50 protein-coding genes and 1 pseudogene (1 of these 51 only partly in view) are annotated in these 56,403 nt (G+C 72.0%); 23 read left to right on the forward strand and 28 right to left on the reverse strand.

The genetic code is table 11. The features are described 5' to 3' along the window. Positions 1–173: 173 nt before the first annotated feature. From ACFVSL_RS00005 to ACFVSL_RS00015, 3 genes are all read right to left on the reverse strand, one after another. On the reverse strand, positions 174–2,414 hold the full coding sequence (locus ACFVSL_RS00005) for an MMPL family transporter (protein WP_386937375.1): 2,241 nt from the start codon (positions 2,412–2,414) through the stop codon (positions 174–176). Between the two features lie 72 nt (positions 2,415–2,486). Continuing rightward, positions 2,487–2,738, reverse strand: a complete 252-nt coding sequence (locus tag ACFVSL_RS00010) for a zf-HC2 domain-containing protein (protein ID WP_386937377.1) — start codon at positions 2,736–2,738, stop codon at positions 2,487–2,489. Beyond that, on the reverse strand, positions 2,735–3,382 hold the full coding sequence (locus ACFVSL_RS00015; protein ID WP_386939287.1) for a sigma-70 family RNA polymerase sigma factor: 648 nt from the start codon (positions 3,380–3,382) through the stop codon (positions 2,735–2,737). The genes ACFVSL_RS00010 and ACFVSL_RS00015 overlap by 4 nt, the downstream gene beginning before the upstream one ends. Positions 3,383–3,517: 135 nt before the next feature. Here ACFVSL_RS00015 and aroA point away from each other — a divergent pair, with 135 nt between their 5' ends. The 3 genes from aroA to bcp all read left to right on the forward strand — a co-directional run bounded on the left by aroA (position 3,518) and on the right by bcp (position 6,464). Continuing rightward, complete coding sequence (gene aroA, locus ACFVSL_RS00020) at positions 3,518–4,888, forward strand: 3-phosphoshikimate 1-carboxyvinyltransferase (protein WP_386937378.1); 1,371 nt, start codon at positions 3,518–3,520, stop codon at positions 4,886–4,888. Continuing rightward, positions 4,885–5,925 (forward strand): ribosome small subunit-dependent GTPase A, encoded by a 1,041-nt coding sequence (gene rsgA / locus ACFVSL_RS00025; RefSeq protein WP_386937380.1) that lies wholly within the window; start codon positions 4,885–4,887, stop codon positions 5,923–5,925. Before aroA ends, rsgA begins: the two co-directional genes overlap by 4 nt. Positions 5,926–5,987: 62 nt before the next feature. Beyond that, complete coding sequence (bcp, locus tag ACFVSL_RS00030; protein ID WP_386937382.1) at positions 5,988–6,464, forward strand: thioredoxin-dependent thiol peroxidase; 477 nt, start codon at positions 5,988–5,990, stop codon at positions 6,462–6,464. Positions 6,465–6,564: 100 nt separating this feature from the next. On the opposite strand, the gene ACFVSL_RS00035 is transcribed toward bcp, so the two are convergent. Then, positions 6,565–7,056 (reverse strand): hypothetical protein, encoded by a 492-nt coding sequence (locus tag ACFVSL_RS00035; protein ID WP_386937384.1) that lies wholly within the window; start codon positions 7,054–7,056, stop codon positions 6,565–6,567. 198 nt (positions 7,057–7,254) lie between these two features. Here ACFVSL_RS00035 and ACFVSL_RS00040 point away from each other — a divergent pair, with 198 nt between their 5' ends. Further along, entirely contained in the window at positions 7,255–7,503 is a 249-nt protein-coding gene (locus ACFVSL_RS00040) for a WhiB family transcriptional regulator (protein WP_022888365.1), read from the forward strand. A 61-nt stretch (positions 7,504–7,564) separates the two neighbouring features. Here ACFVSL_RS00040 and ACFVSL_RS00045 read toward each other — a convergent pair whose 3' ends face one another. Genes ACFVSL_RS00045 through ACFVSL_RS00055 form a run of 3 tightly spaced genes read right to left on the reverse strand, consistent with a single transcriptional unit; the run spans position 7,565 to position 10,957 of the window. Next, on the reverse strand, positions 7,565–9,058 hold the full coding sequence (locus ACFVSL_RS00045) for a sensor histidine kinase (RefSeq protein WP_386937386.1): 1,494 nt from the start codon (positions 9,056–9,058) through the stop codon (positions 7,565–7,567). Between the two features lie 26 nt (positions 9,059–9,084). Next, a complete protein-coding gene (locus ACFVSL_RS00050) occupies positions 9,085–10,329 on the reverse strand; it encodes a CpaE family protein (protein ID WP_386937387.1) in 1,245 nt (414 codons plus the stop codon). Position 10,330: 1 nt separating this feature from the next. Then, positions 10,331–10,957, reverse strand: coding sequence for a hypothetical protein (locus ACFVSL_RS00055; RefSeq protein ID WP_386937389.1), 627 nt, complete (start codon positions 10,955–10,957; stop codon positions 10,331–10,333). A gap of 131 nt (positions 10,958–11,088) precedes the next feature. On the opposite strand from ACFVSL_RS00055, the gene ACFVSL_RS00060 reads away from it, so the two are divergent. Further along, positions 11,089–11,382 carry a helix-turn-helix domain-containing protein gene (locus tag ACFVSL_RS00060; RefSeq protein WP_386937390.1) on the forward strand — a complete coding sequence of 98 codons (294 nt, stop codon included), beginning with the start codon at positions 11,089–11,091 and terminating at the stop codon, positions 11,380–11,382. 23 nt (positions 11,383–11,405) lie between these two features. On the opposite strand, the gene ACFVSL_RS00065 is transcribed toward ACFVSL_RS00060, so the two are convergent. Further along, on the reverse strand, positions 11,406–12,011 hold the full coding sequence (locus tag ACFVSL_RS00065) for a hypothetical protein (RefSeq protein WP_386937392.1): 606 nt from the start codon (positions 12,009–12,011) through the stop codon (positions 11,406–11,408). A 184-nt stretch (positions 12,012–12,195) separates the two neighbouring features. On the opposite strand from ACFVSL_RS00065, the gene ACFVSL_RS00070 reads away from it, so the two are divergent. Next, entirely contained in the window at positions 12,196–12,648 is a 453-nt protein-coding gene (locus ACFVSL_RS00070) for an Rv3235 family protein (protein WP_386937393.1), read from the forward strand. 27 nt (positions 12,649–12,675) lie between these two features. Here the strand turns inward: ACFVSL_RS00070 and ACFVSL_RS00075 are convergent, their stop codons facing one another. From ACFVSL_RS00075 to mtrA, 7 genes are all read right to left on the reverse strand, one after another. Continuing rightward, positions 12,676–14,211 carry a carboxylesterase/lipase family protein gene (locus ACFVSL_RS00075; protein WP_386937395.1) on the reverse strand — a complete coding sequence of 512 codons (1,536 nt, stop codon included), beginning with the start codon at positions 14,209–14,211 and terminating at the stop codon, positions 12,676–12,678. Between the two features lie 126 nt (positions 14,212–14,337). Further along, positions 14,338–17,121: a preprotein translocase subunit SecA gene (gene secA / locus ACFVSL_RS00080; RefSeq protein ID WP_386937397.1), complete on the reverse strand. Its 2,784-nt coding sequence runs from the start codon at positions 17,119–17,121 to the stop codon at positions 14,338–14,340. A 179-nt stretch (positions 17,122–17,300) separates the two neighbouring features. After that, positions 17,301–18,005: a ribosome hibernation-promoting factor, HPF/YfiA family gene (hpf, locus tag ACFVSL_RS00085; protein ID WP_386937399.1), complete on the reverse strand. Its 705-nt coding sequence runs from the start codon at positions 18,003–18,005 to the stop codon at positions 17,301–17,303. A 23-nt stretch (positions 18,006–18,028) separates the two neighbouring features. Beyond that, positions 18,029–18,826 carry a ComF family protein gene (locus ACFVSL_RS00090; protein WP_386937401.1) on the reverse strand — a complete coding sequence of 266 codons (798 nt, stop codon included), beginning with the start codon at positions 18,824–18,826 and terminating at the stop codon, positions 18,029–18,031. 135 nt (positions 18,827–18,961) lie between these two features. After that, positions 18,962–20,674, reverse strand: coding sequence for a GerMN domain-containing protein (locus tag ACFVSL_RS00095; protein ID WP_386937403.1), 1,713 nt, complete (start codon positions 20,672–20,674; stop codon positions 18,962–18,964). After that, positions 20,667–22,367 carry an MtrAB system histidine kinase MtrB gene (mtrB, locus tag ACFVSL_RS00100; RefSeq protein WP_386937404.1) on the reverse strand — a complete coding sequence of 567 codons (1,701 nt, stop codon included), beginning with the start codon at positions 22,365–22,367 and terminating at the stop codon, positions 20,667–20,669. The genes ACFVSL_RS00095 and mtrB overlap by 8 nt, the downstream gene beginning before the upstream one ends. Before the next feature lie 12 nt (positions 22,368–22,379). After that, a complete protein-coding gene (mtrA, locus tag ACFVSL_RS00105; RefSeq protein WP_386937406.1) occupies positions 22,380–23,060 on the reverse strand; it encodes an MtrAB system response regulator MtrA in 681 nt (226 codons plus the stop codon). A gap of 156 nt (positions 23,061–23,216) precedes the next feature. Between mtrA and ACFVSL_RS00110 the strand changes: the two genes are divergently transcribed. From ACFVSL_RS00110 to ACFVSL_RS00135, 6 genes are all read left to right on the forward strand, one after another. Next, positions 23,217–24,500: a hypothetical protein gene (locus ACFVSL_RS00110; RefSeq protein WP_386937408.1), complete on the forward strand. Its 1,284-nt coding sequence runs from the start codon at positions 23,217–23,219 to the stop codon at positions 24,498–24,500. A 2-nt stretch (positions 24,501–24,502) separates the two neighbouring features. Further along, the gene (locus ACFVSL_RS00115; RefSeq protein WP_386937409.1) at positions 24,503–25,168 is read left to right on the forward strand and encodes a DUF4129 domain-containing protein; all 666 of its coding nucleotides are present in this window, start codon (positions 24,503–24,505) and stop codon (positions 25,166–25,168) included. After that, positions 25,165–26,445 (forward strand): DUF4350 domain-containing protein, encoded by a 1,281-nt coding sequence (locus tag ACFVSL_RS00120; RefSeq protein ID WP_386937410.1) that lies wholly within the window; start codon positions 25,165–25,167, stop codon positions 26,443–26,445. Before ACFVSL_RS00115 ends, ACFVSL_RS00120 begins: the two co-directional genes overlap by 4 nt. Beyond that, complete coding sequence (locus ACFVSL_RS00125; RefSeq protein ID WP_386937411.1) at positions 26,442–27,488, forward strand: AAA family ATPase; 1,047 nt, start codon at positions 26,442–26,444, stop codon at positions 27,486–27,488. The genes ACFVSL_RS00120 and ACFVSL_RS00125 overlap by 4 nt, the downstream gene beginning before the upstream one ends. A 1-nt stretch (position 27,489) precedes the next feature. Then, the gene (locus ACFVSL_RS00130; protein WP_386937413.1) at positions 27,490–28,827 is read left to right on the forward strand and encodes a DUF58 domain-containing protein; all 1,338 of its coding nucleotides are present in this window, start codon (positions 27,490–27,492) and stop codon (positions 28,825–28,827) included. A gap of 164 nt (positions 28,828–28,991) precedes the next feature. Further along, the gene (locus tag ACFVSL_RS00135) at positions 28,992–29,750 is read left to right on the forward strand and encodes an aquaporin (protein ID WP_386937415.1); all 759 of its coding nucleotides are present in this window, start codon (positions 28,992–28,994) and stop codon (positions 29,748–29,750) included. A 71-nt stretch (positions 29,751–29,821) separates the two neighbouring features. Here ACFVSL_RS00135 and ACFVSL_RS00140 read toward each other — a convergent pair whose 3' ends face one another. Then, positions 29,822–30,817, reverse strand: a complete 996-nt coding sequence (locus tag ACFVSL_RS00140) for a stage II sporulation protein M (RefSeq protein WP_386937417.1) — start codon at positions 30,815–30,817, stop codon at positions 29,822–29,824. Between the two features lie 17 nt (positions 30,818–30,834). Between ACFVSL_RS00140 and ACFVSL_RS00145 the strand changes: the two genes are divergently transcribed. Beyond that, positions 30,835–31,677: an RDD family protein gene (locus tag ACFVSL_RS00145; protein ID WP_386937418.1), complete on the forward strand. Its 843-nt coding sequence runs from the start codon at positions 30,835–30,837 to the stop codon at positions 31,675–31,677. 24 nt (positions 31,678–31,701) lie between these two features. Here the strand turns inward: ACFVSL_RS00145 and ahcY are convergent, their stop codons facing one another. From ahcY to ACFVSL_RS00160, 3 genes and pseudogenes are all read right to left on the reverse strand, one after another. Next, on the reverse strand, positions 31,702–33,186 hold the full coding sequence (ahcY, locus tag ACFVSL_RS00150; protein ID WP_386937419.1) for an adenosylhomocysteinase: 1,485 nt from the start codon (positions 33,184–33,186) through the stop codon (positions 31,702–31,704). A 53-nt stretch (positions 33,187–33,239) separates the two neighbouring features. Beyond that, the gene (locus ACFVSL_RS00155) at positions 33,240–34,676 is read right to left on the reverse strand and encodes a phosphomannomutase/phosphoglucomutase (protein WP_386937421.1); all 1,437 of its coding nucleotides are present in this window, start codon (positions 34,674–34,676) and stop codon (positions 33,240–33,242) included. A 32-nt stretch (positions 34,677–34,708) separates the two neighbouring features. Beyond that, positions 34,709–34,888 (reverse strand): annotated as a pseudogene (locus tag ACFVSL_RS00160) (DUF3499 family protein); the annotation flags it as partial. A 126-nt stretch (positions 34,889–35,014) separates the two neighbouring features. On the opposite strand from ACFVSL_RS00160, the gene ACFVSL_RS00165 reads away from it, so the two are divergent. Continuing rightward, positions 35,015–35,371 carry a hypothetical protein gene (locus ACFVSL_RS00165; protein ID WP_386937423.1) on the forward strand — a complete coding sequence of 119 codons (357 nt, stop codon included), beginning with the start codon at positions 35,015–35,017 and terminating at the stop codon, positions 35,369–35,371. A gap of 45 nt (positions 35,372–35,416) precedes the next feature. On the opposite strand, the gene ACFVSL_RS00170 is transcribed toward ACFVSL_RS00165, so the two are convergent. The 5 genes from ACFVSL_RS00170 to ACFVSL_RS00190 form a co-directional block, all read right to left on the reverse strand. Then, positions 35,417–36,892: a DUF5719 family protein gene (locus tag ACFVSL_RS00170; RefSeq protein WP_386937424.1), complete on the reverse strand. Its 1,476-nt coding sequence runs from the start codon at positions 36,890–36,892 to the stop codon at positions 35,417–35,419. Next, complete coding sequence (locus tag ACFVSL_RS00175) at positions 36,882–40,058, reverse strand: glycosyltransferase (protein ID WP_386937426.1); 3,177 nt, start codon at positions 40,056–40,058, stop codon at positions 36,882–36,884. The genes ACFVSL_RS00170 and ACFVSL_RS00175 overlap by 11 nt, the downstream gene beginning before the upstream one ends. 111 nt (positions 40,059–40,169) lie before the next feature. After that, positions 40,170–40,490 (reverse strand): WhiB family transcriptional regulator, encoded by a 321-nt coding sequence (locus ACFVSL_RS00180; RefSeq protein ID WP_386937428.1) that lies wholly within the window; start codon positions 40,488–40,490, stop codon positions 40,170–40,172. Between the two features lie 181 nt (positions 40,491–40,671). Continuing rightward, complete coding sequence (gene galE, locus ACFVSL_RS00185; RefSeq protein ID WP_386937430.1) at positions 40,672–41,634, reverse strand: UDP-glucose 4-epimerase GalE; 963 nt, start codon at positions 41,632–41,634, stop codon at positions 40,672–40,674. 71 nt (positions 41,635–41,705) lie between these two features. After that, on the reverse strand, positions 41,706–41,843 hold the full coding sequence (locus tag ACFVSL_RS00190) for a hypothetical protein (protein WP_386937432.1): 138 nt from the start codon (positions 41,841–41,843) through the stop codon (positions 41,706–41,708). 85 nt (positions 41,844–41,928) lie between these two features. On the opposite strand from ACFVSL_RS00190, the gene ACFVSL_RS00195 reads away from it, so the two are divergent. After that, a complete protein-coding gene (locus ACFVSL_RS00195; protein ID WP_386937433.1) occupies positions 41,929–42,885 on the forward strand; it encodes a GlxA family transcriptional regulator in 957 nt (318 codons plus the stop codon). Here the strand turns inward: ACFVSL_RS00195 and manA are convergent, their stop codons facing one another. Further along, positions 42,886–44,151, reverse strand: coding sequence for a mannose-6-phosphate isomerase, class I (gene manA, locus ACFVSL_RS00200; protein ID WP_386937434.1), 1,266 nt, complete (start codon positions 44,149–44,151; stop codon positions 42,886–42,888). 101 nt (positions 44,152–44,252) lie between these two features. Here manA and ACFVSL_RS00205 point away from each other — a divergent pair, with 101 nt between their 5' ends. From ACFVSL_RS00205 to ACFVSL_RS00220, 4 genes are all read left to right on the forward strand, one after another. Continuing rightward, a complete protein-coding gene (locus tag ACFVSL_RS00205; RefSeq protein WP_386937436.1) occupies positions 44,253–45,626 on the forward strand; it encodes an O-antigen ligase family protein in 1,374 nt (457 codons plus the stop codon). Then, positions 45,623–46,900 carry an O-antigen ligase family protein gene (locus ACFVSL_RS00210; protein ID WP_386937438.1) on the forward strand — a complete coding sequence of 426 codons (1,278 nt, stop codon included), beginning with the start codon at positions 45,623–45,625 and terminating at the stop codon, positions 46,898–46,900. Before ACFVSL_RS00205 ends, ACFVSL_RS00210 begins: the two co-directional genes overlap by 4 nt. A 112-nt stretch (positions 46,901–47,012) precedes the next feature. Beyond that, entirely contained in the window at positions 47,013–48,242 is a 1,230-nt protein-coding gene (locus ACFVSL_RS00215) for a lipopolysaccharide biosynthesis protein (RefSeq protein WP_386937439.1), read from the forward strand. A 50-nt stretch (positions 48,243–48,292) separates the two neighbouring features. Next, a complete protein-coding gene (locus ACFVSL_RS00220) occupies positions 48,293–50,215 on the forward strand; it encodes a glycosyltransferase (protein WP_386937441.1) in 1,923 nt (640 codons plus the stop codon). 60 nt (positions 50,216–50,275) lie between these two features. On the opposite strand, the gene glf is transcribed toward ACFVSL_RS00220, so the two are convergent. Next, the gene (gene glf, locus ACFVSL_RS00225) at positions 50,276–51,424 is read right to left on the reverse strand and encodes a UDP-galactopyranose mutase (protein ID WP_386937442.1); all 1,149 of its coding nucleotides are present in this window, start codon (positions 51,422–51,424) and stop codon (positions 50,276–50,278) included. 148 nt (positions 51,425–51,572) lie between these two features. Between glf and ACFVSL_RS00230 the strand changes: the two genes are divergently transcribed. Continuing rightward, positions 51,573–52,016, forward strand: a complete 444-nt coding sequence (locus ACFVSL_RS00230) for a GtrA family protein (RefSeq protein WP_386937444.1) — start codon at positions 51,573–51,575, stop codon at positions 52,014–52,016. Further along, entirely contained in the window at positions 52,009–52,977 is a 969-nt protein-coding gene (locus tag ACFVSL_RS00235; protein WP_386937445.1) for a glycosyltransferase family 2 protein, read from the forward strand. The genes ACFVSL_RS00230 and ACFVSL_RS00235 overlap by 8 nt, the downstream gene beginning before the upstream one ends. 64 nt (positions 52,978–53,041) lie before the next feature. Here ACFVSL_RS00235 and ACFVSL_RS00240 read toward each other — a convergent pair whose 3' ends face one another. Together ACFVSL_RS00240 and ACFVSL_RS00245 are read right to left on the reverse strand one after the other, a co-directional pair. Then, a complete protein-coding gene (locus ACFVSL_RS00240) occupies positions 53,042–54,334 on the reverse strand; it encodes a nucleotide sugar dehydrogenase (protein ID WP_386937447.1) in 1,293 nt (430 codons plus the stop codon). A 47-nt stretch (positions 54,335–54,381) separates the two neighbouring features. Beyond that, positions 54,382–54,678, reverse strand: a complete 297-nt coding sequence (locus ACFVSL_RS00245) for a DapH/DapD/GlmU-related protein (protein ID WP_386939289.1) — start codon at positions 54,676–54,678, stop codon at positions 54,382–54,384. A 40-nt stretch (positions 54,679–54,718) separates the two neighbouring features. Here ACFVSL_RS00245 and ACFVSL_RS00250 point away from each other — a divergent pair, with 40 nt between their 5' ends. Together ACFVSL_RS00250 and ACFVSL_RS00255 are read left to right on the forward strand one after the other, a co-directional pair. Then, positions 54,719–55,897 (forward strand): dTDP-glucose 4,6-dehydratase, encoded by a 1,179-nt coding sequence (locus ACFVSL_RS00250; protein WP_386937448.1) that lies wholly within the window; start codon positions 54,719–54,721, stop codon positions 55,895–55,897. Next, positions 55,894–56,403, forward strand: the 5' end (the start) of a protein-coding gene (locus ACFVSL_RS00255; RefSeq protein WP_386937450.1) for a DegT/DnrJ/EryC1/StrS family aminotransferase. 612 nt of this gene lie beyond the right edge of the window; 510 of the gene's 1,122 nt are visible here — the first part of the coding sequence; its start codon is at positions 55,894–55,896; its stop codon lies beyond the right edge, outside the window. The genes ACFVSL_RS00250 and ACFVSL_RS00255 overlap by 4 nt, the downstream gene beginning before the upstream one ends.

The raw sequence follows: 56,403 nt of genomic DNA on the forward strand, positions 1-56,403 counted from the left end.
GCTGGCGCATCCCGAGCGAGTAGCCGCCGACGCGCCGGTCGGCGAACTCGGCGAGGCCGACCTGCTCGAGCACGAGATGTACACGACATGAGTCGTCGGCTGCGTCTGTTGTGTATACGTGCGTGCGGTTCGGCTTCGGGCGGCTCCGTGGGGGGGGCCTGCACCGGCCGTTCCTACTCGGCCCTGCGGGCCAGCCTGCTCGGCCACCAGATGACCCGGCCGAGGTCGTAGGCGAGCGCGGGCACGAGCAGCGTGCGCACCAGGAAGGTGTCGAGCAGCACGCCGAACGCCACGATGAACGAGATCTGCACGAGGAACAGGATCGGCAGCACGCCGAGCGCCGCGAAGGTCGCCGCGAGCACGAGCCCGGCCGAGGTGATCACCCCGCCCGTGAGCCGGAGTCCGCGGATGATGCCGGGCCGGGTGCCGAACTGCAGCGACTCCTCGCGCACGCGCGTCATGAGGAAGATGTTGTAGTCGACGCCGAGCGCGACGAGGAAGACGAAGCCGAACAGCGGCACCGAGGGGTCGGCACCGGGGAACCCGAAGACGTGCTCGAAGACGAGCGCCGAGACCCCGAGTGCCGCCGCGAACGAGACGACCACGCTGCCGATGAGGATGAGCGGGGCGATGATCGAGCGCAGCAGCAGCATCAGGATCAGGAGGATCGCGGCGAGCACGAGCGGGATCACGAGGTTCCGGTCGGCGATGGCCGCGTCGTTCGTGTCGAGGGCGACCGCGGTCTGGCCGCCGACGAGCACCTCGGTGCCGACCTCGTCGAGCGAGGTGCGGAGCTCCGCGACGGTCGCCTCCGCGGCCATCGAGTCGGAGGGGTCGGCGAGCGTCGCCTGCAGCATCACGTTGCCGTCGACGACGGTCGGCTCGGGGGCGGGGGTCCCGGGCGGGCCGAAGGCCTGCACGCCGTCGGCGGTCACCGGGGCGGTGCCCGCGGGCGAGTCGGCCGAGACGACGGCGACCGAGTCGACCCCGTCGATCGCGAGGGCCGTGTCGGCCATCTGCTGCAGCTCGTCCTCGGGGCCGACGATGAGCGCTGGCGTGCCCGAGCCGGCCGGGAAGTGCTCGCCGAGCAGCGCCTGGCCGTCGCGGGCCTGCGACTCGCCGAGCACGAACTCGCTCGACGGCACCCCGTCGGCGTCGAGCTGGGCCAGGCCGAGCGACATGCCCGCGAGCGCGAGCACCGAGACGATCCACACGATGCGGGGGCGTCGCGAGACGAGCCGGCCGATACCGGCCCAGAGGCCGCGGTCGGGCAGGTCGTGCTCGTCGGGCGCGGATGCCTCGTGCAGCACCCCGGCCGCGTGCGCACCGTGCGCGGGCTCGGCGTCGTCGCCGCGGTGGGCGATGCGGCGCGGCCAGAACGCCGCGCGCCCGGCCCAGAGCAGGAGCGCCGGCAGCAGCGTGAGCGCCGAGAGCAGCGCGAAGACGATGCCGATCGCGGCGACCGGTCCCAGGATCTTGTTCGAGGTCAGCTCGCTCGCGAGCAGGATGAGGAGGGCGACGATCACCGTGCCGCCCGAGGCGACGATCGGCTCCCACGAACCGCGCAGGGCCGCCCACGTGGCATCCCATCGCCGTTCGTACCGTGCGAGCGTCTCGCGGTACCGCGAGATGTAGAGCAGCGCGTAGTCGGTCGCGGCGCCGATCACGAGGATGAAGAGGATGCCCTGCGTCTGCCCCGAGAGCAGCAGGATGTCGGCGCGGGCCAGTGCGACGACCGTGAAGACCGAGGCGCAGAGGGCCGACATGCTCGTGAAGAGCACGATGATCGGCAGCAGCGGCGAGCGATAGACGACGATGAGGATGAGGAACACCGCGGCGAGCGCGACCGCGAGGAGCAGCCCGTCGATGCCCGCGAAGGCGGCGCTGAGATCGGCGGTGAAGCCCGCGGGCCCGGTGACGGCCGACGTCGTCCCGTCGACCGCGTGCTCGTCGAGGACGGTGCGCATCTCGGCGACGACGTCGGCCGGGGGCGCGGCGCCCTCCGAGGTGTCGATCGGCAGGACCATCTCGACGGCCTCGCCGTCCTCGGAGGGGATCACGGGCGATGCCTCGTCGCCGAGCACCCCGTCGACCTCGATGAGCGCGGTGCGGAGCTCGTCGGCGGCGTCGAGCTGCGCCTGGTCGAGATCCGTCCCGTCGTCGCTCGCGACCACCACGATCGAGGGGATGACCTCGCTGTCGCGGAACTCCTCCGCGAGCTCGGCGACCTCGGTCGCCTCGGCCGAGGCCGGCAGGAACTGCGCCTGGTCGTTGGTCGAGACGTCGCTCAGCGAGCCGAACGCGGCACCGCCCGCGCCGAAGGCGCCGAACCAGAGGAGGATGAGGACCGCGGGAATGAGCACGCGGAGCCACGTCGGGACGCGTGGGCGCTTCGGGGCAGGAGTGTCGATCACACCGACGACGTTACGGACGCCGCACGCGGCCGCGCATCGAACGAACGATTGAGTCGGTCGGCAGGGGGCCGATCAGGCGACGGTGTGGGTCGACTGGTAGAGGCGGATCTGCGCGAGCACCTGCACGCGCAGCTGGTCGGGCGCGCTCTCGCGGCAGGCCCGCTGCACGACCTCGGTGATCGCGACGCCGACGCGGAGCTCCGCCTGGCAGTCGGCGCAGTTCTCGACGTGCTCGCGGATGTCGGAGGCGTCGACGGCCTGCAGCTCGTTGTGCAGGTACTCCTCGAGCTCGGCTCTGGCCTTCTCGCAGCCGCAGTCCGTCATTTCTTGCTCCTCGCGGGTTTCGGCGCCTTCTCGGCCGCGGCGAACCCCTGTTCGCGGGCGTAGTCGGCGAGGGACTCGCGAAGCAGGCGCCGGCCACGGTGCAGACGGCTCATCACGGTCCCGATGGGGGTGTTCATCATGTCGGCGATCTCCTGGTAGGAGAAGCCCTCGACGTCGGCGAAGTACACGGCGAGCCGGAAGTCCTCGGGGAGCGCCTGCAGTGCGTCCTTCACGGCGCTGTCGGGCAGGTGGTCGATCGCCTCGGCCTCGGCCGAGCGGCTCGATCGGGCGGTCGTCGACTCGGCACCGCCGAGCTGCCAGTCCTCGAGGTCGTCGATCGTGCCCTGGTAGGGCTCGCGCTGCTTCTTGCGGTAGCTGTTGATGAAGGTGTTCGTGAGGATGCGGTACAGCCACGCCTTGAGGTTGGTGCCCTGCGTGAACTGCCCGAACGCGGCGAACGCCTTCACGAACGTCTCCTGCACGAGGTCCTGCGCGTCGGCCGGGTTCTTCGTCATGCGGAGCGCGGCGGCGTAGAGCTGGTCGAGGAACGGCAGCGCCTGCTCCTCGAAGAGTTCGCCGAGAGGCCGGGCCTTCTCGGGGGTCTCGGCTTCGGTCGGCGCCTGGTCGATCTCGTCGGCAGTCATCACCGTCAAGCTTAGATCGTCGGCTCCGGCGACGACCCCGCGCCCGGCACCGGGCAGCTCGATCGGTCGTTCGAGGACTGCAAGCGACATCCGCACCATCTCCTTCCGCGTCCCTGACGCTACTGTTGATAACCGATGCAGATTTCGAGGTATTCCGAGCCCGAGTTCGATCCGTACGGCGACAACAGAACGACCGAGACGGATGCCGGGTGGCGCGCGCCGCTCGCGACGTCGCCGCTGTCCGCGGTCGTCTCGCTGCCGGGGTCGAAGTCGCTGACCAATCGCGAGCTCGTGCTCGCCGCCCTCGCCGACGGGCCGTCGATGCTCCGCGCCCCGCTCTGGTCGCGCGACAGCGAGCTGATGGTCGAGGCGCTGCGCGCCCTCGGCACCCGGTTCGAGCGCGTGCCCGGCCGGGGCGAGTTCGGCGACGACCTGAGGGTCACCCCCGCCGACGAGCTGCTCGGCTCCACGACGATCGACTGCGGCCTCGCCGGCACCGTCATGCGCTTCATGCCCGCGGTGGCCGCCCTCGCCCTCGGACCGACCACCTTCGACGGTGACGAGTACGCCCGCAACCGCCCGATGTCGGGCGTCATCGAGGGTCTCAAGGGGCTCGGCGTCGACCTCGACGACGACCGCAGGGGCACCCTGCCGTTCACCGTGCACGGCACCGGCCGGGTCGCGGGCGGCGCCCTCGAGATCGATGCCTCCGCCTCGAGCCAGTTCGTGTCGGGCCTGCTGCTGTCGGCTCCGCGCTTCGAGCAGGGCCTCGACCTCCGGCACGTCGGCGAGCGGCTGCCGAGCCTGCCCCACATCGAGATGACGATCGAGACCCTCGCCGCACGCGGCGTCGAGGTCGCGACGCCCGAGACGGGCCGCTGGGTCGTCGCCCCGGGCCCCATCCGCGCGATCGACGTCGAGCTCGAGCCCGATCTCTCGAACGCGGCGCCGTTCCTCGTCGCCGCGCTCGTCGCCGGCGGTTCCGTCACGATCGTCGGCTGGCCCGAGACCACTACCCAGGTCGGCGCGCAGCTCGCCGAGCTGCTCCCCCGCTTCGGCGCCCGGGTCGAGCTCGACGGCGACCGGCTCACCGTGCATGCGCCCGAGCCCTCGGAGGGCGGCGGCCGAGGCATCCGGGGGGTCGAGCTCGACCTCTCCGAGGCCGGCGAGCTCGCCCCCAACCTCGTCGCCCTCGCGGCACTCGCCGACGAGCCGTCGACGATCACGGGCATCGGGCACATCCGCCACCACGAGACCGATCGGCTCGCCGCCCTCGCGACCGAGCTCAACGGGCTCGGCGGCCGCGTCACCGAGCTGCCCGACGGGCTCCGCATCGAGCCCGCGCCGCTCCACGGCGGCCCCTGGCGGGCCTACGCCGACCACCGCATGGCGACGAGCGGGGCGATCATCGGGCTCGCCGTGCCCGACGTCGTCGTCGACGACATCGCCTCGACCGGCAAGACCCTGCCGCAGTTCACCGCGCTCTGGGAGCGGCTGCTCGCATGACGTGGTGGAGCACCGACGACGACGAGGACGACGAGCCCGAGTTCGACGAGTCCGCCGTCAGGGTGCGTCCCAACCGCCGCGGCTCGCGCCCGCGCACGAAGACGCGCCCCGAGCACGCCGACGCCGTCACGGGCACCGTGCTCGGCGTCGACCGCGGGCGCTACTCGGTGCTCGTCGACGAGGGCGGCGCCGACGAGCGCGAGCTGACCGCGGCCAGGGCGAGCGAACTCCGCCGCAAGTCGGTCGTGACGGGCGACCGGGTCGACCTCGTGGGCGACGTCTCGGGCGACGCGGGCACCCTCGCCCGCATCGTGCGGGTGCAGGAGCGCACCACGCTCCTCCGCCGCAGCGCCGACGACACCGACGAGGTCGAGCGGGTCATCGTGGCGAACGCCGACCAGATGCTCATCGTCGTCGCGGCGGCGAACCCCGAGCCGCGCGTGCGTCTCATCGACCGCTACCTCGTCGCGGCGTACGACGCCGGCATCCGGCCGCTGCTCTGCATGACGAAGACCGACCTCGCCGACCCCGACGAGTTCCTCCGCAACTTCCCCGGCCTCGAGCTGCCGGTGTTCCGCTCGCGCAGCGACGAGATGCCGCTCGCCGAGATCACCGAGGCGCTCGTCGGGCACCGCACGGTCTTCGTCGGCCATTCGGGCGTCGGCAAGTCGACCCTCGTCAACGCCCTCGTGCCGAGCGCCCACCGCGCGACGGGGCACGTCAACGTCGTGACCGGCCGCGGCCGGCACACCTCCTCGTCGACGGTGTCGCTGCGCATCGACCACGACGGCCGCACGGGCTGGGTCATCGACACCCCCGGCGTGCGGTCGTTCGGCCTCGGGCACGTCGACCCCGCGAACATCCTCGGCGCGTTCACCGACCTCGCCCGAATCGCCGAGGACTGCCCCCGCGGCTGCACGCACCTGCCCGACTCGCCCGACTGCGCGATCATCGAGGCGGTCGACGCGGGCGAGCTCGGCGAGACCGGACGGGCGCGCCTCGACTCGCTCCAGCGCCTGCTCGCCACCTTCGCCTGAGCCGGCGGTCCGGAGGTCCGCACGGAGCATCCGCTCATCGAAGCGTGCCTACGATGGGTGGCATGACCGATGCACGACTCGCCCCCGGCGACCTCGCCCCCGACTTCACGCTCGACGACCAGAACGGCGACGCCGTCACGCTCTCGTCGCTGCGCGGGTCGAAGGTCGTCCTGTACTTCTACCCCGAGGCGATGACCCCGGGCTGCACCACCGAGGCCTGCGACTTCCGCGACAGCCTCAACTCCTTCAAGAGCGCCGGCATCCGCGTGCTCGGCGTCTCGAAGGACGAGGTCGAGAAGCTCGCCCGGTTCGCCGAGCGCGACCGCCTGAACTTCACCCTGCTCGCCGACCCCGACCTCGCCGTGCAGCAGCAGTACGGCGTCTGGGGCGAGAAGTCGCTCTACGGCAAGATCGTCGTGGGTTCGATCCGCTCGACCTTCATCATCGACGAGGAGGGCCGCATCCAGCGGGCCATGTACAACGTGAAGGCCACCGGGCACGTCGCACGGGTGCGCCGAGAGCTCGGCCTCGACGCCTGAGTCGCCCTCCACGCCCCCGCGCCGACGAACGGGCCCGGCCGCAGTTGCGGCCGGGCCCGTTCGCGTTCGCGTTCGTGTTCGGGTTCGCCGAGGCGACGGGTCAGGCCGTCGGGTGCTCCTCGGGCCGTGCGTAGGCGAGCCGCACCGGCGTCCAGAGGAGCAGGCCGATGACCGTGATGGCGGGCACGAGGAGCGCCCAGCCGATGTCGGGTCGCGCGAAGAGACCCTGGAAGGCGCCGACCGCGATCGAGACCTGCAGGATCTGCCAGACGATCGCCGCCGCCCGCGACCACGGCGCGCGCCGCAGCGAGGCGACCGCGACCGCCGAGATCCAGATCGCACCGATGACCACGAGCACCAGCAGCGCGATCGCCGTCGCCATCGACGAGGGCTCGAGCGTGAACAGGTCGAACAGCAGCCAGAGCACGAGGCCGACCATGAGCAGGGCCTCGGCGAAGAGCGCGACGCTCACGACCACGAGGGCGGCGCGAACGCCGCCGTCCTGCGCGGGCTCGACGGGCGGACCGGCCTCGGCCCGGTCGCCCGCCCCCTGACCGGATGCCTCGGGCCGGGTCTCATCGCGTCGATTCACAGCGTTGTCCCATACATGGCTATTGATTCGGTCTCTCCACTATGCGACCATTTATGAGGTCGAATTGATGCTCACAGGGACGTGAGCCGATCAGTCATGATCCTACTTCCCGAGATTCGACTTTCCCCCTGCAGCAGCCCTCACGGGCAAGCGCAATCGTGCGCGTCTGCGAACGAAGTACACGCAAGGAGCATCTCCATGGATTGGCGCGACAAGGCCGCCTGCCTCACCGCAGACCCGGAACTCTTCTTCCCGGTCGGCAACACCGGTCCCGCCGTCGATCAGATCGAGAAGGCCAAGACGGTCTGCGCCCGCTGCACCGTCACCGAGATCTGCCTGCAGTACGCCCTCGAGACCGGTCAGGACTCGGGCGTCTGGGGAGGCCTCTCCGAGGACGAGCGCCGCGCACTCAAGCGCCGCGCCGCTCGCGCCCGCCGCGCGGGCTGAGCCCCACCGCTTCAGATGCTCCGGGGCCCGCGTCAGGCGGGCACCGGAGCATCTTTCACTGCTAGGCCTGGGTGATCCAGCGCAGCGGGATCTCGATCGTCACCTCGGTGCCGCGGCCGACCACCGTGTGCCAGTCGATCGTTCCGCCGAGCTCGCCCTGGATGAGCGTGCGCACGATCTGCGTGCCGAGCCCTTCGCCGACCTTGCCCTCGGGCAGGCCCGCGCCGGTGTCGCGCACCTGCACCGTCAGCTCGGTCTGCGATCGGTCGGCGATGATCTCGACGTCGCCCTCCTGACCGGCGAGGCCGTGCTCGACCGCGTTCGTCACGAGCTCGGTGAGCGCGAGGGCGAGCGGCGTCGCATACTCGCTCGGCAGCACGCCGAACGAACCCGTGCGCTTCGGGTGCGCGGTCGTGTTGTGCGCCGACGCGACCTCGGCCACGAGCAGCAGCGCCCGGTCGAACACCTCGTCGAAGTCGACGTTCTGCGAGAGGCCCGTCGAGAGCGTGTCGTGCACGACGGCGATCGCGCCGACGCGCCGCATCGCCTGGGTGAGCGCGTCGCGCGCCTCGTCGGAGTGGGTGCGGCGCGCCTGGATGCGCAGGAGCGACGCGACGGTCTGGAGGTTGTTCTTCACCCGGTGGTGGATCTCGCGGATCGTCGCGTCCTTGGTGATGAGCTCCTGCTCCTGGTGGCGCAGCTCGGTGACGTCGCGGGTCAGCACGATCGCGCCCGTGCGCTCGCCCCGCCGGCGGATCGGGATCGCCCGCAGCGACACGGTCACCCCCCGCGACTCGACGTCGGTGCGCCACGGCGCCCGGCCGGTCACGACGAGCGGCAGCGACTCGTCGACGACGAGCTTGCCGCCGAGCAGCGCGGTCGTCACCTCGGCGAGCGACTCGCCCTCGAGCTCGTCGTCGAAGCCCATCCGGTTGAAGGCCGAGAGCGCGTTCGGGCTCGCGAAGGTCGTGATGCCGTCGACGTCGAGCCGGATCAGGCCGTCGGAGGCGCGGGGAGCGCCACGGCGGGGGCCCGTCGGCGCCCCCAGGTCGGGGAAGTCGCCCGAGGCGATCATCTGGAAGAGCTCTTCGGCGCACTCGTTGAAGGTGAGCTCCTGACGGCTCGGCGTGCGCGTCGCGCCCAGGTTCGTGTGCCGGGTGATGACGGCGACCGGCTCGGCGGCGATCGCCGTCCCCGTCGCGTTGAGTCGGCGCATCACGGGTACCGCGCGCACGCGCGTCGGCATCTCCTCGTACCAGTCGGGGGCCGAGGAGTCGACGATGCTGGCCGAGCCGAACGCCTCGGTCACGAGGTCGCGCCACTGGGGCTTGATGCCCTGCCCCACGAAGTCGCGGTAGAAGAGGGTCGCCGCGCTCGAGGGCCGCGAGTGCGCGACCGCGACGAAGTCGTCGTCGCCGGACGGCACCCAGAGCACGATGTCGGCGAAGGCGAGATCGGCGAGCAGTTGGAGGTCGCCCACGAGCATGTGCAGCCAGTCGACGTCGGCCTGACTGCTGCGGCCCTGGGCGAGGACGAGTTCACTGAGGGTCGACACGGATCCAGCGTAGTGCGCGTTTCGCCTCAGCCCGTCGCAGCACGACGGAGCAGGGGCGGCGCGAGGCGACGTCGCACGGGCGCGACGGGCTCGGGCAGGATCGAGCTCAGCACGTAGGCTCGCAGGGCCGACCGGAGGGGTGCGCGCCCCGCAGCGTCGCGCAGGGTCCGTGCGCCGAGGATCGCCGCGTCGGCGGCCCGGCCGTCGTGCGGCAGCAGCACGGCGTCGGTGATGCCCGCGAATCGGCGCAGCGTCTGCCGGACCTGGGCGTGCGCGTCGATGCCGAGCGCGCTCTGCCTGACCCGGTTGACGACCACGTCGACGCGCTCGGAGTCGACGAGCGAACCGAGCTCGTCGAGACCGCGGAGCAGGCGTGAGAGCCCGACCGGGTCGGCGAGCCCGATCGCGATCACGCGATCGGCCGACTCGAGCGCGGCGAAGGTCGCGGCGTTGCGCCGGGGCGCGAACTGGTCGCTCGTGATCTCCTCGTCGCGTTCGAGGCTGAACCCGGTGTCGATCACGAGGTACTCGTAGTGCTCGCGCATCGTCGCGAGCGCGCCGCCCACCCGCTCGTGCGAGAGCTCGGGCCACCGGCTCGGCCCGACGAGCCCGGTGAAGACGTCGAAGGCGGCGCGAGGAGCCGAGTAGCGCTGGGCGATGCGCTCGAGCTCGGTGCGGTCGAGCGCACCGGCGCCGGCGAGGCGGCAGGCCGCGGCGAAGCCGGGCGTCTCGTCGAGGAGCCCGAGCACGGGCGCGATGCCGCCGCCGTAGGGGTCGGCGTCGACGAGGGCGACCCGATGACCCGCGGCCGCGAGCTCGGCGGCGACGTTGACCGACATCGTCGTGCGGCCGGGCGCGCCGGCCGCACCCCAGCAGGCGATCACCCCCGCAGGCGACGAGGCGCCGTCGCCACCCCCGATGCGCGATGGGACGGCGACCCCGCCCGTCACGAGCGACTCGAACTCGGCCCACTCGGCATCGGCGTCGACGAGCTCGTGCACGCCGAGCGCGCCGGCGTGGGCGCGCTCGACGTCGTTCGCGACGACGCCGACGAGACGGATGCCGCGCTCGTCGCACGCGGCGAGCAGTTCGGCGCTCAGGGTGCCGCGCCCCGCCCCGACGACCACGACGTCGGGCGCCAGCACGTCGAGGCTCTCGACGACGTCGCGCCAGCCGACCATCCGGGCGACGACCGCGTGGCCGTGCTCGACGAGGTCGGGCAGCAGCCGATCTTCGGTGGAGGCGTCGAGGGCGAGCGCCAGGCGCGCCATCTCAGTCGCCCGACGATCGCGTCGCGACGAGGTCGATGGCGTCGTCGGCGGCGAGCGCCTCGAGCAGTGCCGCGACCTTCTCTCGCGGGACCAGGAGTTCGACCGACGTGCCCCCGGAGGCCATCATGCCGCTCTCCTCGACGAGCGCGGCGATCTCGGCGCCGCCGACGAGCACCTTCGGAGCCTCGAACCCGCCGCGCTCGGTCGCCTTCGCCGACCAGACGTCGACCCTCGACCCCGCCTCGAGCCCGCTCGGCAGCGGCCCGCGGCTCGGCACGACGACCGTCGACAGGCCCGTGCGGTCGGCGTCGTCGACCGCGGCGAGCGGCACGAGCTCACCGGCCTGCACCGTGCGGGCGACGACGAGCGACGAGTCGGGCGCGCCGTCGACGAGCAGGTAGTGCTGCTCGCTCGCGCCGAGGCGGACCGCGGCGACATCGAGGTCGTCGGGCTCGAGCCGGGCGCCCGGCGTGAGCGTGTCACGGGCGACGTAGACCTCGACGGTGTCGTCGAGGCCGGCGACGAGCGCCCAGACCCCGAGCGTCGAGCCTGCGACGAGGACGAGGCCGATCAGGAGCCTGGGATCGAGCCTCACGGCTCCGCGTTCGCCGCGGCTGCGAGCGGTCATCGGCACTGCCTCCTGTCGTCGGCGCCCCTGCGCCGGACCCATCGTCACCCGAACCGCGACGAACGTCCCGAAGTTATCCACAGCGGCACCGGCTCGACTGCGCACCACCTCATCGGGTCGATAATCGAGACATGACCTCACCCGGTTCGGGCGGCGAGATCGGCCGCTTCCTCACGATCGCCGACGCGGCCGAGATCCTCGCCGTCGACGTCGCGGCCGTCGACGAGCTGATCCGCAGCGGCGAGCTCCCGGCCATCCGGGTCGGCACGTCGGGCCCGTGGCGCATCGAACGCGCCCAGCTCGAGGTCTGGATCGAGCTCCAGTACGAGGAGACGCGCGTGGGCGTGGCCTGGAACGAGGGCGAGTTCGCGAACGTCACCGAGCTCTCGGGCGCCCGCGGCGGTCGCATCCGCCCCGTCGACTAGCCGCACCGGGCGGGGCCGGCGGCTCAGCCGAAGCGCACCAGGAGCAGCCGCGAGAGCGGGACGATCCGGTAGCCGTGCACCTCGCGCTCGCGTCGCGCGCTGCCCGGTTCGTGGAGCGCGAGGTCGAGGTGATCGCGCGCGACCCGGTCGATCGTGCCGTGCACGATGCCGTCGACGGTCGTGAGCTGCAGGGCGGTGCGACGACGGCACAGGTCGCGCAGCACGAACGGCAGGCCGATCCGCTCGGCCAGGCGAACGGATGCCTCGGGCAGCACGGCGAGGCTCGGATCGAGCTGTCCGCGGCCCGGCAGGACCGCCGCGACCGCCGCGAGCGGCACGAGGCACTGCTCGACCGGGCGGCCGTGATGGCGGACCTCCGCGCTCATCCAGTCGCGGCCGAACCCGACAGGGCGGACGGCGAGCACCGTGCCGCCCGCCAGCTCGATGCGCACGAGCTCCTCGCCGGCTCCCCCGGCATCGCCGGCACGGGCGATGGCGGCCAGCCGGTCGCGCAGCGTCAGCCGGCCGAGCCGCAGGCGCTCCTCCTCGAGTGCGAGGACGCGCTGCTCCTCGTGCTGCTCGCGGTCGAGCTGCGACTCGAGGTCGGCGAACAGCAGGTCCCAGCGCATGCAGCGACGCTACCCCCGTGACGCCGGGTGACGGCCGAGTTCTCCACAGCCCGAGAAATCTCTTGACACGCTTCGACGCCCTCCCTAAATTTCACTCCAGTGAGTCACTTCTGTCCCCCTCTCGGGGGGTGAGCCTCGTCGCCGTCCCGAACGCCCGGCGACTCCCAGCCCTACTGGAGCAACGATGACCGTACGCGATGCCGCTGCCGCCCGAACGGCCGCGGTGCAGGGCGGTGCCGCCCGCCACCTCGAGCTCGACGACGACTACTTCGCGCGCCAGCCGACGCGGCGCTCCGAGCTCCCCGACCCCGAGCCGCTGCTGCGCAACCTCACGCACTGCGTCCTCGAGTCGCTCGCCGGGGCGCGCGACCTCGAGCAGCTCGCCCGCTGGGTCACCGACGACGTCTACCGAGCCCTGTCGAAGCGGGTCGTGCTCGCCGCGAGGGCCCGCCGGGTCAAGGGCCAGCAGGCGCAGCGCCCGTCGTTCTCGGTGGGCCGCGTGCACCTGCACGAGCCGGCCGAGGGCGTCGTCGAGGCCGTGGTGATGGTGCACCAGCGAGCGCGCTCGCGCGCGGTGGCGATCCGCCTCGAGGGCTTCGACCGGCGCTGGCGCGCGAGCGCCGTCAGCGTCCTCTGAGTCCCGCGCTCACTCCGAGCCGGGCGCTCACGCCCAGCTCGCGCGCTCGTCCTCCCTGGGGGCGAGCACGGTGCGCGTCTGCACGTCGAAGGTCCGCACCGGCCGATCGGCCGTCCAGCGCTCCCACCCCGGATCGCCGTGCGTCGCGAACGCGACCCATGCCCCGTGCATCTCGCCGGCGAGCGACGCCGGCGCCGCTCCCCCGGTGAGCGCGATCGCATCGTCGGCGCCGAGCCGGTCGAAGACCGCCGGCAGTTCCATGCAGTGCGCTGCGCCGAGCCCCAGACGCGGGCTCGACCAGCCGAACTCGTACACCCAGGTCTCGGCGCCGCGCCCCAGGCGGGCGTCGGCGAGCCGGTTGATCGGGAGGCGGAGCAGGAGATCCGTGGCGAGCGCCCCGAACAGCTCGCCCCGGCTCGCGCCGGCCCGGTTGCGTCGGTAGACGCGCATCGTCGCGCCGCGGATCTTGAAGCTGAGTCGGGCCGCAGCGAGGTGGAGCGCGCTGATGCGCGCGGTGAGCCCCGTCGGCTCGAGCCAGAGCCGGGCCTCCTCGCGGGTCGACCCGATGAGCACCGGGATCGCGTCGGCGGCGCCCGCGCCGAGCGCGACCTCGGGGTCGGGCAGACCCTCGCCCACGGCGAGCGCGAAGCCCGGACCGCCGGTCACGGGCGTGGTGCCGGCGATGACGCGCAGCTGCGCCGCCACGAGCTCGGCGGGGGCGACCGAGGCGAAGCCGTCTCGGTCGGCGGCGACGCCGAGGTCCTTCGCGATCAGGCGGGTGATGCGAGCCGCCCGTTCGCGCGTGCGCGCCGCGAGCGGCCCGCTCTGCAGGATGACCCGGTCGGCGAGCCCGGCGCCGTCGGGGTGGGCGAGCGCGGCCGCGATGAGCGAGGCCCCCGCCGACTGCCCCGCGACGGTGATCCGGCCGGGATCCCCGCCGAACGCGGCGATCTCGCGCCGCACCCAGCGGAGCGCGGCGATGACGTCGAGCAGCCCGAGGTTCAGCGGGCCATCCTCGAGCACCGAGAACCCCTCGGAGCCGACCCGGTAGTTGATCGACACGAAGACGACGCCGTCACGTGCGAACGTGCCGCCGTCGTAGCTGTGGAGGGCGTTCGCACCGCGCGACAGCGCGCCGCCGTGAACCCAGACGAGCACGGGCCGCAGCGTCGGCGCACCGCTCGAGTCGCCCACCTCGTCGGGAGTGGCCCCGTCGACGCGCTCCCCGGTCGACGGCGCCCACACGTTGAGGTTCAGGATCTCGTCGCCCGGCACCTCGATGGAGGGCAGCACCTGCTCGAGTCCGCCGCCGTAGGGCGCCTGCGGCGCCGTGGATCCCGGTCGCGTGGCGTCCCGCTCGCCCGTCCAGCCGGGGTGCGGCTCGGGCCGTGCGAAGCGCAGCGGCCCGAAGGGCGCTGCCGCATAGGGCACTCCGAGGAAGCGATCGATGCCGTCGACGCGCGAACCGCGGAGCATCCCACCGCCGACGCGGGCGACCACCGCCTCGGGCTCGTCGATCGTGTCTGCGCGCACCGCGGCCGCATCGTCGGGTCGTGACGCCATGTCTCCTCCTCGAGTGGGCGATCCTCCGATCGTAGGGGGCGTCGCGCTCCCTGCGCACTCGGCTGCGCGAAACGACCGCGGCCCGCATGCTCGAAGGAGCATACGGGCCGCGGAGGTCGACGGGGGCTAGCGCCCCTTGCGCTCCTGGGCGCGTCGCTCCGAGCGGTTCTGCGGGGCGACCTCGCCGCCCGAGCGCTGCCCGAAGGCCCCGCGCTCGGTCTCGGCCGCGGGAGCCTGACTCTCCGCGACCGCGCGCCGCGCGCGCTGGGTGGCGGCCTGCTGCACCTGGCCGCGCTGGTTGCGCACCTCGACGCCGCCCGAGTCGCTCGGCGCGGTGTAGCTGAGCTTGTCGTCGGAGGCGCCCTGGCGGCCGAGGCCCTTCGCCTCGATCGTCGCGCCCGAACCGCCCTGCGGTGCGACCTCGACCTCGAGGTTGAACAGGAATCCGACGGTCTCCTCGCGGATGGAGCCCATCATCTGCTGGAACATCGCGAAGCCCTCGCGCTGGTACTCGACCAGCGGGTCGCGCTGGGCCATCGCACGCAGGCCGATGCCGTCCTTCAGGTAGTCCATCTCGTAGAGGTGATCGCGCCAGCGACGGTCGATGACCGAGAGCACGACGCGACGCTCGAGCTCGCGCATCGCGGGGCTGCCGAGCTGCTCCTCGCGGCGCTGGTAGGCGAGCTTCGCGTCGGACAGGATCTCGCGGCGCACGAACTCGCGATTGACGCGCCCCTTCTCTCCGGCCTCGGCGACGACCTCGTCGATCGTGATGCCGACCGGGTAGAGGGTCTTCAGCTCCGTCCAGAGGGCATCGAAGTCCCACTCGTCGGGGTTGCCCTCGGCGGTGTGCTGCGCGAGCACCTCGTCGATCACGTCCTCGAGGAACTTCTGCGTGCGCTCGTGGAGGTCGTCGCCCTCGAGGATGTGACGGCGGTCGCCGTAGATCGCCTCGCGCTGGCGGTTGAGGACGTCGTCGTACTTCAGCACGTTCTTGCGGATCTCGGCGTTGCGGGCCTCGACCTGCGACTGCGCCGAGCGGATCGCGCGGGAGACGACCTTCGACTCGATCGCGACGTCGTCGGGCACGCCGCGCGACATCAGGCTCTCGGCCGCGCCGGCGTTGAACAGCCGCATGAGGTCGTCGGTCAGCGACAGGTAGAAGCGGCTCTCGCCGGGGTCGCCCTGACGACCCGAGCGACCGCGCAGCTGGTTGTCGATGCGGCGCGACTCGTGGCGCTCGGTGCCGAGCACGTAGAGTCCGCCGGCGGCGAGCACCTTCTCGGCCTCGACGTCGACCTCGGCCTTGACGGCCTCGAACACGCCGTCCCAGGCGGCCTCGTACTCCTCGGGCGTCTCGGCCGGCGAGAGGCCCTTCTCGTGCATCTGCTGCACGGCGATGAACTCGGCGTTGCCGCCGAGCATGATGTCGGTTCCACGGCCGGCCATGTTCGTGGCGACGGTGACCGCGCCCAGGCGACCGGCCTGCGACACGATCGCGGCCTCGCGGGCGTGGTTCTTCGCGTTCAGCACCTCGTGCCGCACGCCCTTCTTGGCGAGCAGGCGCGAGAGGTACTCGCTCTTCTCGACGCTGGTCGTGCCCACGAGCACGGGCTGGCCCTGCTTGTGGCGCTCGACGATGTCTTCGACGACCTGGGCGAACTTGACCTCCTCGTTCTTGTAGACGAGGTCGGACTGGTCGATGCGCACCATCGGCTTGTTCGTCGGGATGGGCACGACGCCGAGCTTGTAGGTCGACATGAACTCGGCCGCCTCGGTCTCGGCGGTACCCGTCATGCCGGAGAGCTTCGAGTAGAGGCGGAAGTAGTTCTGCAGCGTGACGGTCGCGAGGGTCTGGTTCTCGGCCTTGACCTGCACGCCCTCCTTGGCCTCGATCGCCTGGTGGATGCCCTCGTTGTAGCGGCGGCCCACGAGGATGCGGCCGGTGTGCTCGTCGACGATGAGCACCTCGCCGTTCATGACCACGTAGTCCTTGTCGCGCTTGAACAGCGCGTTCGCCTTGATCGAGTTGTTGAGGAACGAGATGAGCGGCGTGTTCGCCGACTCGTAGAGGTTCTCGATGCCCAGATAGTCTTCGACCTTCTCGATGCCGGGCTCGAGCACGCCGACGGTGCGCTTCTTCTCGTCGACCTCGAAGTCCTCGCCGGGGACGAGCCGCGCAGCGAGTCGCGCGAACTCGGCGAACCAGCGGTTCGCCTCGCCCGAGGCGGGGCCCGAGATGATGAGCGGGGTGCGCGCCTCGTCGATGAGGATCGAGTCGACCTCGTCGACGATCGCGAAGTGGTGGCCGCGCTGCACCATGTCGGAGGCCTGCCAGGCCATGTTGTCGCGCAGGTAGTCGAAGCCGAACTCGTTGTTCGTGCCGTACGTGATGTCGGCCGCGTACTGCTCGCGGCGGACCTGCGGGGTCTGGCCCGCCACGATGCATCCGGTCGTCATGCCGAGGGCGCGGAAGACGCGGCCCATGAGCTCCGACTGGTAGCTCGCGAGGAAGTCGTTGACGGTGATGACGTGCACGCCGCGGCTCGTGAGCGCGTTGAGGTACGCGGCGGTCGTCGCGACGAGCGTCTTGCCCTCACCGGTCTTCATCTCGGCGATGTTGCCGAGGTGGAGCGCAGCGCCGCCCATGAGCTGCACGTCGAAGTGGCGGAGGCCGAGGGTGCGGCGCGACGCCTCGCGGACGGCCGCGAACGCCTCGGGCAGCAGGTCGTCGAGCGACTCGCCGCTCGCGTAGCGCTCGCGGAGCTCGACGGTCTCGTGCTTCAGCTCGTCGTCGCTGAGCGCCAGGAAGCCCTCTTCGAGCGCGTTGATGGCCGCCGCGTAGTTCTCGAGCCGTTTGAGGGTTCGGCCCTCGCCGACGCGGAGGACCTTTTCAAGAATCGAAGCCACGAATGTTCTCCTGTGTTTCATCGGGCGCTGCGTCGTCGGTGCCCGCCTCGGGTGGCGGCGGCGCCCACTGCCGCCTGTCCAGCGGTCATCATAGCCATGCTAGTGGGCCGCAGCCTGAGCGACCCCGCTCCGCATCGTGCGATGCGGAGCGGGGTCGCCGGTTCAGAACATCGGGGCGGTCAGGATGCCACGGGCTCGCGCCCCTTCGTCACGGGGCTGTCGAGCACCGCGTCGGAGTTCTCGTCGAGGCCGATGAGCCCGTAGTCCCAGCCCTTGCGGCGGTAGACCACGCTCGGCCGGTTCGACTCCGCGTCGACGAAGAGGTAGAAGTCGTGACCCACGAGTTCCATGAAGTAGAGCGCGTCATCGACGGTCATGGGCGTCGACGCGAACACCTTGCGCCTGATCACGACGGGGCTGTAGACCTCGTCCTCCTCCATCCCCTCGGACTCCGTCACGACGGGGATCGACCCGGTGCGCACACGCTCGAGCACCTCGGGTGCGGCGGCCTGCACGCCGACGTCGGCGAAGCCGGCGTCGGTGGCCTCGCGGAGCGAGGTGTGGCGGTGGTTGCCGCCTCGATGGACCTTCCGCCGGTCCTTCGCCCTCCTGATGCGTTCGAGCAATCGCCCGAGCGCGACGTCGAACGCCGCGTACTTGTCGGTGCCGTCGGCCTCCGCCCGCACCACCGGCCCCTTGCCGAAGAGGGTCAGCTCGACGCGGTCGAGACCAGGGTTGCCGTTCTTCTCGTTGTGACGGCTGAGCTTCACGTCGAGGGAGATGGCCCGGTCGTTGAGGTGCGTGACCTTCTCGGACTTCTCCGTCGCGTAGGCGCGGAAACGGTCCGTGATCCCCAGGTTTCGTCCGACGATGTTCAGTTCCATGACGACCTCCGTTCACCGGCGTGTCACCCGGTTCTGAAGGGTGGATCGACCACGCCTGTCCTGCCACCGTAGCCCGCTTGACCGCCATTGTCACGAGCCGTTTCCGCAGAGTTCGCCGAGAGCCGAACGCGGCGCAGCGGCGTCTCCGCGAGCACGGCCGACCCCGCGACCGAACCGCCCGCGGACCGCACGGCGCGGGCGGTCTCGGCGAGCGTCGACCCCGTCGTGAGGATGTCGTCGACCAGGAGGAAGCGGCGCCCGTCGAGGCGATGCGCGGCGACGAGGCCGCCCTCGGCGTTCGCACGTCGCGCCGCCTCGCCGAGGCCGGCCTGGTCGACGCGGTCGCGTGCCAGGCGCAGTACGCGGGCGGAACGGATGCCGCTGCGCGCGAGCAGCAACTCGACGGGGGCGTATCCGCGCTCGCGCAGCGCGCGGCGCGTGGACGGCACCGTGCAGATCTCGACGGGGGCGCCCGCTGCGGCCTCGGCGAGCGCGGCGGCGAGGGCCGCGTGCAGGGCTCGTGCGAGCGGCCTCGCGGCGTCGGTGCGCCCGCCGTCCTTGAAGGCGGCGACGATCGCCGCGACGGCTCCGGCGTACTCGAGGGACGCGTGGACGACGAGGGGCGCGTCGGGGCTCGGGAGCGGCCGGGTGACCGTGCGCGGCACGGCGGCGAGCACGGCGAGGCACCCGGCGCACACGGCCCGGTCGAGAGTGCCGCAGCCCGCGCAGTGCACCGGGGCGACGACGGCGAGGCCGTCGAGGGCCGCCTCCCGGACCGCGGCGGCGGCGCGGGCGAAGCGGCGGGCCAGAGAGCTCGTCACCCGACGCAGCCTGCCGGGCGCGCGGGTCGGCGGCGTTCGGAAGCCTCGCCGGGGCGGCGACCGCATCGGCCGGGCCGCTGGGGAGGAAGGGTCGGGCCAGTCGCCCACGCCCTGCGGTCGATCGGAGCGCGCCGCTCAGTCGGGCATCTGGGTCGCGACGAAGTCGACGCCCTCGGCCCGGGTCTGCCAGCCGACGCCGCTCTGCACGTCGAGGGTGCCGGCCGAGGTGCGCACGCGGAGATCGCGCTCCCCGTTGCCCGCATCGAGCTGGACGCCGCCCTCGGGCCCGGCGATCGTGTCGGGCACGCCGCCGAGCTCCTGCACGACGAGGCGCGTGTCGCCGCCCGGCAGCGAGGTGAGCGACGCGACCGTGTTCGCGTCGAGCCAGGCCACGTCGCGCGGTGTGCCGGCGAGTGCCGACAGATTCAGCACGACCGGGCTGAGCGCGACCGGCATGCCGTCGGCGTCGCGTTCGATCGACGCCGCAGCGAAGCGGGTGCGGACGCCGTCGCCCAGCAGCGCGATGATGCGCGTGCCGTCGCGCGAGACCTCGAGGGCCGCGATCGTCGACCCCGACCAGGGCACCGGGATGGGGCGCTCGCGCTCCTCGCCGCTCGGCAGGTAGGCGACGAGCTCGCCCGGCGCGGTCGCGGGCACCGACCAGATGACGCCCTCCGGGTCCATGGCGGGCGCGATGAGCCCCTGCCGCGGGTCGCGCACCTCGGCGGCCTCGCCGGGCAGCACGACCGAGACGCCCGCCTGCGTGCGCACGGCCACCGAGCCCGCCTGCGGACCGACTGCCGCGGCCGACGGGGCGAGGCCCTCGATCTGCGGCGAGATGTCGTCGATCGGCTCGATCTCGTCGCCCGAAGCCGAGAGGTAGCCGAAGCTCGTGCCGTCGTAGACGACCGGCCGCGGATCGACCGGCGGATCGTGCACCGGCGCGTCGCTGAGCGGTGCCACGTCCTGGACCGCGCCGTCGATCGCGAGCGCGACCTCGTCGACGTTGCGCACGACGCCGATGAGGCTCTCGTCGAGCTGCTCCTGCATGCGCTGCACCGTCAGGACGTCGTCGAACGAGACGCCCGACAGCTCGACGCTCGCGATGCCGTTCGCGACGGGCACGGCGCCCGTCTCGAGCGTGACGCCCTCGGGGAACGCGCTCTCGACGCCCGGCGCGAGCCACTCGGCCGGCCCGGCGAGGAGCGCCCGCACGATGCTCGTCTGGGCGGTGTCGCGGCCGGCGAACCAGCGCAGGTCGGGCACGAGGTAGCGGAAGTCGGGATCGAAGAAGGCGAGCTCGTACGGCCGGAACACGTCGCCGAAGGTGAGCTCGTCGATCAGGATGCCGTCGGGGGCCTCGGCGATGCGCCACTCCCCCTCGACCCGTTCGAGGCGGTACGGCAGCGTGACCTCGGCCGTCGATGCGGGCGGCTCGTACTGGCCGGTCGCCGTGAGCGTCGCCGCGGGGGTCGCGCCCACCGAGACCTGCGTCTCCGCGGCGTCCTCGGCGACCTCTGGAGGCGCATCGTACGTGCGGTCGGCGAGCACGTCGATCGTCGCCCCGGCGCCGGGCTGCCACTCCGCCGCGAAGTCGGGGGTCAGGAAGTCCCTCGCCGCGCCGTAGTTGCCGCGCGGGCTCGCGGCGGCCTCGATGAACCCCTGCACGATCAGCTCAGGATCCGCCCCCGCCTGCGGCGGGCGCACGAAGGTGTCGAGCTCGGCCGACTCCTCCACCGGCTCAGGATTGCCGACGCCGACGGGCCCCGAGGTCGGCAGCGCGACGCAGCCGCTGAGCAGCGCCGCCATCGCGAGCGCCAGGGATGCCCCGACCACGCGCCTACGCATCGCGCGCCCCCTGCCCCGCGGCATCCGTCGCACTGCCGGCCGCCTCGCCGTCGAGGTCGACCGCGGCGATCACGCCGGTCGGCGGCGGGCCGCTCGCGTGGGCGTCATCGGGCTCGAGCGACAGCGGCGAGACCACCGACTCGGCATCGGCACTGCGAGGCAGCGTGAGCCGGAACACCGTGCCGACGCCGGGCTTGGACCACACGTCGAGGGTGCCCCGGTGCGCGACCGCGTCCTCCAGCGAGATCGCGAGGCCGAGCCCGGTGCCGCCGATGGTGCGGGTGCGGCTGGGGTCGGCCCGCCAGAATCGGTCGAACACGCGGGCGCTCTCCTCCTCGGTCATGCCGAGGCCGTAGTCGCGCACCGACAGCGCGATCGCCGTCGGGTTGCTGTCGACCGAGACCACGATCGGCCGCCCCTCGCCGTGCTCGATCGCGTTGCCGAGCAGGTTGCGCACGATCCGGCGGATGCGGCGGGGGTCGACCTCGGCGTCGAGGTGGCCGCCGGGGGCGACGAGGCGCAGCTCGCTGCCGCGCTCGCGCGCGAGCTCGTGCATCGACTCGATCGCGTCGCCGGCGAGGTGCACGAGGTTCGTCGGCTCGGTCGTGAGCTCGACCGACCCCGCGTCGTAGCGGCTGATCTCGAGGAGGTCGGCGAGCAGCGTCTCGAATCGCTCGGTCTGCGTGTGCAGGAGCTCGACGGTGCGCGAGGTCGGCCCCGGGAAGTCCTCGCGCTGGCCGTAGAGCACGTCGCCCGCCAGGCGGATGGTCGTGAGCGGGGTCCGCAGCTCGTGGGAGACGTCGGAGACGAACCGCTGCTGCATCACCGACAGCTCGGCGAGCTCGCGGATGCGCGCCTGCAGGCTGTCGGCCATGCCGTTGAAGGACGCGGCGAGGGTCGCGAGCTCGTCCTCGCCCTTCGAGGGCATGCGGACGCCGAGGTCGCCCGCGGCGAGGCGGCGGCTCGTCGCCGCGGCGGTGCGGATCGGCTCGATGACCCACCGCACGACGAGCAGCGTGATCGCGCTGAGCAGCACGATCAGCGCGATCGCGCCGAGCACGCCGACCGCCTGCATGAACCCGAGGGTCTGCTGCGCGTCGGCGAAGTCGTAGCCGATGTAGAGCTCGTAGTCGCCGGCCCGCGGCACCTCGAGGGTGCTGCCCACCACGACGCCCGGGTCGGTGCCGCCGTCGGCGTTCTCGAGCGCGACGGACTGCCAGAACTGCCCGTCGGGGTTGTCGCGCACCCGTTGCTGCAGCTCGTCGGTGATGACCGCGCTCAGCTGCGGGTCGCCGCGGTCGGGCGGCGCATCGCGGACCGCGGTGTCGGTCGGCACGCGGAAGTAGGCGATCGAGTTCGAGCCCGAGGTCGTCTGCACCGTGCGCACGGTCGAGGTCATGAGCGACTGGAGCGCACCGCGGTCGGCCGCCTCTGAGGAGTTCAGGATGCGCTGCGCCGCCACCGTCGCGTTGTTCGCCGCGGCGAGCGACTGGTCGAGCTGGCTCTGGAAGAGGTTCGACGCCACACTGAACGAGATGTACAGGCCGATGAGGAAGATCGCGAGCGAGGAGAGCGCGATGGTGATGACCACCGTGCGGAACTGCAGCGACCGGCGCCACAGCGCGGCCATCCTCCTCGGCAGGTCCCGCCACGAACCCGAGAGCGGGATCGCCGTGGCGGAGGTCTCGGTCATCCGGCCCGTCGCCTAGGTCGTCGCGCCGGCGCGGTAGCCGACGCCGCGCACCGTCATGACGATGCGCGGGTTGTCGGGGTCGTGCTCGACCTTGGCCCGCAGCCGCTGCACGTGCACGTTCACGAGCCGGGTGTCGGCCTTGTAGTGGTAGCCCCAGACCTGTTCGAGCAGCATCTCGCGGGTGAACACCTGCTGCGGCTTCGACGCGAGGGTGAGCAGGAGGTCGAACTCGAGCGGGGTGAGGTTGATTCGGGTCTCGCCGCGACGCACCTCATGGCCGGCCGCGTCGATCACGAGGTCGCCGATGCCGAGCGTCGCGACGACCGGGTCGGGGGTCGGCCGGAGCCGGGTGCGGATGCGGGCGACGAGCTCCTTCGGGTTGAAGGGCTTCACCATGTAGTCGTCGGCGCCCGACTCGAGGCCCTTCACGACGTCGGCCGTGTCGGACTTCGCCGTCAGCATGATGATGGGCGTGCCGGACTCGGCGCGGATGCGGCCGCACACCTCGATGCCGTCCATGCCGGGGAGCATCAGGTCGAGGAGCACGAGGTCGGGCTTCGCCTCGCGGAACGCGGCGAGCGCTCCGGCGCCGTCGCCGCAGAACACCGGCTCGAAGCCCTCGGTGCGCAGCACGATGCCGATCATCTCGGCGAGGGCCGTGTCGTCGTCGACGACGAGTACGCGTGAAGTCATCCCGTTCATTCCTGTCGGCGCCGAGCGATCCGGCGCGGTCCCGTGTCGGTCCCGTGCGACGCGGCGCGGTCTGGTGGGCTCCAGCGTAGTCGGTCGGCGTGCGCGTCGGCCGAATGTGCGAGCATGGGGACACCCCGCCGGAAGGAGTGCGTACAGGTGTCGGATCACGACTGGCAGGCGCCCGGTACCCCGTCGAGCGGTTCGACTCCCGACGCCCCGGTGCCGCCGCCGTACGGCGCGCCCCCGGCCCCGCCCGCGCAGGGCTACGGTCCCCCGCCCGCGCCGCCGCAGCAGCCATGGCCCGCCCCGGCGCCCGGTGCCTGGGCGCCGCCGCCCAAGCCCGGCCTCCTTCCGCTGCGACCGCTGAGCTTCGGCACCCTGCTGTGGGCGCCGTTCCAGGCGCTGCGTCGCAACCCCGCCGCGACGTTCGGCAGCGGGCTCGTGGTGCAGCTCGTCTCGGCGCTGGCGACGCTCGCCGTCGTCGTGCCGTTCATGGTCTTCATCTTCACCCGCGTCGAGAACGCCGCAGCAGAGGACATGGACGCGGTCATGTCGGGCGGGGTCGGCGCGTTCCTCCTCCTCATGCTCGTGCCGATCGCGCTCACGCTCGTCGCGAGTGCGTTCCTCCAGGGCGTCATGGTCGTCGAGGTCGCGACGGGAACCCTCGGGGAACGCCTCGGGTTCGGCGCGCTCTGGCGCCGGGCCGCCCGCCGCATCTGGCCGCTGCTCGGCTGGACGGGGCTCGTCACCCTGGCGCTGCTCCTCGTCGTCGCCTTCTTCACCGCCATCATCGTCCTGGCCGCGCTCACCTCTCCCGAGGCGCTGATCGGCGCGGTGCTCCTGACGCTCGTCGGCGCGCTCGGGCTCGCGGTGCTCGGCGCCTGGATCGGCACGAAGCTGTCGATCGTGCCGAGCATCATCGTGCTCGAGGGCGCGGGCATCGGGCAGGCGGTGCGCCGGTCCTGGCGGCTCACCGACGGCTACTTCTGGCGCACGTTCGGCACGCTCCTGCTCGTGGGGCTCATCCTCAACGTCGCGGCGCAGGTCGTCGTGCAGCCGGTCTCGCTCATCGGCACCATCCTCGCCGCGATCATCGACCCGACCGGCACGGGCGCCGCGCTCGGCATCACGATCGCGACGAGCGTCGTGACCCTCGTGCTGTCGCTGCTCATCGGCGCGATCACCGCGGTCGTGCAGAGCGCGCTCGTCGCGGTGATCTACATCGACCTCCGCATGCGCACCGAGGGACTCGACCTCGAGCTCGCCCGCCACGTCGAGCAGCGCGACGCGGGCGCCGCCCCGACGAGCGACCCGTACGCGCCGCCGCCGCAGGGCGCCCCCGCTCCCGCGTGGTCGGCACAGGCCCCTGCGCCGACGACCCCCTCCGCGGCCTGGCCGACGCCGCCCGAGGCGGGCGAGCCCGGGCAGCCGCGGCCCTGACGGTGCTCGCCCTGACCCCGCTCGATCCCGACGCCCCCGAGGCGCGTCGGTGGCTCGAGGACGAACTCTCCAAGCCCGAGTACCAGAACGCGAAGCCGACCGCCTTCGACCTCGCGATGCAGGCCGTACGCGACTGGTTCGCCGAGCTCTTCAGCGGCGCCGGCGGCGTGCCGGCTCCCGTCGTGACGCTCATCGTCGTCCTCGCCGTCGCCGCGATCGTCCTCGTCGCCTTCCTCGTGTTCGGCGTGCCGCGCCTCCGGCGTCGCCGTCACGCCGCCGTCCCGCTCTTCGACGACGGCGACCTGCGCGGCCTCGCCGAGCTCCGACGGGCCGCGGAGCTCGCCGCGGCGAACGGCGACTGGCCGCTCGCGATCGAGGAGCGCTTCCGCGCGCTCGTCCGCAACACGGTCGACCGCGATCTCGTGCAGGTGCATCCGGGCACCACCGCGCACGCCTTCGCCACGGCCGCCGCCGCGCCCTTCCCCGCGCACGAGCACGAGCTCGCCGCGGTCGCCGCCGAGTTCGACGGGGTCCGCTACCTCGGCGGGCAGGGCAGCGCGGCCGGGTACGAGCGGCTGAGCACGCTCGAGGGCGAGCTCGCCGTGACCCGACCGGCCGGAGCACCGGAGGCCTCCGGCTCCCACGCCGAAGCGGAGGCGATCGGATGACGGCCGCACCTCCCGCCGCGACCGCCGCCGCCCCCGCAGGCCCAGCCGGTCCGGCTCCGGCCGCAGCCGTCACGCCGACGTTCCGCGCGAACGTCCGCCGCCGGCGCATCTGGATCGTGTTCGGAGTCGTCCTCGTGCTCGGCGCGATCCTCATGCTCGTCCTCCGCGGCGGCGCGGGCGGTGCAGGGCTGCGCCTCGGCGCCGACAATCCGGCGCCGCTCGGGGCGAAGGCGCTCGTCGAGGTCCTCGGCACGCACGGGGTCGACGTCACGACCGCCGACGACTTCGACACGGCGCTCACGGCGGCGAAGTCCGGAGCCACCGTGCTGCTCTTCGACGAGTTCGGCCTGCTCGACGAGCAGCGCCTCGGCAGGCTCGCCATGTTCGCCGACCGGCTCGTCGTCGTCGAGCCGGGCTTCACCGCGCTCGAGGCGCTCGCGCCCGGCGTGCGGCTGGCCGGCGCCGCCTCGGGCGCCCTCGACGACGTCGCATGCGAGCTTCCCGCTGCCGAGCGCGCGGGGGCGCTCTCGACCGGCCAGCGCCTGTTCACGATCGACGAGGAGGCGGTGGCCGACGGCTGGGCCGGCTGCTTCCGCGACGGCGAGTACGGCTACGCCCTCGCGACCGGTCCCTCGTCGGGCGACGGGCGACTGGTGCTCGTCGGCGCGACGACCCCGTTCGAGAACGGCCGCATCACCGAGCGCGGCAACGCGGCGCTCGCCATCGGGCTCGCCGGGGCATCCGACGAACTCGTCTGGTACCTGCCCGGCCCGCTCGACGCCGCGCCCGACCAGGCGCCCACGCTCGGCGAGCTCACTCCGGGCTGGGTGAGCCCCGTGCTCGCGCTCGCGATCGTCGTGACGATCGCCGCCGGCGTCTGGCGCGGCCGCCGCTTCGGGCCGCTCGTGGTCGAGAACCTGCCGGTGCACATCCCCGCGGGCGAGACCTCGGTCGGCCGTGCACGGCTGTACGCCCGGAGCGCCGCTCGCACGCACGCCCTCGACCAGCTGCGCCTCGGCGCGATCGCGCGCATCGCCTCGGCGCTGCGGCTGCCGCGCACGTCCGACGTCGCCGAGATCGCCGCGGCGGCGGCCACCGCGACCGGGCGGGACCCCGGGCGCGTGCGCGCCGTGCTCGTCGACGCGCTGCCCTCGGGCGACCACGACCTGGTGCGGCTCGCGAGCGAGCTCGACGACCTCGAGCGCGCCGTGCGTGCGACACTCGCACCAGAGACCTCTGCACCGCAGGCTGCGGACCATCCAGGAAGGCGACCATGACCGACCCGATCGCGAACGAGACGACGGCCCCCCGGGCGCAGACTCCGGCGGCGCCTGACCCGGGGCCCGCCGAGCAGGCCCCCGCCACGCCCGACGACGAGCTGCGCGCCGCGCTGAACCGCGTCCGCACCGAGGTCGGCAAGGCCGTCGTGGGCCAGGACGGCGCGGTGACCGGCCTCATCATCGCCCTGCTCACGCGCGGCCATGTGCTCCTCGAGGGCGTCCCCGGCGTCGCGAAGACCCTGCTCGTGCGCACGCTCAGCCGGACGCTGCAGCTCGACACCCGCCGCCTGCAGTTCACGCCCGACCTCATGCCCGGCGACGTCACGGGGTCGCTCGCCTACGACCCGCGCTCGGGCGAGTTCGCGTTCCGCGAGGGGCCGGTGTTCACGAACATCCTCCTCGCCGACGAGATCAACCGCACCCCGCCGAAGACCCAGTCGGCGCTGCTCGAGGCCATGGAGGAGCGCCAGGTCTCGGCCGACGGCGTGACCCGGCCGCTGCCCGACCCGTTCATGGTCGCGGCGACCCAGAACCCGATCGAGTACGAGGGCACCTACGCGCTGCCCGAGGCGCAGCTCGACCGCTTCCTCCTCAAGCTCGTGCTCGAGGTGCCCGAGCGCGAGGCCGAGGTCTCGCTGCTGCGCCGTCACGCCGACGGCTTCGACCCGCACGACCTCGCCGCCGCCGGCGTCACCCCCGTGCTCGGCGCCGACGAGCTCGCGGCGGCCCGACGCGCGGCCGCGGCGGTGCGCGTCGAGGACGACGTGCTCGGCTACCTCGTCGACCTCGCCAGGGCGACCCGGCGCAGCCCGTCGATGCGGCTCGGCGTGAGCCCCCGCGGCACGACCGGACTGCTCGCCGCCGCGAAGGCCTGGGCCTGGCTCACGGGCTACGAGTCGCTGACGCCCGATCACCTGCAGGCGATGCTGCTGCCGGTCTGGCGACACCGGGTGCAGCTGCGCCCCGAGGCGGAACTCGAGGGCGTCTCGGTCGACCAGGTGCTGCGCGGCATCGTGCAGCAGGTGCAGGTGCCGCTCTGAGATGGCGCTGACCGGTCGATTCGCCCTGCTCGTCGCCCTCGGGGTCGTCCCCGTGGTGGTGGCGGGCATCTCGAGCGCGCCCCTCGCGTGGCTCGCGCTCGTCGGGTGGCTCCTGCTCGTCATCGGCGCGGGGGCCGTCGACCTCTCGCTCGCGGGCTCGCCGCGCGCGGTGGCGTTCACCCGCGAGCTGCCCGACCGCGTTCGGCTCGGCGAGCCGGTCGCCTCCGGGCTCTCGGTGCAGAACCTCGGCGGCCGGATGCTCCGCGCCACCGTCCGCGACGGCTGGGAGCCCTCGGCCGGGGTCGCCGGAACGAACCGCACCCGCCTCGCGATCCCCCCGGGCGAGCGCCGCCGCATGACGCTGCACCTCGTGCCGACCCGGCGCGGCGATCGCCGCACCGAGCAGGTGACGATCCGCTCCGCCGGGCCGCTCGGGCTGTGGGCGCGGCAGGCGACCCTCGCTGCGCCGGGACGTGTGCGGGTGCTGCCGCCGTTCCACTCGCGGGTGCACCTGCCGTCGCGGCTGACCCGCCTGCGCGAGCTCGACGGGCGCACGCCGCTCCTCATCCGCGGCCAGGGCACCGAGTTCGACTCCATCCGCGAGTACGTCCGCGGCGACGACGTGCGATCCATCGACTGGCGGGCGACCGCTCGACACATCGATCCCGAGGTGCCGGGCAACACCCGGCTCATGGTCAGGACCTGGCGCCCCGAGCGCGACCGGCGGATCGTGATCGTCGCGGACACCTCGCGCACCGCGGCGGCGCGCATCGCCGACGAGCCCCGGCTCGACACGAGCTACGAGGCCTCGCTCCTGCTCGCCGCGCTCGCCTCGCACGCGGGCGACCGGGTCGACTTCCTCGCGACCGACCGGCGCCTGCGCGGGCGGGTGCACGGCGCGAGCGGGGCCGACCTCCTCGCCCGGATGGTCGACACGATGGCGGGCATCGACGCCGAGCTCGTCGAAGCCGATTGGGCCCTCGTGCCGGGTCAGGTGCGGGCGGTGACGAGCCGCCACGCCTTCGTCGTGCTGCTGACCGCGGCCGACTCCCCCGGCTCCGCCCGCGGCCTGCTCTCGGTGCTGCCGCAGCTCAGCGCCCGCCACACCGTCGTCGTCGCCTCCGTCGCCGACCCGGCCCTGCTCGAGACGAGCCGGCTGCGCGGCGACCTCGACGAGGTCTACGGTGCGGCGGCCGCTGAGCGCGGCCTGCTCGACGGCGAGCGGGTCGGCGCAGCGATCCGCCGGCTCGGCGCGCAGACGGTCACCGCGGCGCCGCACGAGCTGCCCCCTGCGCTCGCCGACCGCTACCTCGAGCTCAAGGCGGCCGGGCGTCTCTGAGGCGCCCGTGACGTCTCGCAGCGTCACGCGGCGCCGTTTTCGAACATTCGCGCGGGGTTCACCGTCCGGCGACGGCCCGCTCGCTACGCTCTGGGAGGCGCCGATGAGGCAGCCATGCCCTCGCGGTCGCCGCAGGGTCCGCCCACCCTACGAAAGGGACACTCTTGTCTGACACCGCATCCGCCGTCGCCGCTCCGTCGACCGCGCCCGTCGCCGGTCCGTCGACCGCCCAGCGACTCATCGCCGAGCTCCTCGGCACGTTCATCCTCGTCTTCGGCGTCATCGGCGCGGCGATCTTCTCGTCGGCGGACACCGGGCTCCTGGGCGTGGCGTTCGCGCTCGGCCTGTCGGTCGTCGTCGGCATCTACGCCTTCGGCCCGATCTCGGGCGGCCACTTCAACCCGGCCGTCACGCTCGGCCTCGCGATCGCCGGCCGCTTCGCGTGGAAGGACGTGCTCGGCTACCTCGCCGCCCAGGTCGTCGGCGGCATCCTCGGATCGGTGGTGCTGCTCGGCATCCTCTCGACCGGCCCCGTGTTCGACATCGCCGTCTTCCGCAGCGTGTCGACCGGGTACGACGAGCTGTCGCCGGGCGGGTTCGGCCTCGGCTCGTTCCTCATCGCCGAGATCGTCGCCACCGCGATCTTCCTCTTCGTGATCCTCGGCGTGACCTCGGCCGGCCGCGCGGCGTCGAACCTCGCGCCGCTCGCCATCGGCCTGACCCTCACCGTGCTCGTGCTCGTCGCCGGCCCGGTCTCGAACGGCTCGTTCAACCCGGCCCGTTCGATCGCGACCGCGATCTTCGGCGGCACCGAGGCGCTCACGCAGCTCTGGGCGTCGATCGTCGCGCCGATCGTCGGCGCCCTGCTCGCCGGCGTCGTCTACAAGGCGGTCTTCGACCGTCCGGTGAAGCTCACCGCGTAGGCCCGCTCGGGCCGCGCCCGCATCGCACGACGGCGGATGTCCCACCACGGGGCATCCGCCGTCGTACCGGATCAGCCGGAGACGACCCGCGTGGCGCCGGCGTCGAACGCGGCGAGATCACCGGTCGCCCCCGCGCGCCGGGCGCGGCCGCCGATCACGAGCATGTAGAAGAGGAACCCGCCGAGCGCGAGCGCGCCGATGCCGATCTTGACCGCCCAGGGCCACGGCGCCGGGGTGACGAAGCCCTCGATGAGGCCGGCGACGAAGAGGAAGAACACGAGCCCGATGGCCACGGTGAACAGCGCCCGGGCGTCGGCGGCGAGCGCGACGCCGCGGGGCCGGGGCCCCGGCGCGACCCAGGCCCAGAAGATGCGCAGGCCCGCCGCGGCGGCGACGAACACGCAGGTGAGCTCGAGCAGTCCGTGCGGCGCGATGTAGAGGAAGAACGTGTCGGCCTCGTCGTACGCGAACATGATCGCGGCGTTCACTCCGAGGTTCTGCGCGTTCTGCATGATCACCCACGGCACCCAGACCCCGAGCACGCCGAAGGCCACGCACTGCGCGGCGATCCACGCGTTGTTCGTCCAGACGGAGCCGGCGAACGAGCCCGCCGGGTGCTCCGAGTAGTAGGCCGCGAAGCCCTCCTCGGCGATCTGGCGGAGCTCGCGCTCCGAGCCGACGTTCGCGAGCGCGCGCGGGTCGCCGCCGATCCACCAGGCGTACAGGGCCGCGATCACGAAGGTCGCCACGGCGACCGCGAGGGTCAGCCACCGGATGCGGTGGAGCGCCGCGGGGAGATCGACCGCGGCGAAGCGGGTGAGCTGGCGCAGCGGATTCTCGGGCGCGCCCGTGAACCGCAGCCGGGCACGGGCGAGCGAGAGCGAGAGCCGGTCGCCGAGCGCGGTCGATCCGGCCGTCGACTTCACGAGCGACAGGTCGGATGCCCCCGCCTGGTACCGCTCGATGAGTTCGTCGGTCTCGGGCCCGCTGAGGCGCGAGTCGCGCGCGAGCGCGTCGAGCCGCTGCCAGTCGTCACGGCGGGCTGAGGCGAGCGCTTCGAGGTCCATCTGCTTGAATACTACTCATGGCCGAATCGACCGCGGAGCCCGTTCGGCTCGCCCGTTTCGACGACGACGGCGTACTCACCGGCGAGGCGGTCGGCCTCGACCTGCGACCCGCGAGCGCCCTCATCCGCTCGGGCGGCGCCGCGATCGACGTGCTCGTCAGCATCGCGCTCCTCATCGGCCTCGTCTTCCTGCTCGCGGGTCTCGGCGTCGACGAGGCGGCGTTCCGCGCGGTGTTCATCGCCGGCCTGGTGACGGTCCTCGTCGTGGTTCCGACGACCGTCGAGACGGCCTCGCGGGGTCGTTCGCTCGGCAAGCTCGCGCTCGGGCTCCGCGTCGTGCGCGACGACGGCGGGGCGATCGGCTTCCGGCACGCCGTCATCCGGGCGCTCGTCGGCGTCGTCGAGATCTACATGACCTTCGGCGGGCTCGCGGTGCTCGTCGGGTTCCTGAACCCGTCGTCGAAGCGGCTCGGCGACCTCCTCGCGGGCACGCACGGCCAGGTCGAGCGCGTGCCCGTGCCGCCGTCGACGGCGTTCGGGGTGCCGGCCGAGCTCGCCGCGTGGGCGTCGACCGCCGACATCGGGCGCCTCCCCGATCCGCTCGCGCGCAGGGTCGCGTCGTTCTTCCAGAACGCGCCGCACCTCGCTCCGGGGAGCCGTGACCGGGTCGCGGCGTCGCTCGCGGCCGAGGTCGCACCCTACGTCTCCCCGGTGCCCTCCGCACCGGCCGAGCGCTTCCTCGCCGGCGTCGCGGCGCTCCGGCGCGAGCGCGACCTGGCGGCGCTCGACCTCGAGGCCGAGCGCATGGCCGCACTCGGGCCCGTGCTCACGGCGACCCCGCCCGGCTTTCCCCGGCGCTGAGGCCGGCGCCGGGGCATCCGCCCGTCAGTAGCGGTAGTGGTCGACCTTGTACGGCCCCTCGACCGGCACGCCGATGTAGGCGGCCTGTTCGGGGCTGAGCTCGGTGAGCACGACGCCGAGGGAGTCGAGGTGGAGGCGCGCGACCTTCTCGTCGAGGTGCTTGGGCAGCACGTAGACGCCGATCGGGTACTCGGAGGGGCGGGTCCAGAGCTCGATCTGCGCAAGGACCTGGTTGGTGAAGGAGTTCGACATGACGAACGACGGGTGGCCCGTCGCGTTGCCGAGGTTCATGAGCCGGCCCTCGCTCAGCACCAGGATCGACCGGCCGGTCGGCAGGCGCCACTCGTGCACCTGCGGCTTGATCTCGACCTTCTCGGCGCCCTCGAGCGCCTCGAGCGCGGCCATGTCGATCTCGTTGTCGAAGTGGCCGACGTTCGAGACGATCGCGAGGTGCTTCATCTCGAGCATGTGCTCGAGCCGGAGCACGTCCTTGTTGCCGGTGCAGGTGACGAAGATGTCGACCTCGCCGACGACGTCCTCGACGCGGGCGACCTGGTAGCCGTCCATCGCGGCCTGCAGCGCGCAGATCGGGTCGACCTCGCTCACGATGACGCGGGCGCCCTGGCCGCGCAGGGCCTCGGCGGCGCCCTTGCCGACGTCGCCGTAGCCGACCACGAACGCGACCTTGCCGCCCATGAGCACGTCGGTCGCGCGGTTCAGCCCGTCGGGCAGCGAGTGGCGGATGCCGTACTTGTTGTCGAACTTCGACTTCGTCACCGAGTCGTTGACGTTGATCGCCGGGAAGAGGAGGCCGCCCTCGGCGTGCAGCTCGTACAGGCGGTGCACGCCGGTCGTGGTCTCCTCGGTGACGCCCGTGAGCTCGGCCGCGATGCGGGTCCAGCGGTCGGGGCTCAGCTCGAGCGAGCGGCGCAGGGTGTCGAGGATGACGCGGTACTCGCCGCTGTCGGCCGCGGATGCCTCGGGCACGGCGCCTGCGGCCTCGAAGTCGCGGCCGCGGTGCACGAGCAGCGTGGCGTCGCCGCCGTCGTCGAGGATCAGGTTCGGGCCGATCCAGTCGGCACCCGCCGCGGCGGCCTCGGCCGACCAGTCGAAGATGCGGTCCGTGCACCACCAGTACTCGTCGAGGGTCTCGCCCTTCCATGCGAACACGGGCACGCCCTTGGGCTCGTCGACCGTGCCCCCGGGTCCGACGACGACCGCGGCGGCCGCCTCGTCCTGCGTGGAGAAGATGTTGCAGCTCGCCCAGCGCACCCGCGCGCCGAGCGCCACGAGGGTCTCGATGAGCACGGCCGTCTGCACCGTCATGTGGAGGCTGCCCGCGATGCGCGCGCCCGCGAGCGGCTGCGACGCGCCGAACTCGGCGCGCAGCGCCATGAGGCCCGGCATCTCGTTCTCGGCGAGCCGCAGCTGGTGACGACCCGCCTCGGCGAGCGTGAGGTCGGCGACCTTGTACGGGAGTGCGGTGGAGGTGGCGGGCAGGGTGCTCATGCCGTCCATTCTCGCAGGCCGCATCCGCGTGCGACGACCCGTGTCGCCGCGGCCTACTCGCCGCGGATGAGCGCCAGCACCTCGTCGCGGACGGCGGCCATGGTCGGCTCGTCGCCGCCCTCGACGTTCAGGCGGAGCAGCGGCTCGGTGTTCGACGGCCGCACGTTGAACCACCAGAACGGCTCGTCGCCCGCCGTCTGACCGATGACGGTGAGGCCGTCGAGCTCGTCGAACTCGCCGCGGCCGGTGAACGCCTCGACGATGCGCGTGTACGCGGCCGGGACGTCGTCGACCACCGAGTTGATCTCGCCGGAGAGCGAGTACGGGTCGAAGCGGGCGCCGAACTCCGAGAGCGGGGCATCCTGCACGCCGAACTCGGCGAGCACGTGCATCGCGGCGAGCATGCCGTTGTCGGCGCCCCAGAAGTCGCGGAAGTAGTAGTGCGCCGAGTGCTCTCCGCCGAAGACGGCCCCGGTCGCCTTCATCTGGTCCTTGATGAGCGAGTGCCCGACGCGGGTGCGCACCGGCACGGCGCCGGCCGCCTCGATCGTCTCGGGCACGAAGCGCGAGGTGATGAGGTTGTGGATGACGTTGACGTCGGTCTCGCCCGCGGCGCCGACGCGGGCGATCTCGCGGAGGGCGACGATCGCCGCGACCGCCGAGGGAGTGATGGCGGCGCCCTGCTCGTCGACGACGAAGCAGCGGTCGGCGTCGCCGTCGAACGCGAGGCCGAGGTCGGCGCCGTGCTCGACCACCGCGCGCTGCAGGTCGACGAGGTTCGCGGGCTCGAGCGGGTTGGCCTCGTGGTTCGGGAAGGTGCCGTCGAGCTCGAAGTAGAGCGGCACGATCTCGAGGGGCAGTGCGGGAAGCCCGGCGGCCTCGCCGAGGACGGCCGGGACGGTGAGGCCGCCCATGCCGTTGCCGGCGTCGACGACGATCTTCAGCGGGCGGATGCCGCGGAGGTCGACGAGGGTGCGGAGGTACGCGGCGTAGTCGGCGAGGACGTCGGCCTCGAGGATCGCACCGGGCATCTCGACGGGCGCGATGCCCTGCTCGAGGTAGTCGGCGGCCCGGTCGCGGATCGCCGCGAGCCCGGTGTCGAGCGAGATGCCCTGTGCGCCCGCGCGTGAGAACTTGATGCCGTTGTACGCGGCGGGGTTGTGGCTCGCGGTGAACATCGCCGCCGGGGCGTCCATCGAGCCCGACGCGAAGTAGCTCTCGTCGGTGGAGCACAGCCCGATCGACACGACGACGGCGCCGCGCGCGGCCGCACCGGCTGCGAAGGCCGCCGCGAAGGCGGGCGAGGAGTCGCGCATGTCGTGCCCGACCACGACCCGCCCGCCCGCTGCCCCGACCTCGTCGACGAAGGCGGCGCCGAGCGCCTCGACGGTCTCGGCGGTCAGCCCCTCGCCCACGATTCCACGGACGTCGTAGGCCTTCACGACCGCGTCGAGGCGCGCGCGAGCGTCGGATGATGCAGCCGGAGTCATGCCTTGAAACCTACCCCACCGAGTGCGGTGTGCCTCACGACCTGCCAGCCCACCGGGGCCGAGGTGCGCTCGGCGTGCCGGGCGCAGAGATCGTAGCCGTGCGGTTCGCGCACGACCGCGAGCGGGCCCAGCACCGCCGTCGACTCGGCGTAGTCGAAGGTCAACGTCGCAACCGCCTCGGCGGCGCATGCGGTTCGCGAACAACGTCTCATGGCAGATCAAGAGTAGCGATCGGCGCCGACAATAGGATGGAATGCATGCCCCGCTCTCGTCGTGTCGCGCCCAGCTCTCCGAGACGGCTCGCTCGTGACCGTCACGGCCGCGGAATGCGCTCGCCCGTGACCGGACCGCACCTGCCGCTGCTCTCGACCCGGCTCGACGAGTTCGAGCTCACGATCGGCACGACCGTCTCGTACCTGCGCGGGCTCTGGCCCGAGCTCGACGGCGTCGTCTTCGAGGTCGCGCAGGCACCGGCCGAGGCGATCCACGACGACCACGTCGACCGCTGGAAGGTCTACCACGACGAGCGTCGCATCGTCTTCTTCCGGCTGCCGATCGTGCGTTTCCTCCGGCTGCAGGAGGGCGAGGACCGCGACGAGAAGCTGCTCGTCGAGAGCTGCGTCTTCCGCGCCGTCGCCGACTTCCTCGGCCGCGACCCGTGGGAGCTCGCGCCCGGACGCTACCGGCACTTCTGAGGCCGATCCGCCGCCGCCCGATTCGAGCGACGGCGGCCGGATCGCCTAGCGCGGCGTGACGACGATCGGCGAGTCGAGCGGCCCCGGCGGGCGGACCGGGAACGACGCGAGGGCGCGTTCGCCCGAGAACGACACCGTCGCGTGCACCCCGGCCGCTTCCCCGAGCTCGACCACGCTGCGCGGATCCAGCTCGATCGACATCGCCTCGTCGGGCGCCAGGCTGAGCGAGCGCTCCTCGCCGTCGACGACGGCCCGCACCTCGAGCTCGTCGTCGCCCGGGTTCAGCAGGTGCAGCACCGGGCCCGGGCCCTGCGGCACCGCCACCACGGCGGCCTCGAGCAGCGGGGAGGTCGCGACCGTCCATGCGAGGTCGACGGCGGCCTCCTCGTCGGCGCCGTCGGGCGCGGTCTGGGCCTGCGGCGTCCCGGTGGTCGCGCGGGCCGCGGCGACGATCGGCGCATCGGCCTCGAGGGTGATCGTGTAGTCGCCCTCGTCGAGCTCGCCGAGGGGCACGTCCGTGGCTTGGCCCGGCTCGAGCGTGACGTCGATGCTCGTGCCGCCGCCGCCCGACTCCGAAGCCACGCCGATCGAGACCTCGGCGGGCTCGTCGCCGGGTGCGAAGAGCCGCACCACCGGATGGTCGTCGCCCTCGGCGTGGTCGTCGGCGGGGTCGACGCCGCCCGCGACGGGGACGACGAATCCGGGGATCACCTGGGTGGTCGCGGGCATCGCCGTCGGACCGATGAGCTCGACGCCCGCGGGAGTGAGCCCCTCGACGACCGAGTGCTGCAGCGATGCCGCGATCGCGCCGCCCGTGCTCGTGACATGCACCACGGGCGAGTGGAGGTTCGGGGCCAGGCCCGCCAGCGAGAGCACCCGCTGCTCCCCCGCCGGCACCGTGATGCCGAGCGCCGAGGGGGCGTCGACGCCGCCGTTCTCCCCGCTGACGCGCACGTCGACGGTCGACGCGACCGCGCTCGGGTTCGCGAGCAGCACGATGGTGCTCCGCCCGACGTCCGTGGCGCCGCCGACGAGCCATGCCTCGGCGACCGCCTCGTCGCATGCGGCGGCGGCGAACCCGGCGATCGTCTCGCGGTCGCTCCGCTGCCCCTGCGCTCCGGCCAGTTCGCCGACGCCCGCGGCACCGGCCTCCGTCGTGATGGCGAGCGGGGTGCCGTCGCGGTCGGCGTTGGGGTTCTCGGGCGCGGCGAGCGGGGTCTCGGTGATCTCGACGTCGTCGGGCGAGACGCCCGTCGTGACGGAGGTCGAACCGAACGAGACCGCGGTCGTCGCGTCGGTGTCGTCGTCGCCGAGCGCGAGCAGGGGGCCGGGGCAGACGCGCAGCTGCCCCGTCTCCGTCGGCTCCACGACCGTCGACGGCGGTTCGACGCGGAAGTCGGGCCACGGGACCAGGGCCGCCGCCGCGATCGCCGCGGCGGCGATGCCGCCGGCGGCCACCAGGGCGAGGGCCTTGCCGCTCGCGCGAGCGACGTTGCGAGCGAGTGCGCGCTTATCGGCCATCGTCGTCTCCTTCGCTCGCGGGGGCGGGTTCATCGGGGCGCTCGGGGCCTGTCGCGCCATCGGATGCCTCGGCGCCGGAGCCGCTGGACCGGGCCGTGGGCTCGTCTCGGACTCCGCCCTCGTGTCCGGTCTCGACTCCGGGCTCCGTCTCGGCCGCCGCTTCGGCATCCGCTTCCGGCCTCGCGTCGACTGCGGCGGCATCTCCGCCCTCGTCCGAGCCCGCGACCGGCTCCGCTTCGCCTGCCGGTCCGCCCGCCGTGTCGCCGGACTCGTCGTCGCCGCCGGCCGCGTGCTCGGCGATCGCGGATCCGGCGCCGACCGGCGCGGCTGCGGCCCCGCGCGCCGTGCGCCTGGGCTTCACCGGACGACGCTCGGGACGGCGATCCGCCTCCCTGCCGGCACCCGTGGGGATCGAGAGCAGCAGCGTCGCGCCGAGCACGAGCAGCTGCACGGCGATGACGACGCCGGCGATCCAGCCACCGGCGTCGGCCGGGATCTGCGCGGCCGGGGCGTCGGGTTCGGCGTCCGTGAACCGCCAGAGCGTGCCGAAGTCGGTCTCGCCGACGGCGACCAGCGCCGGGTTGGCGTCGAGCGCGGTGCGCGCGCGATCGGCCACCGCCACCGCGGCCACGTCGTCGAGATCGCTCGCGTCGTCGAGGAGCACGAAGGACGCGCCGAACTCGTCGACGGCCGCCTCGGCGCCCGATCCGCTGCGCGAGGCGAGGTTGCCGGCGACGAGCGCGAGCTCCTCCTCGTCGGCCGAGAGCGTGCGCGCGGTGGCGGCGAGCGTCGACTGCTCGTCGAGCGTGGTCCCGGTGCCGCGCTCGAGCGTGGCGCGCAGCACGCCGTCGGACTCGGGCGTCAGCCGGAGCGTCGTCACCCTGGGGTCGGTCTCGGCCTCGGCACCGACGAACGCCGGAAGGGTGCGGGCCGCGGCGGGCTGCACGGCGACGGAGCCCGTCGCGAGCGCGATCCCGGTCGGCAGCACCGCCGCAGCCATGGCGGCGAACACCACCCACCCGAGCAGGGCGCGGCCGCGGCGCATGGCATCGAGCGCGAGCACCGCGGCGAGCACGAGCCCCAGCCAGGCGAGGCTCAGGCCGCCGCCCGTCCAGACCGGTACGGCCGCGGGGCCTGCCGAGGCGACCGAGAGGTGCGCCGCGGCGACCGCGGTCGCGAAGCCGAGCAGGGCGATCCCGAGCGAGAGCACGGCCGCCCTGAGCGAGCGGGTGAGCACCGCGGTGAGCGCGACGATCACGAGCGGGAGGACGAGCGCGCTGAGCGCGATGCGGAAGTCGACCGAGCCGGAGGAGGGGAAGAAGTCCTCCCATCCGCCCCAGGAGCCGTCGGGAAGCCCGAGCGCGAGCTGCCACGTCGACGGGATCCCGCTGCCGGTCGGAAGTCCGGGATCGGCGACGAGGCCGAGCGGGGTGCCGCGGCGGAGTTGATCGATGACGAGCGGAAGTCCGAGCACGAGTGCGGGGATCGGCAGTCCGATGAGGCGCACCCACGCCCGGCCGCTGACCGCGAGTGCGACGACCCAGGCGACGAGCAGTGCCGGGACGAGGCTGGGAGCGGCGCCGACGAGCGCCGCGAGCAGCAGTGAGGCGGTCGCCGCCGCAGCCCAGGACGTCGCCGCGCCGAACGCGGCGAAGACGAACCAGGCGAGCAGCACGTGCGCGAGCACGGCGCCGGGGCGGCCGTCGCCGAGGGCGACGAGGAACGGAGGGGCGAAGGCCCAGAGCAGTGCGGCGACGGCGCGCACCGACGCCCGGTCGGTGAGGCGCGAGGCCGCGAACCAGGCGCCGACCGCGGCGGCGGGGATCGCGAGCAGCCAGAGCAGGAGGAGCCCGAACGACGGCGCCCAGAACGCCACGGACCCGAGGACCGCGAGGACCCCGGCGAACGGGTCGGCGGCACCGACGAATCCGGTGCCGAGGTCTCGCCAGCCGTAGGCGGCGTTGCGCCAGAGCTCGGCGAGGTCGCTCGAGAGCGGCTGGAGCGCGCCGCCGCCGACCCCGCCGGAGCCGAGGAGCCAGGAGAAGAGCCCGATGGAGGCGGCCGCCGTCACCAGGAGGATCCACCCTCCGCCGGTGCCGATGAACTGCAGCTCGTGCTTGCGCCCCCTTGCGCGCTCCCGGCGCGCCTCCGCGGCGTGCTGGCGGCGACGGCGCATCTCGTCGGGCTGCATGCGCAGCGGCGCGACGGCCGACCAGCCGACTGTGCGCGCCGCCTTCAGGGTGCGACGGGCGCGCGGCACCTTCGCGCCCGAGAACATCGTCGTGAATGCCGCCGCGAACTCGCCCGGGATGGCGCCCGGCGCCTTGACGAGCAGCAGTCGCACCGAGCGGAGCACGGCGAGCAGGAGGAAGCTCAGCCAGTGGATCGGCACGAGCGGGAGCGGCGCGTAGACGAGCCTGCGGTGCAGCTGCGCCGCGCGCGTCGCGCGCACCCGACGGCGCGTCGTGCGCGCGCGCGAGCCGGCTTCGGGGCCCGCGACGCCGACGCCCGCGAAGCGCACCTTCGCCTCGGGCACGACGGCCACCCGGTGCCCGGCCAGGCGGGCGCGGATCGAGAGGTCGAGCGCGTCGTCGACGGTGGGCAGCCCGGGGTCGAATCCGCCGAGCGTGCGCCAGACGGTGTGCCGCACGAGGACGGCTGCGGGATCGAGCCCGAGGACGTCGCTGAGCCCGTCGTGCTGGCCCTGGTCGAGTTCATCCGTGACGATGGCGACGCTGCGTCCGAGGCGGGTGATCGATCGGCCGAACCGGGCGATGCGCTCGGGTTCGTCCCAGTCGACGAGCTTCGGCCCCGCGACGGCGACCGACTTCGCGGTCTCGAGCGCGGCCACGAGCTGCGCGAGCGCGTCGGGCGCCGGTGCGCTGTCCTCGGCGAGCAGCCAGAGCGCGTCGGCGTCGCTCGCGGGGTCTTCGAGCACGCGGTCGGCCGCCCGGATCGCCTCGCCGAACGATCGGCGCTGCGAGAGGTCGATGACGTGCGACGGCGAGGCCGTGACGATCTGCTCACGGGCGACGTCGTCGGCCTCGGTCAGTACGACGACGAGGGCGTCGGGCGCCCGCTCCTGCGAGCGGAGGGCGTCGAGCGTCTGGCGCAGGTGGTCGCCGCCGTGGTGCACGACGAGGACGGCGGTGACTCTGGGGAACATCGGGGTCAGCCTAAGCGGCGGACCGCGCGGCATCCGCAAGCGAGGCGGGCGCGCCTCGAAAACGTCGGCCGGAATGCCGAGCGCGGAGCCTGCCGAAGCAGGCTCCGCGCCTCACACCGCCCGCTTGCGGAGCTTGCGCCGCTCGCGTTCGGAGAGTCCGCCCCAGATGCCGAAGCGCTCGTCGTTGCCGAGCGCGTACTCGAGGCATTCACCCCGAACCTCGCAGCCGGTGCAGATCTTCTTCGCGTCCCGCGTCGATCCGCCCTTTTCAGGGAAGAACGCCTCGGGATCGGTCTGCGCGCACAATGCGTCGCTCTGCCACGCCAACGGATTGTCGTCGTCGACTGACGGTCGCACGCCGGGAACTCCCAGCCTGACCGGATCGATGAACCAATCGTCAGGTACTCCAGAACGATATTCAGGACTTCCCATATCGTCTCCCACCCAGTTGTACCGACCACCCAGAGGGTGTGTCACGACCAATTACACCGGTGTAGTTCGCGAGAGTCAAGTCGTAGATCGTAAACCCTCGACTCGCCGTCGAGGCTTCACGAGGGTCACGACACGCCGGGTGTTGAGGAGACGTTATGAATCGGTCGAGGATGCCGCGTGCTCAGCTCGCGGCGCGGCGGGCCTCCCAGGCGCTCCGCACCATGTCGGTCAGCGAGTGGCGCATGCGCCAGTCGAGGTCGCGGGCCGCGAGCTCGCCCGAGGCGACGATGCGGGCGGGGTCGCCGGCGCGACGAGGTGCGACCTCGGGCTCGAACGCGATGCCGGTGACCTCGGCGACCGCGGTCATGATCTCGCCGACCGAGACGCCGTCGCCCGATCCGAGGTTGTACACGGGCTCGACCGTCTCGCCGGCCTCGAGCCGCTGCGCGGCGACGACGTGCGCCTCGGCCAGGTCGGCGACGTGGATGTAGTCGCGCACGCAGGTGCCGTCGGGGGTCGGGTAGTCGACGCCGTTGATGCGCGGGGTGCGCCCGTCGAGCAGGGCGTCGAACACGAGCGGGAAGAGGTTGTGCGGGCTCGGGTCGAAGACCTCGGGCGTGCCCGAGCCGACGACGTTGAAGTAGCGGAGGCTCGTGTGGGCGAGGCCGGCGGCCCGCGCCTGGTCGGCGAGGAGCCACTCGCCGATGAGCTTCGACTCGCCGTAGGGCGACTCGGGGTGCTTCGGCGTCGCCTCCGTGACGAGGTCGACGTCGGGCGTGCCGTACACCGCCGCACTCGAGGAGAAGACGAGGTTGGCGACGCCCTTGGCCTCCATCGCGGCGAGGAGGGTCGCGGTGCCCGTGACGTTCTGCTGGTAGGTGTGCAGCGGCCGCTGCACCGAGACGCCGGCGTACTTGTAGCCGGCGAGGTGCACGACGCCGCGGATGCCGTGTCGGTCGAGCGTCGACTCGAGGACGCGCCCGTCGAGGATCGAGCCCTGCACGAAGGGGATGCCGTCGGACACGAATCCGCGCCGGCCCGAGGAGAGATCGTCGACGACGACGGTGTCGATGCCCTTCGCCGCGAATGCCCGCACGACGTGCGCACCGATGTAGCCCGCTCCCCCGGTGACCAGCCAGCTCATGTTCGACCTCTCTGAGCGGCGGTGTCTCCGGCGCCCACCCGATCGTAACGAACAAGCCGGCGCCCGGTCGCTCAGCTGAGGCGCTCGACGTGGCGGTTGCGGTCGCGGATCTCGGGGCGACCGTAGCCGTCGCCGTCGAGTCGGAGCACGGTCGCGAGGACTCCCCAGACGGCGAGCCCCGCGAGGACGAGGAGAATGATGGTGGTCATGGCAGTAAATCTACGTCTTGCCAGAAACTGCCGACAGTGGCAGAGTTGACAGTAATCGATCGATTTCTGCCAAGCGGAGGGCACCGTGCTCAATTCCATCGCCTGTCTCGCCATCCCCCAGATGGCGCCGTTCGAGTTCGGCGTGATCTGCGAGGTCTTCGGCATCGATCGCTCCGAGCACGGCGGGCCGACCTTCGACTTCCACGTGGTCGCCGCCGAACCGGGGCCGATCCCGACGAAGCTCGGCTTCGACCTGGTCGTCCACGAGGGGCTCGACTTCGCCCGCACCGCCGACCTCGTCGCGGTCCCCGCCGCCCTCATCGACGAACCGCTCGACGAGCGTGTCGCCGAGGTGATCCGCGACGCCGTGGCCCGCGGCGCCTGGGTGCTCAGCGTCTGCTCCGGCGCCTTCACGCTCGGCCGCGCCGGGGTGCTCGACGGGCGTCGCGCCACCACCCACTGGATGTACACGGATCGCCTCGCCGCCGAGTTCCCGACCACCGAGGTCGACCCCGACGTGCTCTTCGTGCAGGACGACCGCGTCGTCACCGGGGCCGGCACCGCCGCGGGCATCGACGCAGCACTCCACATCGTGCGCAGCGAGCTCGGCGCGAGCGCCGCGAACATCATCGCCCGCCGCATGGTGGTGCCGCCGCAGCGCGACGGCGGCCAGTCGCAGTTCATCCAGACGCCCGTCGGCGAGTGCCGCAGCGACTCCTTCGCCACCATCACCACGTGGATGCTGGAGCACCTCGACGAGGAACTCACCGTCGACCGGCTGGCCCGTACCGCGCTCATGTCGCCGCGCACCTTCGCGCGCAGGTTCCGCGCCGAGACCGGCACCACGCCGAACGCCTGGCTCAACCGGCAGCGGCTCCTCAGGGCTCAGCAGCTCCTCGAGGAGACCGACCTCAACCTCGAGCAGATCGCCCGCGACACCGGGTTCGGCGCCGCGGCCGTCATGCGGCACCACTTCGTCAAGGTGCTGCAGACGACGCCCACGGCCTACCGCAGGCTGTTCGGCCTCCGCGTCGCGAGCTGATCAGGCGGCGGGCACCCCGGCGACGCCCACCGTCGCGATCCACGCGTCGCCGTCGCCCGCGACGACGAGCTCCACTTCGTCGGGGGTGACGTACATCGCCTCGCCCCGCTCGAGCCGCACCGGCTCGGTCGTGACCGCCCCGCGCAGTTCGATCGCCGCGCCCTCGGCGACGACGATCGCGGGGCCCGCGAGCGGGACGCCCGCCTCGCCGCCGGCCGTCGACGGCTCGACCCGGTAGAGCGAGAAGTCGGGCACTCCGGGCCGGAACAGCCGCACTCCCGGCGCCACCTCGACGGGCGCGAGCCTCGGCGGCGGCATCGGAGTGAAGTCGAGCACCCGCGCGAGCTCGTCGACGTCGATGTGCTTCGGGGTGAGCCCGCCGCGCAGCACGTTGTCGCTCGCGGCCATGAGCTCGATGCCGAGCCCGTCGAGATAGGCGTGGATGTTGCCGGCTGCCAGGTACAGCGACTCGCCCGCCCGCAGTCGCACGCGGTTCAGCAGCAGCGAGATGACGATGCCGGGGTCGCCCGGGTACGCCTCGGCGAGCGCGCCGACGGTCTCGAACGAGAGGGCGTACGGCGACGCGGCCGCCTCGGGCGATGCAGCGAGCGCGGTCACCCGCTCGATGACCCAGCTCGCCTCGCCGGTGTCGCCGCCGCGGCCGTCGGTCAGCAGCCATTCGACGGTCGTGCGCAGCCCGTCGGCGCCCGCGAGGTGCGATTCGAGCAGGTCGAGCGCGCCGGGTTCGGGCGCCCCGGATGCCTCGTCGGCGGCCCGGAGGACGGTGAGCACGCCGCGCACCTCGTCCAGCGGCCGGAACCCCGACAGTGCGTCGAAGGTCTCGCTCACCGCGACGATGAGCTCGGGCTTGTGGAACTCGTCCTTGTAGTTGCGGTCGTACGCGTCGATCGGCACCCCGTCGGCCTCGTCGCGGGCGAAGCCCTCGCGCGCCTGCTCGGGGGTCGGGTGCGCCTGCAGCGAGAGCGGCGCGCCTGCGGCGAGCACCTTCAGGAGGAACGGGAGGCGCGCGCCGCGGGCGGCGAGCCCGGTGCCGAGGGCCGCCACCGGATCGGCCGCGATCCACTCGGCGAGGTCGGCGTGCCCGCCGGCCGCGCCGCCCACGATGCGTGCGGGCGAGCCGGCGTGCGCACCGAGCCAGAGCTCGGCCTCAGGGCCGCCGGAGGCCGGCCGGCCGCGGTACTCGGCGATCGCGCTCCTCGATCCCCAGGCGTAGTCGCGGGGGGTGTTGTCGATCGCCACGAACATGCGTGCTGGTCCCTTTCCTCGGCGTGGGTCCAACCTAGCAACCGCTGCAGGCGTGGATTCCCGGCCTCACAGCCGGCCCCGCGTTCGTCTAGCCTTACTGCATGACCTCGGATCGGCGCAGCGCGCTCATCGGTGCGTATGCGACGTTCGCACTCTTCACGCTGCTCGCGGGCCAGTTCTGGCGCAACCTCCTCGGCTGGTGGGGCTTCGGCATCGTCGCCGCCCTCGTGCTGGGCGGCGCGATCTGGCTCGTCGTCGCGACGAGGCCGAGCTGGAACTGGCGGCGGGTGCCGAAGTCGACGCTCGTCTTCCTCGTTCTCGCGACCCTCTCGATCGCGTGGTCGTTCTACCCCGGTGCCTCCGCGCTCGGCGTCGCGCTCACGCTCGCGACGACGTTCGTCGCCGTGGCGCTCGCGCTCTGCCTGCCCTGGGCCGGCATCGCCCGCTCGCTCGGGGCGGCGATCAAGTGGGTGCTCGCGCTCTCCCTGCTCTTCGAGCTCTGGGTGACGGTGTTCGTCCGCGAACCCCTGCTGCCGAATTTCCCCGACTTCGACCCCGACGCCGAGAAGATCCCGATGGCCTTCTACTGGTCGCGGGCGCTGCTCTTCGACGGGGGCCCGATCGAGGGCATCCAGGCGAGCCGCAACCTGCTCGCCATGACCGCGCTGCTCGGTCTCATCGTCTTCGGCACGATGCTCGCGGCCGGCACGATGCGGCGGGTGAGCGGCATCTTCTGGCTCGTCGTCGCGGGTGCGGTCTTCGCCCTGACCCGGTCGGCGACCGTCGTCCTCGTCGCCGTCGTCGTCCTCGTCGCCCTCGGCTTCGCGCTGTGGGCGCGACGCGTCGGCCCCGAACGCCGTGCCGGCGTGTACTGGGCGGCCGGCGCCGCGCTCGTGGCATCCGTGGCCCTGCTCGTCGTGTTCTGGAACCGGCTGCTCGAGCTCTTCGGCAAGGGCGAGGACCTGACCGGCCGGCTCGACATCTGGAGCGCCGTGCTCGGCATGATCGGCGAGCGCCCGATCGCGGGCTGGGGCTGGGTCGGCTACTGGAACCCCTTCGTCGACCCCTTCGACGACCTCGCCGTGCGGAAGGGCGTCGTGTACCTGCAGGCGCACAACGCCTGGCTCGACGTGTGGATGCAGCTCGGCCTCATCGGCCTCATCGCCTTCGCCTCGATCGTGATCGGCGCACTGTGGCGCTCGTGGTTCCTCGCCGTCGACCGGCCGATGGATGCCTCGGGCCGATCCGTCCCGTACACCTCCGCCGCGCTCCTCCCCCTCCTCGTCCTCGTGGCGCTCATCGGCCAGAGCCTGGCGGAGAGCCGCATCCTCGTCGAGAGCGGGTGGGTGATGCTCATCGCGATCGCGTGGGCGACGAAGCGCCGCCAGTGGGAGCACGAGCCGCTGCCGACGGGTCCGCGGGCGAAGCGATTCGGCGGGCTCGACGCGCAGAGCGTGCGCGACGGGGCCCGATGACGTCGGGCGGGGCGCCGGCGCGCGCCGAGATGATCCGCGAGTTCGTGGGTTCGGCCCGGTTCGCGCAGGCGGTCTCGCTGATCGCGATCGGGCTGGCGTTCAGCACCCACGCGGTCCGCGCCCTCATCGGGTGGCCCGGCCTGCTCGCGGCCCTCGCCGGCCTGCTCGTGCTCTGCGCCGCCTCGCTGGTCACGCGCTGGCGCGCGATCGAGTGGTACGGCATCCTGCCCCTGACGATCCTCGTGTTCGTCGGCTGGTGCGCGGCCTCGGTGCTCTGGAGCACGACGCCGGGGGCCTCGGCGGCCCGGGTCGTCTACCTCGTCGCGTTCGCCGTGCTCGGCATCTACGTGGCGCTCATGCGCGACACCATCCAGATCGTCCGAGCGTTCGGCGACACCCTCCGGCTGCTGCTCACCGTCTCGCTCGCGCTCGAGCTGCTCGCGGGCATCCTCATCGACTCGCCGATCCCGTTCCTCGGGATCAACGGCGACCTCGCCGCGCTCGGCCCGATCCAGGGCATCTTCGGCTCCCGCAACATGCTCGGCTTCGTCGCGCTCATCGGGTTCATCACCTTCATCGTCGAGTGGCGGATGCACATCATCTCGCGCGGGCGCGCGATCGCCTCGGTCGCCCTCGCCCTGGGCTCCATCGTGCTCTCGGGCTCCCCCACCGCCTGGATCGCCCTCGGTGCGGCACTCGTCGCCCTCGCGGCGCTCTACGGGCTGCGGCGGGTGCCCACGGCGAGCCGCTGGCGATGGCAGCTCGCGCTGCTCGTCACCGCGGCGGCCGCACTCGTCACCGGCTGGATCCTGCGCATCCGCATCATCGAGCTGCTCGACGCCCGGGCGGAGTTCGACGTGCGCCTCGACCTCTGGCGCGAGCTGTCGCGCTACCTGAGCCTGAACCCGCTGCAGGGCTGGGGCTGGGTCGGCCGATGGCCCGATGCGCCGCCGTACACCTGGCTCGAAGCGGGGGCCGGTCGGCCGCACGAGTCGGCGCTGAACGCGTACCTCGACGCCTACTTCCAGGTCGGCGTCATCGGCGCCGTCGCCTTCGCCGCGCTGATCGGCGTCGCCCTCGTACGCGCGTGGCTGCTCGCGTCGAACCGGCGCAGCGTCGTGTACGTGTGGCCCGCCCTCGTCCTGGTCGCCGTCACGGTGACGAGCGCCGCCGAGAGCTTCGCCCTGTACGAGGGCGGGTGGATGCTCGTGGTGATCTGCGCGGTGAAGGCCGCGCGCGACATGAGCTGGCGGGACGCGCTCAAGCGGAGCTGAGCGGGTGGTCGGTTCCTTAGCCCGGTGTTTCTGGGAGAGAATTGCTGGAATGCGCACGACACCGGCCGGGCGCCGCAGCCCCGAAATTGAGCCCGTTGGAGGTCGACGGCGCGTGAAGACCAGGACCGTACTCCGATTCGCCGGCGGCTACGGCCTCTCCGTCGCCATCAGTGGCATCGTGAGCTTGGCGGTGATTCCCGCCATCATTGTGGCCGCGGGAGCCGAGGCCTGGGCGACGATCGCCGTCGCACAGGCGGTCGCGGGGTTCGGCGTGGTGTTCGCAGTGTTCGGTTGGGGGGTGATCGGTCCGACGGAGATCGCGGCACGAGCCCAGGGCGAACGCGGCGCGTACTTCTTCGATTCGCTGCTCAGCCGGGCTTGGCTCTGCGTCGTCGTCGTGCCGATCGCCGTCGTCATCGCGGTCGTGATCATCGGCCACGACGCACTGCTCGCTGCGCTCACGGTCGCGAGCGGCGTGCTGGTCGCGCTCGGCGCGGGCTGGTTCTACGTCGGCGAGGCGAGCCCGATCCGCTTCCTCTTGCTCGACACGGCCCCGCGGACGGCAGGCACCGTGCTCGGCGCCGGTGCGCTCGTCGTGACGGGCGATGCGGTCGCCTTCGCCGCCCTCCAACTGGCCGGTGTCGTCATCGCCGCAGTGCTCTCGTCCTGGGACATCCTCGCCCGCTACCGCGGCTGGCGGCTCACGCTGTCGCCGGTGAGGGCCGTTCGGAATCTCGCGGGCCAGGCGAGTCCAGTCGCCATGTCGGCGACCTCCTCGCTCTACGTGAACGTCCCGATCGTGCTCATCGACCTCTTCCTTCCGCAGGCGACCGCCGTCTACGCGCTCGCCGAGCGGATCGTGCGGCTTGCCCTGTACTCGACCCGCCCGGTCGTGCAGGTCGCGCAAGGTTGGGTGCCGAGCCCTGATCCGCGGACGCAGGCGGATCGAGCGCGACGCGTGACCCTGATCGGAATCGGCCTGGGTGTGCTCGGAGGTCTGGCCTACGGCATCGCAGGTCCGTGGATCGGTGAGGTGCTCTCGGGAGGTGCGCTCAGCATCCCCACCGATCTCGCCGTGCCGATGGCGGTGAACCTTGCCGCGATCCTCGTTTCGCAGCTCACCGGGTTCGCCTGCCTGACTGCCTACGGACTCACGCGAGTGCTCGCCACGAGCACGATCGTCGGCGCCATCGTCGGAACCGCGCTCATGTACCCGCTGATGATCTGGCTCGGCGCACCCGGTGTCGCCTGGGGTCTCGCGATCGCCGAGTCGTGTGTGCTCGCGGTCCAGCTCGCGTCGCTCGCGCCCAGGATTCGCCGAGCAGAGCCAGTAGGCTCGTAGGGGCGTCGGCAGCAGCGGCGCCTTCCCACCGAACCACGGAGCATTTCAGCGTGAGCTTGACCTGGAACGAGATCCAACGCATCGTCTTCCCACAGGACGCGGACCCCGACGTCATCTCGCTGTACCTCGATGCGGACGTGTGGGCGAAGGTCGGTGAGCGCGAGGTACGCGTCAGTGATCGCGGCCACCTCGACGACGTGCTCGGGCGAGGCAGGTTCCGTGTCGGCGCGGGCGACCGCGTCTCGTTCGCGAGCTACTTCAACGCCTTCCCCGCCTCGTACTGGCAGCAGTGGACGAACGTCGATCGTGTCCGGCTCAGTGTGGAGACAAGCGGTTCGGGCACCCTGCTCGTCTACCGTTCGACAGCCCAGGGCATCCCGCAACGCGTCGCCTCCGAACCGTTCAGCGGTACCGTGCGCCACGAGATCGAGCTGCCGGTCGTGACGTTCGGCGACGGCGGCTGGTACTGGTTCGACATCGTCGCTGGGGACCACGAGGTCGTCGTGGCAGACGGGCGCTGGGAGACCGACGCGCCCGAACTGCGCACCGGCGGGGCATCCATCGGCACGACGACCTTCAACAAGCCCGACTACTGCGTGCGCACCCTCGGGGCCCTCGCCTCAGACCCCACCGTGCGCGAGGTCATCGACCGCATCTACATCGTCGACCAGGGCAACCAGCGCGTCGTCGACGAGCCCGACTACGGCGATGTCGCTGCGCTGCTCGGCGACACCCTCGCGATGATCGAGCAGCCGAACCTCGGCGGCTCCGGCGGATTCGCGCGTTCGATGGCGGAGACCCTCGAAGCCGGCGAGAGCGACTTCATCATCCTGCTCGACGACGACGTCACGGTCGAGCCCGAGAGCATCGCTCGTGCGGTGCGCTTCGCGCGGCGCACGACGCGTCCCGTCGTCGTCGGCGGGCACATGTTCGACCTGCTCAACCGGCCGGTCCTGCACGCGTTCGCTGAGACGGTCGACCTCAAGCCCTTCGTCTGGCATGCCCAGCCCCACGACGAGGTCCCGCACGACTTCCGCTTCTCCAACCTGCGCCAGACCCGCTGGATGCACGCCCGGATGGACGCCGACTACAACGGCTGGTGGTTCTGCCTCATCCCGACCGAGGTGGTCCGCGAGATCGGTCTGTCGCTCCCCGCGTTCATCAAGTGGGACGACGCCGAGTACTGCCTCCGCGCGCGCGACGCCGGCTACCCGACCGTGACCCTGCCGGGGATGGCGCTCTGGCATGTGTCCTGGCTCGACAAGGACGACTCGATCGACTGGCAGGCGTACTTCCACGCGCGCAACCGGATCGTCGCCGCGCTCCTGCACTCCCCACACGCCGGCGGAGGCCTCCTGATGCGCGACAGCAAGCGTTGGGACCTCAAGCACCTCCTCTCGATGCAGTACTACCCCGTCACCCTGCGCCACCGGGCGCTCCGCGACATCCTGTCCGGTCCCGACCACATGCAGCGCGGCATGCCGACGATCCTCGGCGAGCTGCGCGCAGCCGCAGCCGATTTCCCCGAGAAGACCGTGCTCAAGAACGACGAGCACCTGCCCCGAACGGTCGAGGGCAAGCTCGTCTACCCGGTGCCGTCGGGAACCGCCGGCCCGAAGGGACCACGCGGCGTCCCCCTCGTCGCGTTCACCGCGAAGATGACGGCGAAGCAGTGGCTGACCAAGCCGGCGCCGCAGAACGTCGCGGAGCCGCAGGTCGAGCTCTCGAAGCGAGACGGCACCTGGTTCCGGCTCCCCTACTTCGACAGCGCACTCGTGTCGACCGCTGACGGCGCCGGCAAGGTGCGCTATACGCGCGACCCCGAGACGTTCCGGCGACTGCTCCGTGAGAGCCGGCGACTGCACGCCGAGCTCAAGCGTCGCTGGCCCGAGCTCTCGGCGCAGTACCGTGCGGCGCTTCCCGAGATCACCTCGCGCGAGGCGTGGGCACCGCACTTCACGACGGAGAAGTAGCCACCGACGAGACGAGAACGGCCCCGAGGCATCCGCCCGGGGCCGTTCTCGTGACGCGGGTCAGCGCGCGAAGCGTTCGACCAGCCTGTTCTGGAACATGCTGAGCGCGGAGCCGATCGCCATGTGCATGTCGAGGTACTGGTAGGTGCCGAGTCGACCGCCGAAGTAGACGTCGGTCTCGCCGTCCTGCAGTTCGCGGTAGGCGAGGAGCGCCGCACGGTCTTCAGCGGTGTTCACCGGGTAGTACGGCTCGTCGCCGTGCTCGGCGAAACGCGAGAACTCGCGCATGATGATCGTCTTGTCGCCGGGGTACTCGCGCTCGGGGTGGAAGTGCCGGAACTCGTGGATGCGGGTGTACGGCACCGAGGCGTCCGCGTAGTTCATCACCGAGGTGCCCTGGTAGTCGCCCACCGGCACGACCTCGCGCTCGAAGTCGAGGGTGCGCCAGCTGAGGTGGCCCGCCGAGGAGTCGAAGTAGCGGTCGAGCGGACCGGTGTAGACCACCGGCACGTTGCCGACGACGGCCGCCTTGTTGAACGGCTGCGACTCGTCGAAGAAGTCGGTCGAGAGCTTGACGTCGATCTTCGGGTGGTCGGCCATCCGCTCGATCCACGCCGTGTAGCCGTCGACCGGCAGGCCCTCGTGGGTGTCGTTGAAGTAGCGGTTGTCGTAGTTGTAGCGCACCGGGAGGCGGCTGATGACCTCGGCGGGCAGCTCGGTCGGGTCGGTCTGCCACTGCTTCGCGGTGTAGTCGCGGATGAACGCCTCGTAGAGCGGGCGGCCGATCAGCGAGATCGCCTTCTCCTCGAGGTTCGCGGCCGTCTTCGTGTCGAACTCGTCGGCCTGCGAGGCGATGAGCGCACGAGCCTCGTCGGGCGAGTAGGCGGCGCCGAAGAACTGGTTGATCGTGCCGAGGTTCACCGGCAGCGGGTACACGACGCCGTCGTGGTTCGTGTACACCTTGTGCACGTAGTTCGTGAACTTCGTGAACCGGTTGACGTACTCCCACACCTTCTCGTTCGAGGTGTGGAAGAGGTGCGCGCCGTACTTGTGCACCTCGATGCCGGTGGTCGGGTCGTTCTCGCTGTAGGCGTTGCCGCCGATGTGGTCGCGCCGGTCGATGACCTGCACGGTGAGGCCGAGCTCGTTCGCGGCACGCTCGGCGATGGTGAGGCCGAAGAAGCCGGAGCCGACGATGAGGAGATCCATGCAGTGCGCTTTCTTGCTCGAGGAACGCCGCAGGCGCGGCTGCGCAGCGTGCCTCGAGGCACCGCTGCGCCCATCCAGTCTATCGACCGAATTCCCACCCGGCATCGGACGGAAAGGCGTCCGGGCGCATTCTGGCAAGATGGAGTAGATGTCCACCAATCCCGACGCCACGCGTCCGCACGCGCTCGCCCGCCTTTGGGGCAACAGCGTCATCCGCTATCTCGCCGTTGGCGGGTTCTGCTTCGTCGTGGACGTCGCACTGCTCTGGCTCGCCCACGAGGCGCTGGGCGTCCCGCTCGCTATCTCCGCCCCCATCGCGTTCCTGGCCTCATTCGCGGTCACGTACACGATGCAGCGCGTGGTCGCATTCGCGTCCGACGCCAAGGTCGTGCCGAGCGTCGGACGCTACACCGTGCTCGTGATCTTCAACACGATCGCCACGACGGTGATCGTGTGGGGTGTCGACGCGCTGGGGGGCGAGTGGCTCGTCGGCAAGGTCCTGGCGGTCGCCGCGACCACCGTGTGGAACTACTTCATATACCGTTACTGGGTGTTCACCCGCACCCGAAAGGACCAGTCCGCCGATGTATAAGGGTGCAGTCGTCGCCGCAGTCGTTCCTGCCTACAAGGAAGAGCGGATGATCTCGAGGGTCATCGACACGATGCCCGAATACGTCGACCACATCGTCATCGTCGATGACTGCAGCCCCGACGGCACCAGTGAGGTCGTCAGGGCGAGCACAGACCCGCGCGTCACGCTCATCCGCCACGAGGTGAATCAGGGGGTGGGCGGCGCGATCATCACGGCGCACCGCCAGGCCATGGCCCTGGGATCGGACGTGAACGTCGTGATGGCGGGTGATGCGCAGATGGACCCCGCGTATCTTCCGGGTCTGCTCGACAGGGTCACGGAGGACGGCTACGGATTCGCCAAGGCCAACCGGTTCTACTCTCCTGAGTCGTTCAAGGGGATGCCTGCGCATCGGGTGTTCGGCAACATCGCCCTGTCCTTCCTGACCAAGATGGCCTCCGGATACTGGAACCTCTTCGATCCGCAGAACGGATACACAGCGATCCGGACGGAGGTGCTCGAGCGCGTTCCGCTCGATCGTGTCGCGACGCGCTACAGCTTCGAGAACGACCTCCTCATCCACCTGAACATCCTGCAGGTGCCTGCCGTCGATGTCCCGATCCCAGCGATCTACGGCGACGAGGTGTCCAGCATCCGTCTCAGCAAGGTGGTCCCGGAGCTGATCGGCCGACTCTGGTCGGGGTTCTGGTCCCGTGTCTGGTATCGCTACGTGCTCTGGTCGTTCTCCCCGATCGCCCTGCTCGGGTTCCTCGGCCTGCTGCTCTTCGTCTTCGGGGTCGGCGTCAGCGTCTGGATGGTCTTCCAGATCGCCGCATCGGTCGTGGCCACCGCCGCGACGGTCATGCTCGCCGCACTGCCGTTGATGATCGGCACGCAGCTGCTCGTCAGCGCGCTGCAGCTGGACATACAGGCGACCCCTTCAACGCCGACCTACCCGCCGTTCGCGAGCACGACCCCGTGACGCATCGTGGGCGCGCCGGCTGGGACCCAGCCGGCGCGCCCACGACGATGGCCGCGGCTGGGCCTCAGCCGGCGCCGACGACCAGGCGGGGAGTTCCCGCCCAGGCCGCGGCATCCGTTGCATTGCGTCCGTCGACGAGCAGGCGGACTCCGGGGAGCTGACCCGGCGCGAGCACGCGGTAGACGGCGTGGTCCGTCTGGATGATGGCGAGATCGACGTCGGCGCCCAGCGTGTGCGGTGCGAAACCCATCGCAACGAGCTCATCGTCCGAATAGAGCGGGTCGTGCACCGTCACGACCGCGCCGCGGGCCCGGAGCGCCTCCACGGTCGGGAACACCCCGGAGAACGCGGTCTCCTTCACACCGCCGCGGTACGCGGCGCCGAGCACGACCGTGCGGAGACCCTCGAGCGAGCCGAGCACGCTCTCCGCCTTCGCGACCATCCGCTCGGGCATCGACGCGTTCAGCACCCGCGCGGTGCGAACGATGTCCGCGTCGGGGTCGGTCGCGAGATACAGTCGCGGATAGACCGGGATGCAGTGCCCGCCGACGGCGATCCCCGGGCGGTGGATGTGGCTGTAGGGCTGCGAGTTGCACGCCTCGATCACGCGGTAGACATCGATGCCGTTCGCTGCCGCGAAGAGCGCGAACTGGTTCGCCAGTCCGATGTTGACGTCGCGGTAGGTCGTCTCGGCGAGCTTCGCCATCTCGGATGCCTCGGCGCTGCCCAGATCCCACACGCCGTTCGGCTGAGGCAGATCATCGCGCTCGTCGAACTGGAGGACCGCCTCGTAGAACTCCCGAGCCCGTCGGGTGCCCTCGTCCGACAGGCTTCCGATGAGCTTGGGGTACTTGCGCAGGTCGGCGAAGACGCGCCCCGTGAGCACGCGCTCGGGCGAGAAGACGACGTGGAAGTCCTCCCCCTCGACCAGCCCGGAGATCTCCTCGATCATCGGCTTCCAGCGCCCTCGGGTGGTGCCGACCGGCAGAGTCGTCTCGTATGACACGAGCGTGCCCGGGGTGAGGTGCTCCGCGAGCGAGCGCGTCGCGGCGTCCATCCATCCGAAGTCGGGCTCCCACGTCGTGTCGTCGACGAAGAGGGGGACGACGATCACGACCGCGTCCGCCTGGGGGATGGCTTCGGAGTAGTCGGTCGTGGCCCGCAGCCGGCCGGCGGGGACGAGCGCGGAGAGCTTCTCCTGCAGCTCCGCCTCCCCCGGGAACGGCTCGATCCCGGCGTTGATCGAAGCGACCGCATCGGCGTTGACGTCGACCCCGATCACCTCGTGACCTGAGTCGGCGAACTGGACGGCGAGGGGAAGCCCGATCTTTCCGAGGGCCACGACGGCGATACGCATGAATTCCATCATATTCGGATGACGGGACGATGCTGGCGCCCCCTCGATCACGAATCGGCGGAAGGATTTCGAGATGCGTCGAACTTCAGGGCGGCATCGGGGATGACGCGGGCCGGCACCCCGACGAGCAGGCTGCCCGCGGGTGCGCGGGTTCCCTCCTTCACGATCGCGCCGGCGGCGACGATCGAGCCGTCCCCGATCTCGCACCCCATCAGGATGACGGCGTTCGCCCCGATGTGGACGCGGCTGCCGATCGTCGTCGCCCGTCGCTCGATGGGCAGGGCGCGACCAGAGACGCAGCGGGCGACGGTCGAGTGCGTGTAGATGTGGACACCCGACGACACGTCGCAGCCGTCGCCGATCGTGAGCCCGCCGCTGCCGTCGATGACGCAGAACGCCCCGATCCAGCAACCCTCGCCGATCTCCGGGTCGCCGATGAGCCAGGCATGCGGGTTGTACGGGTTCGCGGGAATACCCGATGCCTCGGACGCTGCCATACCGATCCCCGATTCTGATGTGCGCACACTGGCGGATGGTAGCCTTGCCTCTGGTCCGCTGGCCGCGATCGCCAGGCAATCCTATCGAAAGTTCACCTCGTTGACGCTTGCAAACCGTTCCATCCTGGTCACCGGCGGCGCCGGGTTCATCGGAAGCCACCTCGTCGATCGGCTCATCTCGGAAGACCCTGCGAAGCTCGTCGTCGTCGACAACTTCTTCCTCGGGAATGAGGGGAATCTCGCCCCCGCACTCGCCCGACGCGACGACCTCGAGATCATCCGGCTCGATGCATCGGACCTCGCCGCAATGCAGGACGTCGTGACGACCCACGGGATCGACACGGTGTTCGATCTCGCCGTCGTGCCGCTGCCGACCTCGCTCACCTTCCCGCACTGGACGATGCAGACGAACATCGGCATCACCACGACGTTCTGCGAGATCACGCGACGAGGGCTCGTCGAGCGATACGTGCACTTCTCGAGCTCCGAGGCCTACGGCTCCGGACGATACGTGCCGATGGACGAGGAGCACCCGCATGATGCACTGACCCCGTACGCGGCGAGCAAGTCGGCCGAGGACCACATCATCCGCTCGTACGTCAGCACGTTCGGGATCGACGCGACGATCATCCGCCCGTTCAACAACTACGGGCCTCGCCAAAACCCGGGTTCGTACGCCGGAATCATCCCGATCATCGTCCGCTGCGTTCGCACGGGACAACCGATCACGATCTTCGGCGACGGGGAGCAGACCCGCGACTTCACCTTCGTCCGTGACACCGCCGAGCTCACGATCGATATCTTCAACAACCCCGAGTGCCGCGGACTGGAGCTCAACGTCGCGACCGGCGTCGGCACGTCGATCAACGACCTCGTCGCCCAGATCCTCACCATCATGGGTCGACCTGATCACCCGGTGGTGCACGTGGAGGAGCGGCCGGGCGATGTCCGCCGCCACCTCGCCGACGTCAGCCGACTGGTCTCCTACGTCGGCCATCACCCGCCGGTGCTGAGCGACGAGGCGCTGCGGGAAACCGTCGAGTGGTACGAAGAGATCCTCGCGTGAGGCTCAACGTTCCGCTTCTCGGCGAGGCCGAGCTCGAGGCGGTCGGCTCTGTGCTCGCGACGGGGTTTCTCACCCAGGGGCCGAGGGCGCAGGAGTTCGAGTCGCTCGTGGCTCAGCTGGTCGCCACCGACCACGCCTACGCGACGAGCTCGGCGACCACGGGCATCCATCTCGCGCTGCACGCCTGCGGGGTCGAACCGGGCGACGAAGTCGTCGTACCCGACTATTCCTTCCCCGCGACCGCCAACGCCGTCATCCAGCAGGGCGCGGTACCGGTGTTCGTAGACATCGATCCGGCCACCTTCAACATGGATCCGACGAAGCTCGAGGCGGCGATCACCGACCGCACCGCCGCCATCATGCCGGTCCACGCGTTCGGTCTTCCCGCGGACATGAACGAGATCAACGCAGTCGCCGCGGCCCGCGGCCTCCCCGTGATCGAGGACGCCGCGTGCGCCCTCGCCGCGACCTACCGAGGCGCCGCGGCAGGGGCCCTCGGTACTGCG

The organism is Agromyces sp. NPDC058064, assembly GCF_042885275.1.
In the GTDB taxonomy this organism is placed as follows: domain Bacteria; phylum Actinomycetota; class Actinomycetes; order Actinomycetales; family Microbacteriaceae; genus Agromyces.

Bases quoted from the DNA above. Each gene is read 5' to 3' on its own strand.
- hpf (WP_386937399.1), bottom strand. From the start codon at position 18,005: ATGGAACTGAACATCGTCGGACGAAACCTGGGGATCACGGACCGTTTC.
- ACFVSL_RS00015 (WP_386939287.1), bottom strand. From the start codon at position 3,382: ATGACTGCCGACGAGATCGACCAGGCGCCGACCGAAGCCGAGACCCCC.
- ACFVSL_RS00125 (WP_386937411.1), top strand. From the start codon at position 26,442: ATGACCGACCCGATCGCGAACGAGACGACGGCCCCCCGGGCGCAGACT.
- rsgA (WP_386937380.1), top strand. From the start codon at position 4,885: ATGACGTGGTGGAGCACCGACGACGACGAGGACGACGAGCCCGAGTTC.
- ACFVSL_RS00250 (WP_386937448.1), top strand. From the start codon at position 54,719: ATGACGCAGAACGCCCCGATCCAGCAACCCTCGCCGATCTCCGGGTCG.
- ACFVSL_RS00235 (WP_386937445.1), top strand. From the start codon at position 52,009: ATGTATAAGGGTGCAGTCGTCGCCGCAGTCGTTCCTGCCTACAAGGAA.
- ACFVSL_RS00205 (WP_386937436.1), top strand. From the start codon at position 44,253: ATGACCTCGGATCGGCGCAGCGCGCTCATCGGTGCGTATGCGACGTTC.
- ACFVSL_RS00175 (WP_386937426.1), bottom strand. From the start codon at position 40,058: ATGTTCCCCAGAGTCACCGCCGTCCTCGTCGTGCACCACGGCGGCGAC.
- ACFVSL_RS00155 (WP_386937421.1), bottom strand. From the start codon at position 34,676: ATGACTCCGGCTGCATCATCCGACGCTCGCGCGCGCCTCGACGCGGTC.
- mtrB (WP_386937404.1), bottom strand. From the start codon at position 22,367: ATGACCGAGACCTCCGCCACGGCGATCCCGCTCTCGGGTTCGTGGCGG.
- ACFVSL_RS00060 (WP_386937390.1), top strand. From the start codon at position 11,089: ATGACCTCACCCGGTTCGGGCGGCGAGATCGGCCGCTTCCTCACGATC.
- bcp (WP_386937382.1), top strand. From the start codon at position 5,988: ATGACCGATGCACGACTCGCCCCCGGCGACCTCGCCCCCGACTTCACG.
- ACFVSL_RS00050 (WP_386937387.1), bottom strand. From the start codon at position 10,329: ATGGCGCGCCTGGCGCTCGCCCTCGACGCCTCCACCGAAGATCGGCTG.
- ACFVSL_RS00055 (WP_386937389.1), bottom strand. From the start codon at position 10,957: ATGACCGCTCGCAGCCGCGGCGAACGCGGAGCCGTGAGGCTCGATCCC.
- ACFVSL_RS00120 (WP_386937410.1), top strand. From the start codon at position 25,165: ATGACGGCCGCACCTCCCGCCGCGACCGCCGCCGCCCCCGCAGGCCCA.
- ACFVSL_RS00230 (WP_386937444.1), top strand. From the start codon at position 51,573: ATGTCCACCAATCCCGACGCCACGCGTCCGCACGCGCTCGCCCGCCTT.
- galE (WP_386937430.1), bottom strand. From the start codon at position 41,634: ATGAGCTGGCTGGTCACCGGGGGAGCGGGCTACATCGGTGCGCACGTC.
- aroA (WP_386937378.1), top strand. From the start codon at position 3,518: ATGCAGATTTCGAGGTATTCCGAGCCCGAGTTCGATCCGTACGGCGAC.
- glf (WP_386937442.1), bottom strand. From the start codon at position 51,424: ATGGATCTCCTCATCGTCGGCTCCGGCTTCTTCGGCCTCACCATCGCC.
- ACFVSL_RS00145 (WP_386937418.1), top strand. From the start codon at position 30,835: ATGGCCGAATCGACCGCGGAGCCCGTTCGGCTCGCCCGTTTCGACGAC.
- ACFVSL_RS00140 (WP_386937417.1), bottom strand. From the start codon at position 30,817: ATGGACCTCGAAGCGCTCGCCTCAGCCCGCCGTGACGACTGGCAGCGG.
- ACFVSL_RS00095 (WP_386937403.1), bottom strand. From the start codon at position 20,674: ATGCGTAGGCGCGTGGTCGGGGCATCCCTGGCGCTCGCGATGGCGGCG.
- ACFVSL_RS00240 (WP_386937447.1), bottom strand. From the start codon at position 54,334: ATGCGTATCGCCGTCGTGGCCCTCGGAAAGATCGGGCTTCCCCTCGCC.
- ahcY (WP_386937419.1), bottom strand. From the start codon at position 33,186: ATGAGCACCCTGCCCGCCACCTCCACCGCACTCCCGTACAAGGTCGCC.
- manA (WP_386937434.1), bottom strand. From the start codon at position 44,151: ATGTTCGTGGCGATCGACAACACCCCCCGCGACTACGCCTGGGGATCG.
- ACFVSL_RS00210 (WP_386937438.1), top strand. From the start codon at position 45,623: ATGACGTCGGGCGGGGCGCCGGCGCGCGCCGAGATGATCCGCGAGTTC.
- ACFVSL_RS00130 (WP_386937413.1), top strand. From the start codon at position 27,490: ATGGCGCTGACCGGTCGATTCGCCCTGCTCGTCGCCCTCGGGGTCGTC.
- ACFVSL_RS00065 (WP_386937392.1), bottom strand. From the start codon at position 12,011: ATGCGCTGGGACCTGCTGTTCGCCGACCTCGAGTCGCAGCTCGACCGC.
- ACFVSL_RS00190 (WP_386937432.1), bottom strand. From the start codon at position 41,843: ATGACCACCATCATTCTCCTCGTCCTCGCGGGGCTCGCCGTCTGGGGA.
- ACFVSL_RS00075 (WP_386937395.1), bottom strand. From the start codon at position 14,211: ATGGCGTCACGACCCGACGATGCGGCCGCGGTGCGCGCAGACACGATC.
- ACFVSL_RS00170 (WP_386937424.1), bottom strand. From the start codon at position 36,892: ATGGCCGATAAGCGCGCACTCGCTCGCAACGTCGCTCGCGCGAGCGGC.
- ACFVSL_RS00070 (WP_386937393.1), top strand. From the start codon at position 12,196: ATGACCGTACGCGATGCCGCTGCCGCCCGAACGGCCGCGGTGCAGGGC.
- ACFVSL_RS00180 (WP_386937428.1), bottom strand. From the start codon at position 40,490: ATGGGAAGTCCTGAATATCGTTCTGGAGTACCTGACGATTGGTTCATC.
- mtrA (WP_386937406.1), bottom strand. From the start codon at position 23,060: ATGACTTCACGCGTACTCGTCGTCGACGACGACACGGCCCTCGCCGAG.
- ACFVSL_RS00010 (WP_386937377.1), bottom strand. From the start codon at position 2,738: ATGACGGACTGCGGCTGCGAGAAGGCCAGAGCCGAGCTCGAGGAGTAC.
- ACFVSL_RS00040 (WP_022888365.1), top strand. From the start codon at position 7,255: ATGGATTGGCGCGACAAGGCCGCCTGCCTCACCGCAGACCCGGAACTC.